Below are 57,671 nucleotides of genomic sequence, written 5' to 3' on the forward strand. Positions count from 1 at the left end.
GCCGGCCTCCACGCGCGATCGCGATCCGATCACCTGGTTGCGGGCATTGGTGATGGCGACCTCCGCCGAGGCAAGCTGGGCACGGGCCGCCTCTACGGCGGCGGCGGCGCCTTCGGTCTGGGCGGCGTCGTCATCGCGTTCCTGCACTGCGGTCGCGCCTTCGCGGGCCAGGGTTTCGGACCGGGCGAGGCGCTTGCGCGAGGCGTTGAGTTCGGCGATGCGCTGGCGCACCACGGCCTGGGCCGCGGCCTTCTCGCTCTCGCGTTGGGCGACCTGGGTCTGGGCGACGAGGACGGCATTCTGCGCCTCTGCCAGTTGCGCGACGGCCTCGGTCCGCTGTGCGTCCAGCACGTCGACATCCATATGGGCAACGATCTCGCCGGCCTTCACCAGCTGCCCCTCATCCGCGACGATATCCTTGATCCGTCCGGCAGACTTGGAGGCGACGTCGATTTCTGTCGCTTCCAGCCGGCCATTGCCGCCGACAATGCCTTCGGGCAGGCCGGCCGGCTTCAGCAATGTCCAGAGCAGGAAGGCGATGCCGGCCACCGCCGCCACGATCAGCCCCCTGACGATCCAGCGCTTGTTCATGCTCATGGTTCCCCCTGGTTCCCGGACGGGGCGGCCGCGATGCCGCGATTGACCACAAAGCCGCCGCCCAGGGCGGCATAGAGGCTGACGATGCTGGAGAGTTCCCCCCGGCGAAGCTGGACCAGCGCCTGTTCCGCATCGAACAGGTCGCGCTGGGCATCGAGCACTTCGAGATAGGTGGAGCGGCCATTGTCGAAGCGTAGTTGGGCGAGGCGCGCCCGTTCCCGCTGGGCATCGACCAGTTGGCGCGTGGTGCCGATCTGCAGGGCGATCTGGCGGCGCCGGACCAGCGCGTCGGATACATCGCGAAAGGCGGACTGGATCGTCTTTTCATAGGTAGCGACGGCCTCGTCCCGGCGCGCCTGCGCCACGTCCAGATTGCCCTTCAGCCGGCCGGCGTTGAACAGGGGCAGACGGATCGTCGGCGAAAAGCTCCACACCTCGCTATTGCCGCCGAACAGGCCGTCCAGATCCGGGCTGGTCGTGCCATAGGCGCCGGTCAGGCTGATATTGGGGAAGAAGGCGGCGCGGGCGGCACCGATATTGGCATTGGCCGCGCGCAGCTGATGCTCGGCGGCAACGATGTCCGGCCGGTTGGTGAGCAGTTCGGATGGCAGGCCGGCGGGCACCTGATAATCGCCGCCCGGCCCGGCCAGCCGCAGCGATCCGGGCGCAATCTCCATCGGCTGGCCGACCAGCAGCGCCAGCGCGTTGCGATTGACCGCGCGGTCGAGGTTCAGCACATGCATGGTGGTATCCGCCTGGGCCAGCAGCACCTGGGACTGGGCCAGGTCCAGCTTCGACCCCGACCCCACCTCATAGCGGCGGCGCATGATCCGCAGCGTTTCCTGCCGGGTGGTGATCGACTGCTGGGTAAGGGCGGCGCGCTCCTCATATTCGCGCTCCAGCAGATAGCCGAGCGCAACCTGCGCGATCAGGTCGGTCGCGACCGCGCGGCGCGATTCCTCGGACGCCAGAAACTGTTCGCGGGCGGCCTCCTTCAGATTGCGCAGCCGGCCCCAGAAATCGATTTCCCAGCTGGCGCTCAGTTGGGCGGTGATCGATTTCACATCGACGATCTGGTCGCCGATCACCGGCAGGCTGTAGAAGGTCTGACCGCGCGTGCCCGTCGCCACCGCATCGAGTTGGGGATAGAGCGAGGCGCCCTCGATCCGCCAGGCGCCGCGCGCCTGCGCCACGCGGGCGGCGGCGATGCGAATGTCCCGATTATTGGCCAGCGCCTGGGCGACCAGCCTGCGCAATTCGGGATCGGGAAAAACCTGCTCCCAGTCGCGCCCGGCCAGCGAGCCACCTTCGGGCGTCGCTACGGCATAGCTGTCGGGCACCGGCAGGGATGGCTGGACATAATCGGGCGCAAAGGAACAACCGGCCAAAGAAAGAGCCAGAAACATCGCCAAAGCTTCAGGTAAAACCCTCCCCAGCGAGCCATGATCTATCGCAAAATCGGAATTGCCAAGCGACACCAAGCACTCCTTTTCGAGCAACATGGACCCGTATTCAATCGATATAGCATCGACCGATTTCATCTATTCTCGATTTTGTGAGACATGATGTTTCAAAACACCACAAAGACTCACGAACAACTTATGCCTCTAATATATTTGTGTTTATCGACCACAACCAGTATCGTCAATCGCACCTGACCTGACCGCTCGCGCCGTTGCGAGGGGCGCAACGCGACAAGGGACGCAGGATGATCCACAACCGCCGCGCGCAACCACGACGCTTGCCTGCCCCCTGGTCGAGCCTGGCATGGCTGCTGGTTGGCCTGTCGCCTTCTTTTGCGACAAGCGCCTTGGCCGGGGAACCCGTAGAAACCCTGATAGGGCGGATCGCCCTGCCCGATGACCAGAATATGGCGAGCGTGGAACTGCGCTTCCTCAACATGGGCACGGCGCCCGCCGCCATGCCGCTGCCCGACCGGGTCGAGGCGCTGGTGGAACAGGATGGCGCGGCGCGCCGGCTGTGGCTGCGCCGGGCGCCGGGCGTGCCGGAGACGGTGGAGATTGCGCCGGGCGGCTTTGCCCAGGCGCGCTATCAACTGTCCGCGAGCGACATGGCCGAGGGCGCGTTGCTGTCGATCCCGGCCTGGAATTCGCCGCAGGTGGCGCTGCATGGCGCGGCGGCCGCGCGGATGGCGGCCGCCTCGCCGGTGCCTGTTCCACCGCCGCCGCCACCGCCCGGAACCCCGGTGCCGCCGCCGGTCGCGCCGCCGGCCGATCGCAGCGCGGGCAATGCCTTCATCGGCAATCTGGCGCCCTATGAGCCGATCTACGCAGTCTATGGCCCCGGCACCAATACCGATGCCCGGTTGCAGTTGAGCTTCGAATATCGGTTGTTCGGGTCGCGCGATGCCGCGCATTTGCCCAGTTCGTGGCGGGACGGCCTGCATTTCGCCTATACCCAGCGCATGTTCTGGGATCTGGGCGCCAATTCCATGCCCTTCCGCAACATCGATTATCAGCCCGAGCTCATCTATGTGACGCCGACCCGGATGCTGAAAAACGGCATGTCGCTGGCGCTGCAGGGCGGGCTTCGGCACGAATCCAACGGCCGGGACGGCGATGCGTCGCGCAGCATCAACAGCTTCTATGTCGCGCCGATGGCGGCCTTCTCGCTGGGCGAGGAACGGCGGCTGCTGGTAGCACCGCGCCTGACCTTCTATGTCGGCGACAAGTCGGACAATCCCGATATCGTCCGCTATCGCGGCCATGCCGGCCTGTTCCTGCAGGTCGGCGATGATGACGGGCTGCGCCTGTCGACCAACAGCCGATTCAATTTCGGATCGGGCAAGGGCGCGATCAACGCGGACCTGTCCTATCCGCTGCCGCGCCTGCTGGGCGGCGGCCCCGATCTCTATTTGTTCGCTCAGGGATTTGCCGGATATGGCGAGAACCTGTTGGACTATAATCGTTCCATAACAAGATTGCGGATCGGCTTCGCGCTGGTGCGCTGACCGCCGGGTGGCTTGCCCCCGGCCGCTCGACGCGACTGAAAGGGAAGCCGATGTCCTCTGCCCCGCCCGTTGCCTGGCATGCGCTGCCGCCCGAAGAGGCGCTGGCAACGCTGTCCGTCGAAGCGACCGGGCTGGACCAGCGCGACGCCGAAGCCCGGCTGCGGCGCTATGGCCCCAATGCCCTGCCCGAAGCGCCGCGCCAGCATCCGCTGCTACGATTCCTGGCGCATTTCAACAGCGTGCTGATCTATTTCCTGCTGGGTGCGGCGCTGATCGCGCTACTACTGAACCATGGCATCGATGCCGCCGTGATCCTGGCCGTGGTGCTGGTGAATGCGGTCGTCGGTTTCATCCAGGAGGGCAAGGCCGAAGAGGCGCTGGGCGCGATCCAGGACATGATCGCGCCGCATGCCATGGTGCTGCGCAGCGGCGAACGGCGCGTCGTGGCGGTGCTGGAACTGGTGCCGGGTGACATCGTGCTGCTGGAAGCGGGCGACCGGGTGCCGGCCGACATCCGGCTGCTGCGCGCTCGCGGCCTGCTGATCGACGAGGCGGCGCTGACCGGCGAATCGGTCGCGGCGGAAAAGCATCAGACGCTGATCGCCGCCGACGCCGGCATCGCCGACCAGAGCAACATGGCCTTTTCCGGCACGCTGGTGGCCGCCGGCCAGGCGACCGGGCTGGTGGTCGAAACCGGCAGCCACACCCAGATCGGCCGGATCAGCGGCATGCTGAAGGCAGTCGAGGTCGGCAAGACGCCGCTGGTGCGGCAGATCGACGATTTCGCCCGGCTGATGACCTGGTCGGTGCTGGCCGGCGCGGTCGTCCTGTTCCTGTTCGCGGTGCTGGCGCGCGGCTTCCACTGGATCGATGCGCTGATCGCCATCGTCGCCCTGTCGGTCGGCGTCGTGCCGGAGGGGCTGCCGGCCGTCATCACCATCACGCTGGCGATCGGCGTGCAGCGCATGGCCGCGCGGCAGGCGGTGATCCGGCGCCTGCCGGCGGTCGAGACGCTGGGGGCCACGTCGGTGATCTGCACCGACAAGACCGGCACGCTGACGCGCAACGAGATGACCGTGCGTCACCTGCTGCTGCCCGGCGGCGACCTGCATGTCAGCGGATCGGGCTATGCGCCGACGGGCGCCATCAGCCTGGCCGAGGGCGGCGACGATGCCGCGGCGCTGGCCGATGCCGCGCCAATCCTGCGCTGCGGCCTGTTGTGTAACGATGCCCTGCTGCGCCAAGCGGATGACGGCTGGACCGTGCAGGGCGACCCGATGGAGGGGGCATTGGTCGCGCTGGCGATGAAGGCGGGGCTGAGCGCCGACCATGTGCGCGACGAATGGCCGCGGATCGACGAAATCCCGTTCGACGCCGCCTATCGCTTCATGGCGACGCTGCATCGCGCGCCCGATGGCAGCAGCGCCATCTTCATCAAGGGTGCGCCCGAAGCGGTGCTGGCGATGACCGGCGCGGATGCCGTCGCCTGGGACGCGCGGCTGTCGGCCGCCGCCGACCGGGGCGAACGCCTGCTGGGCTTTGCCGTCAAGCGGATCACAGGGGCGCCCGACCGGATCGGCTTCGACGATCTGAAGAGCGGGGTCGAGTTGCTGGGGCTGATGGGCTTCATCGATCCGCCGCGCGACGAGGCGCGGCAGGCGATCGCCCAGTGCCGGTCGGCCGGCATCGCGGTCAAGATGATCACCGGCGACCATGTCGGCACGGCGATCGCCATCGCCCGGCAACTGGCGCTGGACGATGATCCCCAGGCGATGAGCGGCGCCGAGGTCGAGGCGCTGGACGATGAGGCGCTGGCGGCGCGGGTGCGCGATGTCGACGTGTTCGCCCGCTCATCCCCCGAGCACAAGCTGCGCATCGTTCGCGCGCTCCAGTCGCACGGGCTGGTCGTCGCCATGACCGGCGACGGCGTCAACGACGCGCCCTCGCTGAAACAGGCCGATGTCGGCACGGCGATGGGGATCAAGGGCACGGAGGCCGCCAAGGAAGCGGCCGAAATGGTGCTGCTGGACGACAATTTCGCGTCGATCGTGGCGGCCGTGCGCGAAGGGCGCACCGTCTATGACAATATCCGCAAGGTCATCAGCTGGACCTTGCCGACCAATGGCGGCGAGACGCTGGCGGTGGTGATCGCGATCATCGCCGGCTTTGCCCTGCCGATGACGGCGACGCAGATTTTGTGGATCAACCTGGTGCTGACGGTGACGCTGGGGCTGGTGCTGGCGTTCGAGCCGACCGAGCCGGGGACGATGGAGCGGCGGCCGCGTGCCGCCGGTGCGCCGCTGCTTTCCCCCTTCCTGCTGTGGCGCATCATGCTGGTATCGGTGCTGATGGGGGCGATGGCGCTGGGTATATTCTTCTATGCCCAGCATGTCGGCCACGACATCGACACCGCCCGGACCATGGTGGTCAACATGCTGATCGTGGGCGAGATATTCTATCTGTTCAATGTCCGCTTCCTGCACATGCGATCGCTGACGCTGCGCGGCGCGATGGGCACGCCGATCGTGCTGGCGGCGATCGTGGCGGTGGCGATCGCCCAGCTGCTCTTCACCTATGCGCCGTTCATGCACGATATTTTCGACAGCCGGCCGCTGTCGCTGACCGACGGGCTGATGATCATCGGCCTGGGCGCGGCGATGTTCGCCGTGCTGGAACTCGAAAAGCTGGCCGCCCATCGGCTCGCCTGGTTCGAGGATATCTGACCGCCATTATCCACAGTCCAACAGCCGCAGAAGAAGGAGGAAATCATGCCGACGACCATGCGAGCCGCGATTGCCCGGACGTTCAAGGCGCCGCTGACGATCGAGGAGATAGCGATACCCGAGCCGGGGCCCGGCGAGGTGCTGGTGAAGATCGCCGCCAGTGGCGTGTGCCATACCGATTTGCACGCGATCGATGGCGACTGGCCGGTGAAGCCGACCCTGCCGCTGATCCCCGGCCATGAGGGCGTGGGCCATGTCGTGGCGCTGGGCGCGGGTGTCACCGACCTGAAGGAGGGCGACGCCGTCGGCATCCCCTGGCTGCACGACGCCTGCCGCGCCTGCGAATATTGCGAGACCGGCTGGGAAACGCTGTGCGAACGGCAGCATAATACCGGCTACAGCGTCAACGGCACCTATGCCGAATATGCGATCGCCAGCGCGCCCTTTGCCGGCCGCCTGCCCGACAGCGTCGACTTCGTGACGATGGCACCGATCCTGTGCGCGGGCGTCACCGTCTACAAAGGGCTGAAGGAAACCGAGGCGAAGCCGGGCGAATGGGTGACCATTTCCGGCGTCGGCGGGCTGGGTCATGTCGCCGTGCAATATGCCAAGGCGATGGGCCTGCATGTCGTGGCGCTGGACATTGGCGAGAGCAAGCTGGAGCTGGCCCGGTCGCTGGGCGCGGACCTGGCGCTGGATGCGCGGGCCGACAATGTCGTGGCGGAAGTGCAGAATGCGACCGGCGGCGGCGCCCATGGCGTGCTGGTGACGGCGGTGTCGCCCCCCGCCTTTGCCCAGGCGATCGCCTGCACCCGCCGGCGCGCGACCGTCAGCCTGGTCGGGCTGCCGCCGGGCGATTTCCCGACGCCGATCTTCGACGTGGTGCTCAAGCGCGTGACCGTGCGCGGGTCGATCGTCGGCACCCGGCGCGACCTGGCCGAAGCGATCGCCTTCGCGGTCGAGGGCAAGGTGAAGGCGCATGTCACGCCCCGGCCGTTCGATGATGTGAACGCCGTGCTGGACGAACTGCGCGCCGGCAAGGTGGACGGGCGCATCTCGCTCACCCTGTAACGGGCGGCATGGCCGGGCGCGGGCGGTGCATGCCGCCCGCGCCGCCGGTCAGCGGCGCGCTTCGAAGATGGAGATGCGGCGCGGCTGGCGCGGCTGCACCGCCTGGCCCAGTTCGCGTTGCAGCATGGCCAGCATCCAGGCACGGTGCCGGGCCATGAATTCGGGAAAGCCCTCTGCCCTGGCCGGGTCGAACACCGGCACCTGCCAGTCGGCGGGCTGATCGAGATAGGGCGGGATCACGTCGCCCGCCGCCTCGGCCGGCAGGTCGACATGGCTGCCCCAGTAGCGATTGTCGCGGAAGCGGATAAATTGGGCCGGGGCGAAACCCGCCTTGATGAGGTAATCGGGGCCTGACCGGCCGCTCTCGCTGCCATAACGGGCGGTGCCGGCGACCTTGAAGTCATTTTCGACGATGCGGACATCCTGTGCCCAGCCATCCCAGTTGGTCGCCACCACCATCTGCACATCCATGCCCTTGCCGACATGGATCACATTCTTTTCCACCAGCACGTCGGAGACATTGCCGGCGAGCTGGAAGATGCGCAGCGCGTCGTTGCGGCTGACATTATAGCGCGCGACGGTACCGCGATTGCCCAGATTATCCTTGTCGTTGCGGCCGGGCGAACAGATCAGCAGGAAGCCGCCAGCATTGTCGTGGCTGTAATTGTAGAGCAATGTCGTGCGGCGCGAATTGAAGTCGCTGTCAAAGCCCTGCCCGTCATAGCGGGTGCGGGTATAGGCGGCCTCGTTGAGCTGGATCAGGCTGTTGTCGGTGCTCCACTGCCAGATGCCGGCATTATAGCCCGGCGCACGGGCGCCGGCATAGCGCACGATATTATGTTCGATCAGCGCGCCGTCAGTGCCGCGCGGGACGATGCCGTCGCCGCCAATATCCTCGACCAGATTGTCGCGGATCACGATCTTTTCGCTCGGGAACCAGTCCTTGGCGCTGATCCGGTCGGCGATGCCGGCGATGCCGGACCGGTCGACCTTCCAGACGATATTGCGTTCGATCACCAGATCCTGAAAGCGGGTCGGCAGCTTCTTGCCGGTCGCGCTGAAGACGATGCCGCCATTATCCTTGCGATCATTCACGCCGCGCACGTCGTGAATATACATGTCGCTGATGCGGATGCCGCGCGTCACGCCCCGGTCGATCGCCGAGACCAGCACGCCGAAACGCTGGGCCGGGGCGGAATTGTCGTTGGTGACTTCCAGCCCGCTGACGCTGACATATTCGGCATTGATGACGCCCACGCCATGGGGCGAGACGCCGCCGGCGTCGATGCGCGGCCGTGCGCCGGTGCCGAAGGCGGCGACGCTGATCGGCGCGCCGGAGCGGCCCGATCGGGTGATGGTGAGCGGCTCCTGCCAGCGCGATCCGGCCATCAGCAGCACCTGATCACCCGGCATCAGCGGATAGTCGCGCACCCGCGCCAGGCTGCGCCAGGGTTGGTCGGCGGTGGTGCCGGCGGCGCGATCATTGCCGGTGGCGCTGTTGACATAATAGGTCGTCGCCTGCGCCGCGGATGTCGCACCCGCGGTCAGGACCAGGAAAGGCAGGAAGAGTGTCAGCGCCCGGCCATGCCGGCTTTTACCCATCGTCATATTGCGCGCCATTCTATCGGTCGCGCGCTGAATGCAAGGTGAAGTCGCCTCAGCCGGGCGTGCGGCAGGCCTGGCGCAGGTCGATTTTGGATGCCGGCGCGCTATCGGCGGGGAGAGCGATGCCCTGCGCCTGCGCCACCCGTTCGATGATGCCGCCGCCGCCCGGCAGGGCTTCGGCCTGAGCATAGGCCGGGTCGGCCTCCGCCTGTGCCAGCGGAATATAGCGCGCGCCGGCGGCATCGAGCCGGGCCATGACATCGGGCAGGGTGTCGGCGGTCCAGGCGCCGACATGGAGCAGCAGCACATGCGGGATCGGGCGGCCATGGACGCGCTGGGCATTGGCCTTTGCCCGCGCGATCGCCTGATCGACCACGGCCAGATAGTGGCGCTTCATCGCCGCGATCATGCGATCGTCGCCCTGCGCGCGGCAGCGGGCATAGGCATCGCTATAATCCCAGTCCTCGAAAGCCAGGCTGACGCTGGCGATGCGATAGCCGCGCTGCTTGAGAAAGGCGGCGGCGCCGTCATGGCGGGTCGCGTCCTTGCCGCTCGACAGGTTGGGAAAGCGCAGCCAGTGCCAGTCCCCTTTCCCCATATGCCGTTCCAGCGCCGGCTCGCCCGCGATCACATCCGCCTGCCAGGCGTCGAGCGAAGGCGCGCCGTCGAGATTCAAATGGCTATAGCTGTGGTTGGCGAGCGGATAGCCGGCCTGGCGCCAGAGCGTCAGCACCGCGTCCGACGCCGGATCCTCCGCCAGCCCGCGTGCATTGACGAAGCCATAGGGCTCCGCGACATGATGCGCCTTCAGGGTCGCCAGGAAGCGGCGGGCGATATCGGCGCGGGTGGTGCCGGGCGGCAACTGGCCATGGGCAGGCAGATCATCGACCGTGATCGTGACATCGAACCGGGGCGGATCGCCCGCCTGCGCCGCCGCTGCGCTGCCCAGCAGCAGGCAAAGGGCCATGGCCCGCTTCATCATCTCCGCCTCTCCCGCTGAATGTCCGCAGCGGTCCTAGCCGGGCCGCGCGGATCATTCGAGCAGTTTCAGCACATCCTGTTGCCGGGCATTGGCCTGGGCCAGCATCGCGGTCGCCGCCTGCGACAGGATCTGGCTCTTGGCGAGGGCGGTGGATTCGGTGGAGAAATCCGCATCCTCGATCCGCGAGCGGGCGTCGGTGAGGTTGACGATATTGGTGTCGAGCTGGCTGGAGATGGATTCCAGCCGGCTCTGCGCGGCGCCCAGATTGACGCGGGCGGTCGATATCTGTGCCAGCGCCGCGTCGATCACCGCCAGCCCCTGCTGCGCGGTCACGCCGATCTGGGCGTAGGATTTATAGTCGGAATCGGTGAAGGCGACATAGCCTTCCGGGTCCATCCAGCCGGTGCTGCCCAGATCGTTGGTGCGATGGACGGCGGCCACGCCGACATCATAGTCGAGCGTCAGATCGATATTGCTGATGCCCACGAAGCGCATCGTGCCGTTCACCGCGAGGTCGGTGCCCAGCAGGGTGAAATCGTCGCTGTTGCTGCGCAGGGTCGGCAGGGTGATGGCGACATTGTCGGTCGCATTGGCGCCGGCCTGGACATTGATGACGGTGCTGCCGGCGCTGTGCATGAGTTCATCGCGATAATATCCATAGCCGTTGTAATCGAGCAAATCGCCATCCGCATTATAGTCGCGGGCCGCCGTCCCTTGCGTTGTGTTCGAAAACAGGTTCACGCCGTTGAACTCGCTGTTCTGCAGCAGCGCGTTGATCTGGGCGACGGTCTGATCCATTTCGGTCTGGAGCGCGGCGCGATCCTCCGGCCGGTTGACGCCATTGGCCGCCTGGAGCGTCAATTCGCGCATCCGCTGCAGGCTGTTCTGGACCTCGCCCAATATGCCTTCGGCCGTCTGGGTCAGCGATATGGCGTCGGCCGCGTTGCGCTTGGCCACTTCCATGCCGCGCAGCTGGCTGGTCATGGTCTGGGCGATGGCCATGCCGGCCGCATCATCCTTGGCCGAATTGATCCGCTTGCCGGTCGACAATTTCTCGCTTGCCTGGCCCTGGGCCTTGGTGGCCGCCTCGATCGCCCGCTGCGCGCGCAGCGCCGCGCTGTTGGTTCCGATCACGCTCATGGGATGTCCTCCATCCATGCCAGGCAGGAAGATGCCGGCGTCTGTGGGACCGGGCGACGCGGGTCGCAAAGCGCCGCCCGGCAACCGAAAGGCGTTGCCCCCAAACGGTCGTCCCCGTGATGGCCGCGTCACAGCGCCCGGCCTATCCGGTTAATTCCCGGATAAGATTGAAACGGCAGGGAATTTCCCGGCTTGGCAGGCGGGTGATCCGGGCTAGGACAGGGCCATGGCCACCCTGTCCCCCATGAGCGCCCGGCCGCGCCCTTTTCGCCTGGAGGCACGCGCCATCGACTGGCGGCTGGTGGCGCTGCTGCTGGCCTATCCCTTCGCGTTCAAGCTGGCGCATATGGCGGCCAGCCCGTGGGGTGGCGCCCATTTCTTCAGCCTCTGGTATCCCGCCGCCGGCGTGCGGCTGGCGCTGCTGTGGCGGATCGGCGCGCGCTTCACGCCGGTCCTGATCGTCGAGGAATGCGTGATCCAGTTGCTGACCGGCACGATCGTGTGGGGCGGGCCCGAATTTCTCAACCAGCTGGGCGGGGTGGCGCGCGCGCCCGCCGCCTATGGCCTGATGATCGCGCTGGTGCGCTTCATCGAGCGGCGCAGCCGGTCGGAACTGGCGATCGCGCCGATGCCCTTCGGCCTGGCCGCGGTGCTGGCGCCGACGCTGGTGTCCTTCACCGCGGGTTTCTGGGAATGGCTGTGGCCCGGCGTGTCCGGCACCCTGCCCAGCCAGCCGATCGCCACCACCATCGCCGCCTTCCTGGTCGGCGACCTGCTGGGCGTGCTGCTGGTCGCGCCGCCCCTGCTGTGGATCGGCACGCGCAATGAGGAGGCGCGGCGGCTGATGCAGATCGGGCGCGGCCGCGCGGTCGAGGCGGCCGCCGTCTTCGTCTTTGCCTGGCTGCTCGCCTGGGGGCTGGCGCGGGTCGAGCCGCAGATCGCGGTCACGCCGGTGCTGATCGGCGCGATCTGGGTGGGGCTGCGCTGCGGCCGGCTGGGTGCGTGGATCGCGATCATCCTGTCGGCCGCGATCATCCTGCCCTGGTCGGCACCATTGTCGGCCAGCGCCACCCGCTTCGCGCTGCACATGGGCCTCGCCGCGATGGCGATCGCCACCTATCTGGCCGGCAGCTTTGCCGAGGCGCAGATTCGCGCCCGCGAGGATATCGCCCGACGCGACCGCATCCTGTTCCAGGCCGAACGGCTGAAGACGCTGCGCGCCATGTCGGTGGCGATCATCCACGAGATCAGCCAGCCACTGTCGACGCTGGCGATCGAGACCCGGCATCTGTCCGCCCTGTCGCGCGATCCGCAGCCCGACCTGGCCGAGATGCGCGAGAGCATCGAGCTGGTCGATCGCAAGGCGGCTTTGCTGGCCGACATGGTGCGACGGCTGCGCAGCTTTGGCGGCCGCGCGGTCGACGAACCATCGCCGATCATCGTCGGCCAGATGCTGCGCGACTGTGCCGGCATGGTCGGCGGCGAGGCGCGCAGCCTGGGCTGCGCCATCAGCCTGCCGCCGATGGATGCACGGTTGCAGGTCACCGGGCATGAGATCGAACTGACCCAGATATTGCTCAACCTGCTGCGCAACGCGATGCTGGCAGCGCCCGGATCGACCATCGAGATCGCCGTGGAAAGCCGGGCCGATCAGGTGACGATCCATGTCGCCAACCCGGTCCCGTCCCCCACCTCCGACTATGGCGGCATGGGCATCGGCCTGCTGGTGGCGCGTGCCATCGCCGACGCCCATGGCGGCACGCTGACCCGCGACATCGCGCAGGGCCGCGCGCGCGCCAGCCTGTCCCTGCCCCGCACGGAGCCCAGCCATGACTGACCCGGCCGATCCCGCCATCATCCATGTGGTCGATGACGATCATGATCTGGGCCGGGCGGTGGCGCGTCTGCTGGGCCGGCACGGCTATCGCACCCAGGCGTTCGAAACGCCCCGCGCGATGCTGCGCGCCCAGGCCGACGAGCCGGCCCATTGCCTGGTCACCGACGTGATGATGGCGGACATGGACGGCTTTGCCTTTGCCGAGCGGATGCGGGCGCAGGATCCGGCGGTGGCGATCATCTTCATGACCGCCTGGCCGACCACCAGCAGCGCGGTGGATTCGGTGCGCCGCTATGGCGGGCTCGACTATCTGGAAAAGCCGATCGACGAGGGGCGGCTGCTGGCCGCCGTGGCGGAGGGCGCGCGCTGGAGCCGGCAGCGGCGCGGGGCGCTGGCCCGGCTGGCGCCGCTGACCCCGCGCGAGCGCGAGGTGCTGCACTGCCTGGCCCAGGGGATGAGCAACAAGATGGTCGCCGCCGCCCTGTCGCTGAGCCCCAAGACGATCGAGGATCATCGCGCCGCGATCGTCGCCAAGACCGGCGCCAGCAGTCCCGCTGCCCTGATCGCCCTGGTGCGGGAGGCGAGCGGCACCGACGGCTAGATTGTCTTGTTGTGCGCGGCGATGGTCGGGCTATCTAGGCCGATGATCGATCCCCGCGCGCTTCGCACCTTCCTCGCCGTCTGCCGTGCCAATTCGATCAGCGGCGGCGCCCGGCTGCTCAACATCTCCCAGCCATCGGTGTCCAATGCGATCGCGCAGCTGGAACAGTCGGTCGGCGCGGCCCTGTTCGCCCGGTCGCGCAGCGGCATCAGCCTGACGCCGGAGGGCGAAGTGCTGCTGCGCCGGGCGGAGGCGGTCGACAGCCTGATCAGCGGCGCGGAAGAGGAATTGCGACTGGCCCGCGCGGGCGTGACCGGACCGTTGCGCGTGGGCGGCACGCCGGGCGCCCTGGTCAGCCTGCTGCCCGAAGCGGTGCGCCGGCTGGAGGACAAGATGGGCCATTTCGCGCTGCATGCGGTGGAACGGCCCGACCATGACCTGGCCGACATGCTGCACCGGGGCGAGATCGAGCTGGCCTTCGTCACCACGGGGCTGGAGGAGCCGCCCGAGGGGATCGAGGAAATCACCTTCGCGCAGGATCCGTTCGCGCTGGTGGTCGGCCGCCGCAAAGACCATCTGCCGGCCGAGGTGTCGCTGCGCGACATGATGGCCAAGCGCTGGGTGCTGCCGGAGGCGCGCGGCGCCTTTCGCCGGCAGATCGACGCGTTGTTCATGGCGGCGGGCGTGCCGGTGCCGCAGGACGTGATCCGGTGCGACTCCCTGCTGACGACCAAGGCGATGGTGCGGAACAGCAGCCGGCTGACCATCCTGCCGATGAAGGTGGCGGCGGCCGAACTGTCAATCGGCGTGCTGCGCGCGATTGCCATTCGCGAAGCGACCTTCCAGCGCAGCATCGGCATCCGCAAGCTGAAGGACGCCCGCCTGTCGCGGCTGGGCGAGGCGCTGCTGGGCATCATGATCCATAGCTCCAAGCTATGACGTTGCCAAAAATCATTATTATTCTTGCGTATAAATTCGGCGCATAAGGGCATTCAACAAGAGACCAAGGGAGAGCCCTCGTGCGGCAGCTGATCCGCAATATTGCGATTTTCGACGGGACCGGCAGTGCGCCCTTCCCCGGCGCGGTCATGATCGAGGGCGATCGCATCACCGCCATTCTGCGCGACGAAGCCGCGATTGATGCGGCGCAGGCCGACATGGTGATCGACGGCCAGGGCGCGACGCTGATGCCCGGCATGGTCGACGCCCATACCCATCTGACCTGGGGCAGCTCGGTCGAGAAAATCTATCATCAGTTCATCCTGCCGCCCGAGGAACTGAAGGTCGCCGCCTGGCGCAATGCCCGCGTGCTGCTCGACCATGGCTATACCAGCCTCTATTCGGCCGGCGCGCTGGGCGACCAGATCGAGCCGGAACTCGCCCGCGCCATATCGGCGGGCGAAACGCCCGGTCCGCGCCTGGTGCCCTCCACGCTGGAGCGCAGCCCGGAAGGCGAGGGAGGGGTCGAGACCGGTGATGTGTTCAACGGGCGGGGGCCCGAAGCGATGCGTGCCTTCGTCGCCTATTGCGCGGCGGAGGGCGTCAAGTCGCTCAAGCTGGTGATTTCGGGCGAAGATGCGCTCAAGCCCGGATCGTCGCAGGATATCCTCTACACTGACGAGGAAATGATCGCGGCCGGCGAGGCGGCGAGAGAAGCCGGCCTGTGGATCGCGACCCATGCCTATAGCCCGCGCGCCATCAACCTGGCGCTCGAAGCGGGTGCCCGCATCCTCTATCATTGCTCCTTCGCGGATGACGCGGCGGTCGACGCCATGGCGGCGAAGAAGGACGCCATCTTCTACGCCCCCGGCCCCGGCGTATCGGTCGCCGCGCTGGAGGCCAATCCGCCGCCCCATATCAATATGGCGTCGATGAAAGCGAGCGCGGCCGAGCGGCTGGAACTGGAAAAGACATTGGTGCCCAAATTGAAGGCGCGCGGCGTGCGTGTCCTGCCCGGCGGCGACTATGGCTTCCCCTTCAACCCCCATGGCCGCAACGCCCGCGACCTGGAGCATTTCGTCACCTATTATGGCTTCACCCCGGCCGAGGCGCTGCACGCCGCCACCATGCTGGGCGGCGAGCTGATGGACCAGCCCGTCGGTCAGGTGAAGCCGGGCTATCTCGCCGACCTGCTGCTGGTCGAGGGCGATCCGACCAGGGACGTCCGCCTGCTGCAGGATGCGGCCAATATCAAGATGATCATGCTGGGCGGGCGGATGCACAAATCCCCCGTGCCCGAGCCCCTGACGGTCTGACCAGAAAGACGCTTTCATGTTCGACGTTGCGATCATCGGCTGCGGGCCGGTGGGGGCCTTTGCGGCCAATTTACTTGGGAAGGCGGGCGTCTCGGTCCTGGTGATCGAGCGCGAGGCCAACCCCTATCCCCTGCCCCGTGCGGTCCATCTGGACCATGAGATGATGCGCCTGTTCCAGTCGGCCGGCGTCATCGACCGGGTCGCGCCGGACATGCGCGATACCGAGGGGCATCTGCATGTCGGCGCCGATCATGGCGTGATCCGCTACATGGGCACGGTCGGCCGCCCCCGCCCCTTTAGCTGGTCCAACGACTATTTCTTCTACCAGCCCGAACTGGAAGACCATCTGCGCGACGCGCTGGACGTCTATCCCAATGTCGAGCTGTCGCTGGGCACCGCGTTCGAGGCGCTGGTGCAGGACAAGGACGGCGTCACCCTGACGCTGCGATCGGACGCCGGCGAGGAACAGGTCCGCGCCCGCTATGTCATCGCCTGCGACGGCGCGCGCAGCGCGGTGCGCAAGGCGCTCGACATCGGCCTCGACGATCTCGATTTCGAGGAACCCTGGCTGGTGGTCGATGCCGAAGTCGACGGCCCGGTCCGCTTCCCCGACCTGTGGGGCGTGCCGGACGCCGCCGACCTGCAGAAATTGTCGGTGATGATGTGCGATCCCAGGCGCCCGGCCACCATCGTGCCGGGGCGCGGCAATCACCGCCGCTGGGAATTCATGCTGCTGCCCGGCGAGGATGATCAGGCGATGATGCAGCCCGATGCCGTGGCTGCGCTCGTCGCCCCCTATCTTGACGGCGTGCCGCACAGGATCGTGCGTGCGGCCACCTATCGTTTCCATGGACTGATCGCCGAGCGGTGGCGGCAGGGCGGCGTCTTCCTGGCCGGCGATGCCGCGCACCAGACGCCGCCCTTTTTCGGCCAGGGCATGTGTCATGGCCTGCGCGATGCCGCGAACCTGGCGTGGAAGCTGGAACTGGTGCTGGCGGGCAAGGCGCCCGAGAGCCTGCTCGACAGCTATCAGCCCGAACGCGATCCCCATGTCCGCGCCGTCATCTCCGCCGCCGTGGGCGCGGGCCGCTATATCTGCGTGCTCGATCCCGACGCCGCCGCCGCGCGCGACCATCAGTTGCGCGAAGCCGCCAAGGGCGCCCAGAGCGGCACCGCCGCCGACCTGATCCCCGCCATCGCCACCGGCATCATCGCCACCGGAACGCCGGGTGCGGGCGAACGCTTCATCCAGCCGCGCGTCGGCGACCGGCTGCTGGACGATGTGACCGGCGATGGCTGGCGCCTGTTCACCCGCCAGCCGGTTGTCGGCGGTGACGTGACCGTCGTCGATGTCGCTGATCTGGGCGATGACGGCCATGTCGCCGACTGGCTCGACGCGCGCGGTGCCGAGGCGGTGCTGGTCCGCCCCGACCATTATGTCTTCGGCACCGGCAAGCCCGCAGAGCTGATCCCCCGGCGCGACGCGCTGATCGCCGGCACCGCCCGGCAGGAGATTGCGGCATGACCCTCTCGCTTGCGCAGGCCCGTGCCATCATCGACGCCGCGCTCGCCAAGGCGCGCGCCGATGGCGCCCAGCCGCTGGCCGTCATCATATTGGATGCCGGCGCCCATCCGGTCGCCTTTGCCCGCGAAGATGGCGCCAGCCTGTTCCGTTTCGACATCGCGAAGGCCAAAGCCTCGGGTGCGCTGGGGATGGGCGCGGATACGCGGGTGCTGGCCACCCGCGCCGCGTCCAACCCTGTCTTTTTCCAGAGCATCGCCGCCGCCACCGGCCAGATGGCCTTCTCGCCGGGCGGCGTGCTGATCCGCGATGCAGACGGCGGGCTGATCGGCGCGGTCGGCATCAGCGGCGACACCGGCGAATGCGACGAGGCCTGCGCCATCGCCGGCATTGACGCCGCCGGACTTTTCCACGGAGACAGAAAATGAAGCTGCGCAGCATCGAACTGGCGCTGCCCCATGCGGCAGAGGCCGCTGCCTTCCTCACCGACATCTGGGGCATGGCCCCGGCGGCAATCGAAGGCGAAACCCATTATCTGCGCGGGTCGGGCAGCTATCCCTATCTGGTCGCGCTGGCGGAATCGGCGGACACCTATGTGCGCTCCACCACCTTCGTCTGCACCGCCGACCGGCTGGAGCAGTTGAAGCGCAGCGTCACCGCCGCCGGCCTGCCCGCGACACCCACCGTGTCGGCAGATCCGGGCGGCGGCCATGGCATCATCGTCGAACTGGCCGAGGGCGAATTGCTCCGCTTCCTGGTCGATGCCGAGGAAGTCGCGCCGATCGCAGGCGCCGACCTGCCGGTGAAGCTGACCCATGTCGTCTTCAACAGCGCCGACGCAGAGGCAACCGGCCATCTGGTCGAGCAGGCGCTGGGCTTTCGCGTGTCGGACCGGACCAAGGGCATGGTGTTCGTGCGCTGCAATGACTCGCATCATTCGACCGCCTTCGCCCGCGCCGGCTTCCCCTCGCTCAACCATATCGCCTTCGAAATGGCGGACATGGACGCAGTGATGCGCGGCATCGGCCGGTTGCGCGACCATGACATGGTCCCCGCCTGGGGGCCGGGTCGCCATGGTCCGGGCGCCAATGTCTTTGCCTATTTCATCGCCCCCTTTGGCCCGGTGATCGAATTTTCGACCGCCGTGGAAAAGGTGGCCGAGGATTATCAGCCGGGCGCGCCGGAGGACTGGACCTGGCCCGAGGGCCGGATCGACCAGTGGGGCATGTCCGACAAGGACTTCGCCGGCCTGCGCGCCGCCGAAGAGAAATTCCGCCATCGCCGCGACTGGGATGCCCGGCCGCTGGACCTGATCAACGAGGAACAAGCCTGATGCGCTATGTCAGTTTCCGCCGTCCCGACGGCACCCCCAGCTTCGGCCGGATCGAGGGCGAGACGATCGTCGAACTGGCAACCGATGCGGCGCCGAGCCTCAAGGCCGCGCTGACCGACGGCAGCCTGTCGGGCCTGGCCGATGGCGCATCCTATGCCGCCGCCGATGTCGTGCTGCTGCCGGTGATCCCCGATCCCGCCAAGATCCTGTGCGTCGGCCTCAACTATGCCGAGCATGTCAAGGAAACCGGCCGCGAGCAGAAGGCGCATCCGGCGATCTTCGTGCGCTATGCCGACAGCCTGATCGCCGACGGCCAGCCGATGGTGAAGCCGGCCGTGACCGAACGCTTCGACTATGAAGGCGAACTGGCGCTGGTGATCGGCAAGCCCGCGCACAAGGTCGCGGCCGCGGATGCCTGGGACTATGTCGCCGGCTATGCCGCGTTCAACGATGGCAGTGCGCGCGACTGGCAGCGCCACAATATCCAGTTCACGCCGGGCAAGACCTTTCCCGGCACCGGTGGCTTCGGCCCGGCGTTGGTGACGCCCGAAGAGATTGACGATCTTGCCGCGCTGCGCGTCCAGACCCGCCTCAATGGCGAACTGGTGCAGGACCAGCCGGTCAGCGACATGATCTGGGATATTCCCACGGTCATCGAATATGTCACCGCCTTCACGCCCTTGAGCCCCGGCGACGTGATTGCCACCGGCACGCCCGGCGGCGTCGGCGATAAGCGCACCCCGCCGCTCTACATGAAGGCCGGCGACAAGGTCGAAGTGACCATCGGCACCATCGGCACGCTCAGCAACCGCATCATCGACGAACAATAACAATCATCAACCCGCATACCGGGGGAGGACAGACCATGCGTAACATTCACATCACCATTGCGGCCCTCGCCAGCGCGAGCGCCATCGCGATCGCCGCGCCGGCCTTCGCACAGGACGCGCCCGCACCGGAACAGGCCGCCCAGCCGGCGGACGATTCCGACATCATCGTCACCGCCCAGCGCAAGGCGGAGAAGGTGACCGAGGTGCCGATTTCCATCACCGTGGCCAATGCCGCCCAGCTGGAACGGCAGCAGGTCAACACGATGAACGACCTCAACCGCATCGCGCCGAGCCTGGAAATCCAGCAGGCGCCCGGCCAGAATACCGGCGGCGGCGGGTCGATCCGCGGCATCGGCACCCAGACCTTCTCGGCCGGCGCGGTCGCATCGGTCGGCGTGGTCGTCGACCAGGTGAGCCAGGGCAACGCCAATATCTCCGACCTGTTCGACGTCAGCCGGATCGAAGTGCTCAAGGGGCCGCAGGGCACGCTGTTCGGCCTCACCACATCGGCCGGCGTCATCAACATCACCACCAATGCGCCCGATCCGACCGGCTTTGCCGCCCGCGTCCGCACCGAATTGTCGGATGCCGGCACGCTGGGGTCCAAGTTCGGCAACCAGATCGTACAGGGCATGGTCAACATCCCGCTGGCCACCAACGCCGCGATCCGCCTGTCGGGCGTCGCCAATTTCCGCCAGGGGCCGAACCGCAACGCCAGCACCGGCGATTATAATGACACCGATCGCTACGGCATTCGCGGCCGCTTCCTGTGGGAGCCGACCGATCGCCTGACCGTCAATGTGATCGGCGACTATACCAAGAGCCGGATCGAAAATGGCGGCGACTTCTTCACCTTCGTCAAGACCAGCGGTCCGGGCACGGCGCTGGGTGGCCTGCTGGCCGACACCACCGGCATCACCGCCCGGCTTGCCAGCTGTGGCGTGACGCCGGGCGAAGGCAATCGCGACTATTGCAGCGATGACAGCTATGTCGGCCATACCGAAAATTATGGCGGATCGCTGCAGGTCGATTATGAGGCCGATCCCTTCACGCTGACCTCCATCACCGCCTATCGCAAGTCGAACGAGACCGGCTATGGCGCGGCGACCAACGTGTTCCGCGGCGATCCGCTGGAATTGCAGGTCGCCAATGGCCCGACCAACCGGCGCCTGAGCCTCTTCACCCAGGAATTGCGCGTCAGCTCGCCTGCCGACCAGTTCCTGGAATATACTGCCGGCGTCTTCTATTCGAACCAGAAGCAGACCCGCGATCCCGAAACGCTGGCGGTGTCGGTCGTGCCCTTCCCCGGCCTCGTCATCCCGATCGTGCGCAACCCCGGCGCCGACATCGACATTCAGGATGAATCGCTCGCCGTGTTCGGCCAGGGCACCTTCCACCTGTCGCCCGCGCTGCGGCTGATCGCGGGTGGCCGTTACACCACCGATCGCCTGTCGATGGACCGCTACGACTATTTCACCCCCACCGATCCGTTCAGCCGCACCGTGCTGGACGTCCAAAAATTCTCCTGGCGCCTCGGCGCGCAATATGACCTGGCCAACGACACCATGGTCTATGCGACCGCCTCGCGCGGGTTCAAGGGCGGCCAGATCGCCATCCCCTCGGCGCCGGCCAAGCCCTTCGTCGTGCAGCCGGAAATCCCGACCGCCTATGAACTGGGCCTCAAGAGCACGTTGTTCGGCGGCTGGGTCGCGGACCTCAACGTCTTCTACAGCAAGATCAAAAATTTCCAGGCGCAGCAGTGCACGGTGGACAGCACCGCGGTCATCTCCTGCGTCCAGACCAACATCAACGGCGTGAAGTCGCGCGGCGCGGAAATCAACTTCTTCGGCAAGGTCTTCGACGGCCTGTCGCTCAACACCGGCTTCATCTATGCCAAGGCGACCTATCCGGGCGGCTTCATCGGCACCGATGGCACCAATATCGGCGGCAGCCAGCTCGCCTATGCGCCCAAGTACAAGTTCACCCTGTCAGGCGAATATGAAGCGCCGGTCACGAGCCGCCTGAAGGGCTTCCTGGCGGCGGATACGGTGTGGAAGTCGAAGGTGCGCTACGAAGCCAATTCGAACGACGAAACCACCTTCCGTTCGCACTGGCTGGTCGGCGGCCGCATCGGCCTGCGCACCGATGACGATCGCTACAGCGTCGCGATCTTCGGTCGCAACCTGTTCAACGTGCATGAGCCTTCGCTGATGCAGAGCGACTTCCCCTACACCACCGACCAGGGCGAGCAGAATATCGGCGCCATCTATGGCCCGCAGTCCTTCCGCCAGATCGGCATCAGCCTGGACGCGAAATTCTGATCCTCCCGAGGCGGGGCGCCGCTGGTGGCGTCCCGTCTTTTTTCCTAATCCTTCTGGCCAGAGGGGACATATGAAGCCGATCAGGGACGCCATCGCCGCACTGGGCACCGATCTGGGACCGGACATACTCGGCCAGTGCCGGGCGCTGTTCGATGCCGAGCAGGCAGCGCTGGCGGCGGCGGTTCCGGTGACGCAGGCCGACATCGCCTATGGCCCGGACGCCCGCCACCGGCTCGACCTCTATGCCCCCAAGGGCGATGCCCCTGCCCCCATTCTGGTCTTCGTCCATGGCGGCGGTTTTCTGAAAGGTGACAAGGGCAGTGCCGACGCCTGGCCCAATGCCAATGTCGGCCGGATGGCGGCGCAGGCCGGGTTTCTGGGCGTCGTCATCAATTATCGCCTTGCCCCCGACCATGGCTGGCCGGCCGGGGCGGAAGATGTCGCGGCGGTCGTCGGCTGGCTCAAGGATCATGCCGCCGCGCATGGCGGCGATGCCGATCGCATCGTCCTGATGGGCACGTCGGCCGGCGCCGTCCATGTCGCAGGCTATCTGAAACTTGCCGGATCGGACGCCGTTCGCGCTGCCGTGCTGCTGTCGGGTCTCTACGGCTATACCCCGCTCGATCAACGCGACATGCTCTATTATGGCGATGCTTCGATCTACCCGGATCGCATGCCGCTGGAAGCCATTGCTTCGACCGACCTGCCGCTGCTGATCGCCTGCGCCGAGTTCGACCCGCCCCGCTTCCAGGCCGAGTTCCTGAGCCTGTTGCAGGACCGGCTGGCGCGCCATGGCGCCATGCCCCGCGCCTTCATCCAGTCAGGCCATAATCATTATAGCATGGCCATGCATCTGGGCACCGCCGACCGGCGGCTGTTGCAAGAAATCTGCGCCTTCGTGCGCGAAACCACTGCCTGACAATCAACAATAGGAGAGACGGATATGCTGGATCGCCGCACCCTTCTGGCTACCGGCGCTGCGCTGATGGCCGCCCCTGCCATCGCCGCGCGCAAGAGCGCCAACCCCAATTTCCCCGAGACCTTCTACTGGGGCGCGGCCACCGCGCCGCATCAGGTCGAGGGCAATAATATCGCCAGCGACCTGTGGTTCGTGGAAAATCAGCAGCCGACCGTCTTTGCCCAGCCCTCGGGCGACGCCTGCAACAGCTTCGCGCTGTGGGAAACCGACCTCGACCTGGTCAAGGCCATGGGCCTCAATGCCTATCGCTTCGGCATCGAATGGGCGCGGATCGAGCCGGAAAAGGGTCTCTTCTCCCAGGCGATGCTCGATCATTACAAGGCGGTGATCGACGGCTGCCATGCGCGTGGTCTGGCGCCGATCGTCACCTTCAGCCATTTCACCGCGCCGCGCTGGTTCAGCGCCCAGGGCGGCTGGACCAACCCGGAAAGCGCGCAGCTTTTCGCCCGCTATTGCGACAAGGCGATGCGCGCGCTGGGCCAGGGCATCGCCAGCGCCATCACCTTCAACGAACCCAATATCCTGCTGCTCCTGAAGCCGATGCTGCCCCAGCAGGTGTGGGACATCCAGAAACTGACGCTGGAAACCGCCGCCAAGCGGCTGGGCGTGCCCAAATATGTCTGTGCCAATGTCGCCGGCTTCGACGATCTGCCCGCGCTCCAGACCGGCCTCGAAGCCGCGCACAAGGCCGGCAAGGCCGCGATCAAGGCGGTGCGCGGCGACCTGCCGGTCGGCTTCTCGCTGGCGCTGATGGATGATCAGGCGGTCGGCGCCCATTCGGTGCGCGATACCATGCGCAAGCAGCTTTACGGCAACTGGCTGGAGATTGCGAAGGGCGACGATTTCATCGGTGTCCAGAATTATGAGCGCGCCCTGTGGGGCGACAAGGGCCGCCTGCCCGCGCCCAAGGGATCGGCCGTCAACTGGTCCGGCACCGAAGTCTGGGCGCCCTCGCTCGGCGGCGCGGTGCGCTTTGCCCATGAGGCGACCGGCGTGCCGATCCTGGTGTCCGAACATGGCGTGGGCAGCGACGATGATGCGGTCCGCGCGAAGTTCATTCCCGAAGCGCTGGCGGGGCTCAAGGCCGCGATCGACGATGGCGTGCCGGTGCTGGGCTATTGCCACTGGTCGCTGCTCGACAATTTCGAGTGGATCTTCGGCTACAAGCCCAAATTCGGGCTGCACAGCGTCGATCCGGTGACCTTCGCCCGCACGGCCAAGCCCAGCGCCGCCGTCTATGGCGCGATCGCCCGCCGCAACGCGCTCTGACGGGAAAGATCGCCATGAAGCGCCTCGCCCTGCTCCCCCTGTTGCTGGCCTCGCCCGCCATCGCCCAGATGCCGACACCCGTGCCAGCGCAGGCTCCGGCCGAACCCGATGCCATCCCGCTCTATCCTGATCTGAAGGCGCCCAAGGGATCGGCCGAGAATTGGGTGCGTTTCGGCGATGACCTCGCCGTGCGCAACGTCACCGTGCCGACCATCACGCCGATCCTGCCCGATCCGGCCAAGGCGACCGGCGCGGCGGTCGTGGTTGCGCCCGGCGGCGCCTTCATGCTGCTGGCGATGGATCATGAGGGCTGGAATGTCGCGCGCTGGCTGGCCGATCATGGCGTCGCCGCCTTCGTCCTCAAATATCGGCTGAACCAGACCCCGGCCGACACGGCCGAGGCATCCGCCTATATGGGCAAGCGCATGGCGGATTCGCTGCGCGATCCCAACGTCCCGCCAACGATCAGCGAACCGCGCGCCACGCTGGACGCGCTCGCCGCGCTCAAACTGGTCCGCGCAAACTCAAGCAAATGGGGCGTAGATCCGAGCAGGGTCGGCATGATCGGCTTTTCCGCCGGCGCCATGACCGTCATGAACGCCACGCTGGACGGCAAGGGCGCGGATCGCCCGTCCTTTATCGGCTATGTCTATGGCCCGATGCTGGCGCGCAATGTCCCCGCCGACGCGCCGCCGATGTTCGCGGCGATCGCCAATGACGACAGCCTGTTCCCCAATCCCTCTTATGCGCTGGTCGAAAGCTGGCGCCGGGCGCATGTGCCGGTCGAACTCCATGCCTATGAGCGCGGCGACCATGGCTTCGGCATGGGCAAGCCGGGCACCACGACCATGGGCCTGCTGCCGCAATTTCTGAGCTGGATGGACATGCGCGGCCTGCTGACCCCAAAGGCGGGACAATGACCGGCGCCGTCTCGATCCGGCGGGAAGCGGCGATCAGCGTCGGCATCAATGGCGCGCTGAGCCTGGCCTTCTTCCTTGCCCTATTCGGCACCCAGCCGCGCCCGCTGGCCTGGGCGGTGCCGGATCGGCTGGCGCTGGATTTCGTGCCGCAGAGCATTGCCGTTGCGCTGATGAGCGCGCTCGTCCCGGCGCTGATCGCGCGCAAACGGGTCGGTGGCGCCCTGCGGCCGATCCTGCTGCGCGCCGCCGGCTTTGCGCTCGCCGGTGCCGCGGTGGGCGGGCTGTTTGCGCTCGCGGCCGGTGGCCTGCCGCCGATCGGCTGGGGCGCCGCGCTGGCCATCAAGATTGCCTATGGCGGCGCGCTCGGTGCGCTGGTCGCCAGTCTGGCGCTGCGGCGGATGCTGTCATCCGCCCAAATCATTTGAAATAGAGGATCGCCCCGATGACCTTCCGTTCCCTGCGTCTCGCCATGCTGCTGGCCGGCACCGTACTCGCCATGCCCGCCCAGGCCGACGATCTGGCCGACGGTTTCAACAATCCGCCCCAGTCGGCCCGGCCCCGCGTCTGGTGGCATTGGCTGAACGGCAATGTGACCAAGGACGGGATCGACAAGGATCTCGACTGGCTGGCGCGCATCGGCATTGGCGGGGTGCAGAATTTCGACGCCAATCTGCAGACGCCGCAGATCGTCAAGGAACGGCTGGTCTATATGACCGATGGCTGGAAGGATGCGTTCCGCCATGCGGTGCAGACCGCCGATGCCAAGGGGCTGGAATTCGCGATCGCGGCGTCGCCGGGCTGGAGCGAGACCGGCGGTCCCTGGGTCAAGCCGCAGGACGCGATGAAGAAGCTGGTCTGGACCGAAACCGAGGTCGAGGGCGGCCAGCGGGTCAAGGGCGCCCTGCCCGCCCCGTCCAATGTGACCGGCGCCTTCCAGAGCGCGAAGTTCAGCGATCCGCTGGCGGGCGACGCGGAGATACCGGACCAGCCGCGCGCCTATGGCGAGGCCCGGGTGCTGGCCTATCCGATTGCAGCGGTGCCCTTGCCGACGCCCCGCATCCTCGACGCCAATGGCCAGCCGATCGCGGGCGCCGCGGCGCTGGGCGACAGCGATCTGGAAACCGTGGCGCAGATGGCCAAGGGCGATGAAGCGCATCCCGGCACGCTGATCCTCGATTATGGCGAGCCCGTCACGGTGCGATCGGCCAGCCTGTTCGTGCCCCATGCCCGCCCGCCCTTCGGCGACCCCGCCTATCGTCCGACGATCGAGGCGGAAACGGCGCAGGGCTGGCAGCCGCTCGGTCGCTTCTCGCTGACCGAAGTCGCCTCCACCACCAGCTTCGCGCCCATCACGGCGCAGCGCTTCCGGCTGGTCCTGTCGCCCAACGACGCCGCCAAGTCGCCGGGCCTGGGCGATGGCGCGCCCGGCGCGGTGATGATCGACGTGTTCGGCCGCCCTGCCAGCCCGACGCTGGGCATCGGCGACCTGCGCCTGTCGGCCGAGGCGCGGATCGACCAGTTTGAAGCGAAGGCCGGCTATGCCATCGCATCCGATTATAACCGTCTGAGCATGGGTCCGGCCGATGCACCGGCGATCGATCCGGCCAGGGTCATCGACCTGACCGACCGGCTGCGCCCCGACGGCACGCTCGACTGGACCGCGCCCAGGGGCACGCGCTGGCGCATCGTCCGCATGGGCTGGTCGCTGACCGGCAAGACCAACCATCCCGCCACGCCCGAAGCCACCGGGCTGGAGGTCGACAAATATGATGCGGCCGCCGTGCGCCGCTATCTCGAAACCTATCTTGCCATGTATCGCGATACGGTCGGCGCCGACTGGATCGGCAAGAAGGGCATCAGCGCGCTGCTGACCGACAGTATCGAGGTGGGCGCATCCAACTGGACACCGCGCATGGTGGAGGAGTTCAAGGCGCGGCGCGGCTATGATCCCGTCCCCTTCCTGCCGACGCTGACCGGCGCAGTGGTGGGATCGGCGGCGCGCAGCGACGCCTTCCTGCATGATTATCGCCAGACCCTGGCCGACCTGCTGGCCGACGCCCATTATGGCACGGTGGCGCAGGTCGCGCATGAGCATGGCCTGACCGTCTATGGCGAGGCGCTGGAAAATGGCCGGCCGGTGCTGGGCGACGACCTTGCCATGCGCGCGCATACCGATGTGCCGATGGCGGCAATGTGGACCTTCAATCGCGGCAGCGCGCCGCGCCCGACCCTGATCGGCGACATGAAGGGCGCGGCATCGGTTGCCCATATCTATGGCCAGAATATCGTGTCGGCCGAAAGCATGACGTCGGCCTTCGCCCCCTGGGCCTTTGCTCCGGCCGACCTCAAGCGCGTGATCGACCTGGAATTCGTGTCCGGCGTCAACCGGCCGATCGTCCACACCTCCGTCCACCAGCCGGTGGATGACAAGGTGCCGGGCCTCAGCCTCATGATCTTCGGCCAATATTTCAACCGCCACGAAAGCTGGGCCAATATGGCCAAGCCCTGGGTCGATTATATGGCACGCACCGGCTTCCTGTTGCAGCAGGGCCGCGACCATGCCGACATCGCCTATTTCTATGGCGAGGATGCGCCGATCACCGCGCTGTTCGAACATGGCGTGCCGGCGGACCTGCCCAAGGATTATGCCTATGACTTCGTCAATGCCGAGATTCTGGCAACCAAGGCGTCGGTGCAGGATGGCGACCTGATCGCCGGCAAGGCGCGCTACAAGGCGCTGTATCTGGGCGGATCGAGCAAGGTGATGACGCTTGCCACGCTGCAGCGCATCGCCGCGCTGGTCGAGGCTGGCGCTACCCTGATCGGCACCGCGCCCGACCGCGCGCCCGGCCTGCAGGATGATCCCGCCGCCTTCCGCGCGCTGGTGGCGAAGCTGTGGAGCGGCCAACCTGTCGGCAAGGGCAAGGTGATCGCCAGCGCCGATGTCGACACCGCGCTTGCCGGCACGGGCACCGGCGCCGATTTCCGCGTGACCGGCAGCGGCGATGCCGGTGCCTATCGCTTCCTCCACCGCGCCCTGCCCGATGGCGACCTTTATTTCGTGACCAATGGCAAGGCGCAGGCGGAGCATGTCGAGGCGCGCTTCCGCGTCACCGGTCGCCAGCCGGAAATCTGGCGCGCGATCGACGGCAGCGCCGCGCCGCTATCCTACCGGACCGAGGGCAGCGACACGGTGGTCCCGCTCGATGTCGGGCCGGAGGATGCCTTCTTCATCCTGTTCCGCAAGCCGGCGCAGTCGCCCGGCCGGACGATCGCGCCGGCGGCGGTGAAGCCGGTCGCCACCCTGTCGCAGCCCTGGACCATACGCTTCCAGCCGGGTCGCGGCGCGCCGGCCGAGATTGCGATGCCGACGCTCACGGCGCTCGACAAGAGCAGCGATCCGGGCGTGCGCTATTTCTCCGGCGAGGCGACCTATGCCAGCAGCTTTACCCTGCCCAAGGGCGCCAAAGCCGGTGCGCCGCTGTGGCTTGATCTGGGCAGCGTCGGTGACGTCGCGGAGGTGCGGGTCAATGGCCAGGTCGCGGGCACAAGCTGGTTCGCCCCCTATCGGCTGGACGTCGGCAGGCTGGTGAAGCCCGGCCGCAACGCGATCGAGGTGAAGGTCGCGAACCTGTGGGTCAACCGCCTGATCGGCGACCAGCAGCCCGGCGCACAGAAGGTAACCTTCACCGCCGCCCCCACCTATCGCCCCGATGCGCCGCTGTGTCCGTCGGGACTGATCGGGCCGGTCACGCTGTCAACCGAACAATAAGCGGAACGCGCGCGGATGCTCACTTGAACGCGGGAAAGTCGCCGCCTATCAGGCGGTCATCATGACCGACGATCAGCAGAGCATCCGCGCCATCCTCGACCGGCTGCGCGCCCCGGCGGGCAATCCCGTGGCCCGCGCCCGCTGGCTGGTGGAACGGCAGGTGCCCGAAGCGCGGCGCGGCCCCGGCTGGGATCGGCACTGGCGCGAGCTGGAAGCCTATCTGGACAGCCCGGTCAGCTGGTCGGGCAATCGCGATGCGGACGGGATCGAGGGGTGGGACGATGACGTCTGACCGGCTGATCGACATGATGATCGCGCGACTGGTGATCGCCCATGGCAAGAGCAAGCATCATTGGCGCAAGGCGATCGGTCCGGTCCGAATCTACAGCCGCGCCACCCATCCCCATTGCAACTGGGCCTTCACGCCGAGCGGCACGGCAGGCGAGATATCGGTGATCGAGACGCTGCTGGACGATCTGCACCTGCGCCATCCGCTGATCGATCGGTAACACCAAGCCCGCGCGGCGCTTGAGCGTCGCAAGGTGCTGATGCGCCAGCATCACTGCACCTTGTCAAAAACAAAGGGCGTGGACGGCCTGTCGCCATCCACGCCCCCTTGCGCCCCCGAAGGGATCGGAATCAGCCGGCGAGCTGCGTTTCCAGTTCGCCCAGCACGCGATAGCAGTCGAACACCTTGGCGACCGAGCTGTTGGGTTCCCGCCCCTCGCGGATCGCGCTGATGAACTCGCGGTCCTGCAACTCGATGCCATTGTTCGAGATGGCGACGCCGGCCAGGTCGATCGGCTCTTCCTTGCCGTTCACCAGATCGTCGTAGCGCGCGATATAGGTGTCGGTATCGCCGATATAGCGGAAGAAGGTGCCAAGCGGCCCGTCATTGTTGAAGCTCAGCGACAGGGTGCAGATGGCGCCGGTCTCGCTCTTGAGCTGGATCGACATGTCCATGGCGATGCCCAGTTCCGGATGGATCGGCCCCTGCATCGCATGGGCGGCGACGATCTTGCCCGCCTGATAGGCGAACAGATCGACCGTATGCGCGGCATGGTGCCACAGGAGATGGTCGGTCCACGACCGCGGCTCGCCCTTGGCATTGATGTTCTTGCGGCGGAAGAAATAGGTCTGCACGTCCATCTGCTGGACGTTGAATTCGCCCGCCTGGATGCGGTTGTGGACGAACTGGTGCGACGGGTTGAAGCGGCGGGTATGGCCGACCATGCAGACAAGGCCGGTTTCCTTCTGCTTGGCCAGCACCGCCTGCGCATCGGCCCAGCTGTCGGCGAGCGGGATTTCCACCTCGACATGCTTGCCCGCATTCATGCAGGCGATCGCCTGTTCCGCATGCATCTGGGTCGGCGTACACAGGATCACCGCGTCGACATCGTCGCGCGCCAGCGTTTCGTTGAGGTCGGTCGTCACATGGCCGATGCCATATTTCTCGGCGACCTTCTTCGTCGCCTCCAGTTCGCGGCCGATGATCGAGGTGACGGTGACGCCGTCGATATTCTTGAGGCCATCAAGATGCTTTTCGCCAAAGGCGCCGGCACCGGCGAGGGCAATACGCATGATATTCTCCTAGGACAGGTTAGCGGGCGGGTTCGAGCACCAGGTGCCCGACCGCGGTGTTGGAAGCGGGAACATGATAATGGCGGTGCAGCGGCCGGACCTTGTCGCCCAGCGCGCCGCGCATGATCAGCCACATGACCATCTCGATCCCTTCGGACCCGGTCTCGCGCAGATATTCGATATGCTCGATCGCGCGCAGCGCCTCGCCATCGTCGCTCTGGCTCATCAGGTCGAGGAAACGATTGTCCCACTCGGCATTGATGAGGCCGGCGCGCGGCCCCTGAAGCTGGTGGCTCATGCCGCCCGTGCCCCAGATCTGCACGTTGAGATCCTCGGGGAAGCTGTCGACTGCGCGGGCGATCGCCTCGCCCAGCCGCCAGCAGCGATTGCCCGACGGCGGCGGATAGGTGACGACATTGACCGCGACCGGGATCACCCGGCACGGCCAGGCGTCGGGCTGGCCGAACATCAGGCTCAACGGCACGGTCAGGCCATGGTCGACATCCATCTCGTTGATGATGGTCATGTCGAATTCATCGAGGATCAGGCTCTGGGCGATATGCCAGGCCAGGTCCGGCTCGCCGATCACGTCGGGCACCGGGCGCGGCCCCCAGCCCTCGTCGGCCGGCTTGTAGCGTTCGCCACAGCCGATCGCGAAGGTTGGGATGATCTTCATGTCGAAGGCGGAGGCATGGTCATTATAGACCAGGATCACGACATCGGGCTTTTCCTGCGCGATCCATTGCCGCGACCAGTCATAGCCGGCGAACAAAGGCTGCCAATAGGGTTCGGCGGTTTTGCCCAGATCCATGGCAGCGCCGATGGCGGGCACATGGCTGGTGGCGACGCCGGCAGTGATGCGGGCCATCAGCGTTTCTCCTTGATGGAGCGGACGCCCTGAGGCGAGCGGCCGCCGGCGATCATCATCGCCTGATAGTCTTCCGGGCTCATCCCGGTCATGGTGCCGACCGCCTGCAGGAAGCTGAGGCCGTCGGTCGAGAACACCTTGGCGAGGAAATAGATGTTCCCGCCCAGGTCCAGGCAACGATTATAGTCGCGGTCCAGGATCGCCTGTTTCTGCGCCTCGGTCATCGGCCATTCGTCGATATAAGCGCGCTCGCCGGCCAGCCAGCGGACGCGGTTTTCCGCCTTCATCAGGCTCATCGCGAACTGGTTCATCCAATAGCCCTGACGCGCCCGCGCCGCCGTATAGACGCGGGTGCCGGGGATATCGTCGAACTCGGCGAGATATTCGTGGATATCGATGCTCATCTCATCCTCTCTTGGCATCCATCCCCCGGCCCTTCCTTCCAACAAAGGACCGAGGGATGGATGCGCCCCTCCGCGGGGATAGGTTTACAGGCCGCGCGCCTTCAATTGCGCGTCGAGCCGGGGGAAGACCCGGCGGGCATTGCCCTCGAAGATCGCGGCACGCTCGCCCTCGCTGATGTCCAGCGCGTCGACATAGCGCTTGGTATCGTCGAAATAATGGCCCGTGGTGGGATCGATGCCGCGCACCGCGCCGACCATTTCCGACCCGAACAGGATATTCTTGTTGTCGATCACGTCGGCCAGCAGGTCGACGCCCGGCTGATGATAGACGCATGTGTCGAAGAAGATGTTGTTCATCAGATGGGTCGACAGGTCGGGCTTCTTCAGCATGTCGGCCAGACCGCGATAGCGGCCCCAATGATAGGGCACCGCGCCGCCGCCATGTGGGATGATGAACTTGAGGGTCGGGAAATCCCTGAACAGGTCGCCCTCCAGCAACTGCATGAAGGCGATGGTGTCGGCCGCGATATAATAGCCGCCGGTCGCGTGCATCGCCGGATTGCAGCTGCCCGACACATGGATCATCGCCGGCACGTCCAGCTCGACCATCTTCTCGTAGAAGGGATACCAATATTTGTCGGTCAGCGGCGGATGCTGGAAATGGCCGCCGCCCGGATCGGGATTGAGGTTGCAGCCGATAAAGCCCATGTCGACGCAGCGTTCCAGCTCGGCAATGCTGTTCGCCATGTCCGCCTTGGGCGACTGGGGCAGCATGCACACGCCGACGAAACTTTCGGGGAACAGGCCGACAACGCGCGCGATCAGGTCGTTGCAGCGCATCGCCCATTCCTTCGCCACCGCCGCGTCGCCGACATGGGGGGCCATGGCCGAAGCGCGCGGCGAGAAGATGGTGAGGTCGGCGCCACGTTCCTTGATCAGGCGCAACTGGTTCGCCTCGATCGTCTCGCGGATTTCGGCATCGCTGATGTCGGGATAGGCGGGGGCCGGCACGCCCGCCTTGAATGCCGCCTTCTGCTCCTCGCGCCAGGCGTCATGCCCCTTGGGCAGCACGGTATAATGGCCGTGGCAGTCGATAATCATGGTCATGCCGCGTCGGCCTTTCCTGTCTGTTCTGCTTTTGCTTGGATGATGCTGTCGATCTTGGCGCCCAGCCCTTCGGGCGGCGTCTTGAGGCCCAGCGTGCCGATCGCCTGCTGGCGCTCGACCGTACCGCGCGTCATCGCGGAACCGGTGCCAAGGCCGTCGAGCGTCTTGACCACCTCCTCCATCTCGGCCGCGCGGCGCAGCCCGTGAACCATCATGCGGTCGAGATTATAGTCGGCCCGGATATCCCAGGGGCGCGGCTTCTCGCTGGCGTCGAGCGATCCGATCACCTCGTCCAGCACGCCCGCCGCATCGGCCGCCAGCATGCACTCGGCGGTCAGCGCCTCCAGCCCCTTGACCATCACCGACCGGATCATCTTGATCGAAGACGCCCGGCCGACGGCCTCCCCGACGACGCGGATATGGGTGAAGCCCAGCCGGGCCAGCCCTGCCCGCGCGGCATCGGCATGGGCCCCGCTGACCAGCAGCGGCACGTTCAGCCGGGCCGGATCGACCGGCGCCATGACGGCGACGTCGACATAATGGCCACCGGCCGCCTCGATCGCGCGGGCCGCCGCCTGCTTGGTCTGCGGCGCGACGCTGTTGAGATCGCAATAGAGGGCGCCGGGCGCGATATGGGCGGCGGCAGCCTGCGCCACGACGAGCGCCTGATCGGCGGTGACGAGCGACAGGATGAAGGGGACGGGCGCGACGGCATCGGCCAGCGTCGGCACGGCCCGGACGCCGGCCCTGGCACAGCGCGCCAGCATCGCGTCACGCGTGGCGCCGGCATCCGTCTGGATATCATAGACGCGCGCCGCGTCGATCCAGTCCCCCGCCATCGCAAAGGTGGACCCTGCCTCGCCAAATCCGATCAGACCGATTTCCTGCTCCATGTCGGGTTGGATGACGGATCAAGCCTGATGCCGCCAATCGAATCCGCTGGACCAGTATAAGATTTTACGAATTCATATGTGCCGCAGCCTGATCGATCGCGGCCATGAATTGCTGCTGCAACCGGGTCGGGCGCCAGTCGGCCCGCGTCGTGAGGCCGATGGTCCGGCTGATCGCGCCGGGTGCCGGGCCGATATCGATCAGCAGCCCCGCCTCCAGTTCCAGCGCCAACTGATCGTGCGACAGCAAGGTCAGATACTCGCCGCCGACCAGCAATTGCCGGATCGTCATCACCGATCCGCATTCGATCGGCACCGCCGGCAGATCGCCGCCGAGCGCCGCGAACATCGCCTGCCACAATTGCCGCAGCGGCGTGCCTTCCGGCGGCAATATCCAGGGATAGCGGCGCAGCGCATCAGCGTCCCAGCCCGCCGCCAGCGCATGGCCGCGCCGCGCCAGGATGGTCGGCCGATCCTCGAACAAGGGCCGTTGCGTCAGGTCCAGCGCCATCGCCGGATCGCGCAGCGCGCCGACCATCATGTCGATTTCGCCATCGCGCAGCGGGCCGACCAGTTCGGCATGCGATCCTTCATGGACGCTGATGTCGACCAGCGGAAAATCGGTGCGGAACCGGGCGATCGCATCGGGGATCAGGCGCGCGCGCGACAGCGGCATCGCGCCGACCAGGATGCGCCCCCCCTCCTGCCCGCGCAGGTCGGCCAGATCCTCCAGCCCCTGCCGCAATTCCGCCAGCGCCAACCGCAGCCGATGCGCCAGCACCGTTCCGGCCCTGGTCAGCATCACGCCGCGCCCGCGCCGGTCGACCAGCCTTTGCCCCAGGGCCAGCCCCAGATCGCCGACCGCCCGATGCAGCGAGGGTTCGGCCACCCCGGTCGCCACCGCCGCCGCCGCATAGCTCCCGCCGCGCGCCAGGGCGACGAAGGCGCGCACCTGCGCCGCCGTCACCCGGTTGCTGCCAATCAGGCGCAGGGCCGCATCGATCCGGGGCTTCAGCCGCTCCGCCGGCTCCAGCGCGACCATGCCGCCGGGCTGGCGCGCGAACAGCGGCAGGCCCAGTTGCGCCTCCAGCTTGGCAATCCCCTGGGTCACCGCAGGCTGGGTCAGGTTCACCGCGCGCGCCGCCAGGCTGACGCTGCCAAGCTCCACCACGGCCGCCATCGCGGCCAGATGTCGGATATTGAACTGGTCGGGGCTCATGTCCAACACTTAGCAAAAATTTATGCACTGGTTCCAGTTCGGATTTGAGCATCGCGCTGCACCTGTCCACATCGCTGTCAACTTATGCGCTAGGAGAAGGCTTGATGTCCGGCATTGTCGTCCAGAATATCGAACGGGCGGACCTCGCCGTCATCGATGGCCTCGCCAAGGCGGGCGTCGCCACCGTCCATGAAGCGCAAGGTCGCAAGGGCCTGCTCGCCCCCTATATGCGCCCCATCTATCCGGGCGCCCGCATCGCCGGCAGCGCAGTAACGATCTCTGCCCCGCCGGGCGACAACTGGATGGTCCATGTCGCGATCGAACAGCTGAAGGAAGGCGACATTTTGCTGCTCGCCCCGACCAGCCCCTGCACCGACGGCTATTTCGGCGACCTGCTCGCCACCTCCGCCCAGGCACGCGGCTGCCGTGGCCTCATCATCGACGCGGGCGTGCGCGACGTCCGCGACCTCAAGCAGATGAACTTCCCGGTCTGGTCCAAGGCGGTCCACGCCCAGGGCACGATCAAGGGCACGCTGGGATCGGTCAATATCCCGGTTGTCTGCGCCAATGCGCTGGTCAATCCGGGCGACGTGATCATCGCTGACGATGACGGCGTGTGCATCGTGCCGCGCGCCGACGCCGCCGCCGTGCTGGAAAAGGCGCAGGCCCGCGAAGCCGCCGAGGAAGCCAAGCGCGTCCGCCTGGCCGCCGGGGAACTGGGCCTCGACATATACAATATGCGCCCGCGCCTGCAGGAAATGGGCCTCAAATATGTCTGACGTCCCGACCAGCGCCCGCGTCATGTGGATGCGCGGCGGCACGTCCAAGGGCGGCTATTTCCTTTCGGAAGACCTGCCCGCCGACAGCGCCGCGCGCGACGCCTTCCTGCTGCGGGCCATGGGATCGCCCGACCCGCGCCAGATCGATGGCATGGGCGGCGCCGATCCGCTGACCAGCAAGGTCGCGGTCGTCAGGAAATCCGATCGGGAGGGCGTCGATGTCGACTATCTCTTCCTTCAGGTCTTCGTCGATCAGGCGATCGTCAGCGATGCGCAGAATTGCGGCAATATCCTCGCTGGCATCGGCCCCTTCGCGATCGAGCGTGGCCTCGTCGCCGCGCAGGACGGCGAGACCCGCGTCGCCATATTCATGGAGAATACCGGACAGATCGCGATCGCCACGGTGCAGATGCCCGGCGGCACAGTCCGCTATGATGGCGAGGCGAAGATCGACGGTGTGCCCGGCAGCGCCGCGCCGATCCCGCTGGAGTTTCGCGACACCGCCGGCTCCTCCTGCGGCGCGCTGCTGCCGACCGGCAACGCCTTTGACGAGGTGGAGGGCGTGCGCGTCACCCTGATCGACAATGGCATGCCCTGCGTCGTCATGAAGGCGCAGGATGTCGGCATCACCGGCTATGAGGACCGCGACACGCTGGACAAGGATGTTGCGCTCAAGGCCCGGATCGAGGCGATCCGCCTTGCCGTCGGCGAACGGATGAACCTGGGCGACGTGCGCGAAAAGTCGGTGCCCAAGATGATGCTGGTCGCCCCGCCGCGCGATGGCGGCGCGATCACAGTGCGCAGCTTCATCCCGCATCGCGCCCATGCCTCGATCGGCGTGCTCGGCGCGGTCAGCGTCGCCACCGCCTGCCTGATCGCGGGATCGCCCGCAGCCGAAGTCGCCTCGATACCATCGGGCAACCGCAAGACACTCTCGGTCGAGCATCCCTCCGGCGAGACGACCTGTGTCATGGAACTGGACGAGAGTGGCGCGGTGATCAGCGCCGCCATGCTGCGCACCGCGCGCAAGCTGATGGATGGAGAGATTTTCGCATGACCGCCCCTGAACTTGGCCGCATCATCAGCTGGCACGGCAATCCGTCCAAACCGCGCTACACCCCGCCGGCCGGCGCGATCGACGCCCATTGCCATGTGTTCGGCCCGATGGCGCAATTCCCTTTCAGCGCGAAGGCGAAATATCTGCCCGAGGATGCCGGTCCGGACATGCTGTTCGCGCTGCGCGATCATCTGGGCTTCGCCCGCAACGTCATCGTCCAGGCCAGCTGCCATGGCACCGACAATGCCGCGACGCTGGATGCCATCGCCAAATCGAACGGCAAGGCGCGCGGCGTCGCCGTGGTCGATCCGGCCATTTCGGAAGCCGACCTCGCCGCCCTGCATGTGGGCGGAATGCGCGGCATCCGCTTCAATTTCCTCAAGCGCCTGGTCGATGACGCGCCCAAGGACAAGTTCCTCGAAGTGGCCAAGCGCCTGCCCAAGGGCTGGCATGTGGTGATCTATTTCGAGGCCGACATCCTCGAGGAACTGCGCCCATTCATGGACGCGATCCCGGTGCCGCTGGTGATCGACCATATGGGCCGTCCGGACGTGACCCAGGGGCCGGATGGCGCCGACATGAAGGCGTTCCGCGCCTTCCTCGACAGCCGTGACGACATCTGGTTCAAGGCGACCTGCCCCGACCGTCTGGACCCGACAGGTGACCCGTGGAACGCCTTTGCCGATGCCGTCGCGCCGCTGGTCACCGACTATCAGGATCGCGTGCTGTGGGGCACCGACTGGCCGCACCCGAACATGCAGGATGCGATCCCCGACGACGGCCATCTGGTCGACATGATCCCGCGCATCGCCCCGACGGTGGAATTGCAGCGCAAGCTGCTGATCGACAACCCGATGCGGCTTTACTGGCCCGAGGAATTATAAGGCAACAGCCGGTTTCCAACCAGCGCACGGCCGCTCCGTCTGGGGCGGCCGGTTGCATTTGCGCAACATGCCTTCCGCAAATGCAAGTCAACAGAATTGCGAACGAATATCAATATCGCTATGGGCGCCCCATAAACGAGTCACGGGGGATCCCATATGAAGAAGTTCATCGCATTGAGCGGCGCGGCCCTGATCGCGCTGTGCCATGGCACCGCCTGGTCGGCAGAGGCGGCCGCTGCGGACGCCCCCCGCACCGACGAAGACAGCATCGTCGTCACCGCCGCGACCACCGGGTCCAAGACCGACACCGCGCTGGTCGAACTGCCCCAGCCGATCAAGGTCATCACGTCCGAACAATATCTGTCGCAGGGTGCGATCAGCATCAGCGATACGGTGAAATATGCCGCCGGCGTGCTGGCCAACCCCTATGGCCGCGATACCCGCGTCGACGGTTTCAACGTGCGTGGCCTGGACGCGCTGCAGTTCCGCGACGGCATGCGCGACATCTTCAGCTATTATGCGTCGATCACGTCGGACCCCTATAATTTCTCGCGCGTGGAAATCCTGCGCGGCCCGGCATCGGTGCTGTTTGGCCAGGGATCGATCGGCGGCCTGGTCAACCTGGTCAGCAAAACGCCCGATTTCACCACCCGCGGCGAACTCAACCTCGTCTATGGCAGCTATGACCGCAAGGAAGCGATGGGCGACGTCAATGTCGCGCTGGCCGACAATCTGGCGGTGCGCTTCGTCGGCCGCGTCCGCGACGCCGACACCTATGTCGACCATGTCCCCGACGACCGCGTGATGTTCGCGCCCTCGATCCGCTGGCAGCCGACGCCCGATACCGACATCGTGCTGACCGGCCTCTATCAGGAGGATGATACCGGTTCGACGTCGCAGTTCCTGCCGATCGTCGGCACCTTCATGCCCAACAATGTCGCGGGCGAGCAGCTGGATCGCTACACCTTCGTCGGCAAGGCCGGCTGGGATCGTTATGATGGCCGGTCGCTGCAGGGTGGAGGCTCGATCACCCACCGCTTCTCCGACAATGTGAAGCTCAGCCTCAAGGCGCGCTATATCGACAGCGACCTGGAATATAACACCCATTATGCCGACAGCTATACCAACCCGCAGGATCCCTTCTCGGTCTATGGCACCGACGGGCGCACCATCGCGCTGACGGCCGACGCCAGCGACGCGCGGATGAACGTCTTTTCGACCGACAACAACGTCCAGTTCAATTTCAACACCGGCGCCAATATCGAGCACAAGCTGCTGGTCGGCATCGACTATAGCTGGAACAAGGTGTCCAAGCGTTATGCCGGCGGCTATGAACTGGTCGACCTTTACGACATCGATTATGATGCGCTGGCGACCTATGATCCGACCGGTCCGTTCACCAGCGACAGCCAGAAGCAGCTGGGCGTCTATGTCCAGGATCAGATCCGCTTCTATGACCGGGTATCGGTCGTGCTGGGCGCCCGCCGCGATCGCGTGACTGGCTCTTCGGGCCAGAAGGACAATGCCACCACCTTCCGCGCCGGCATCATCGGCGAAATCGGCGCCGGCATCTCACCTTCTTCAGCTACACCGAAAGCTTCCTGCCGGTCGCCGGCCGGATCGACAATGGCGATGGCAGCTATGGCGATGCCTACAAGCCGCAGACCGGCACCCAATATGAAGCCGGCGTGAAGTGGCAGCCCGCCCCCAGCACCCTGGTCACCGCCACCGTGTTCAAGATCAAGGAGCGCAACCGCGTCCTCTATCTCGCAGCGGGCGGCACCGAACAGTCGGGCGTGCTCAACACCAAGGGCTTCGAGATCGAGGCGAGCCACACCCTGCCCGGCAATTTCGAACTGCTGGCCAATTATGGCTATTCGAAGCTGAAGTCGGAAACCAATACCAGCCTCGACTATATGCCGCGCCACACCGCGTCGCTCTGGTCCACCAAGACCTTCGGCCTGGCCGACGAGGCGCAGCTGCGCCTGGGCGGCGGCGTCGTCTATAGCGGCAAGAGCGTGTCGACCAGCGCGATCTGGTCGATCGTCACGCCGTCGCGCACCACCGTCGACGCGCTGGCGGAAATCACCTGGCAGGACTGGCGCTTCGCGCTCAATGCGACCAACCTGCTCAACAAGAAATTCTACGCGTCCTGCCTGGCGCGTGGCGACTGCTTCATGGGCGCGCCGCGCAACGTCATGGGCACGGTCGGCTTCCGTTTCTGAGGAGAGAGACTATGCTGAAATGGACTAGTGCGCTGCTGGCGATCGCCTGCCTGCCCGCAATGGCGCAGGCGCATGAAGTGTGGGTCGAGCGTGACGGCGCCGGCCCGGCGCGCATCTATCTGGGCGAACCGGGCGACCCGCTGCCCGAGGGTGGCGATCCCGAGTTCGAGAAGCTGAAGGCGCCCAAGCTGGTGCCCGCATCCTCCGCCGCGCAGGTGCGCAAGGCCGGCTATATCGAGGTCGCCGTGCCCGCCGGCGACGTGCGCGTGATCGACGACAGCGTGTTCGATCCCTGGGGCGAGGAAGGCAAGAAGGAAGGCGTGATCTATTATGCGCGCGCCGGCCGCAGCGAGGCCAAGGCCGGGATGCCGCTGGAAATCGTGCCGACCGCTGCGGGCGCCAACAGCTTCACACTGGTCCGCGACGGCAAGCCGCTCGCCGGGGTCAAGGTGACCGCGATCTCGCCCGACAAATGGTCGAAGGGCTTCGTCACCGACGCCCAGGGCCGCGTGACCCTGCCGATCAGGGAAAAGGGCCGCTATATCCTGACCGCGACGCAGGAGGAAAAGGGCGACCTCAGCCTGCGCGGCGCCAAGGTGGCGACACTCTACAACATCGCGACGCTGACCTTCGTCAATAACTGACACTGGAGCGGCGCGGGCCATCGCCCCGCGCCGTTCCGACCTTCAAGGTCAGGCCGCCGCCCCCTTGAGGAAGCGGATCATGGAAGAGAAATCCTTGGCACCAGCCCCCGTGTTGACCAGCGTCTGGTAGAGCGACTCTGCCGCCGCGCCCATCGGCACGCTGGCGTCGACGCCATGGGCAGCCTCCACCGCGAGCTTGAGATCCTTGAGCATCAGCGCATTGGCGAAGCCACCTTCATAATCGCGGTCGGCCGGCGTTTCCGGGCCGACGCCGGGCACCGGGCAATAGCTGGTCATCGACCAGCTCTGCCCCGACGCCTTCGATGAAATGTCGAAGAAGGTCTGGAGATCGAGCCCCAGTTTTTCAGCGAGGGCGAAGGCTTCGCAGGTGGCGACCATGGTGGCGCCCAGCAGCATGTTGTTGACGATCTTCGCCGCCTGCCCCGCACCCGCCGCGCCGGCATGGATCACCGCCTTGCCCATCGCCTGCAAGATCGGTTCGGCGCGGGCAAAGGCCGCATCCTCGCCACCGACCATGAAGGTCAAGGTACCGCCATTGGCAGCGGCAATGCCGCCCGACACCGGCGCATCGACCATGGCGAGGCCATGTTCGGCCGCCTGTTCGATGACGGCACGGGCGGAGGCGACGTCGATGGTCGAACAGTCGATCAGCAGCGTGTCCGGCCCGACCGCGCCCAGCAATTGTTCGCCATAGACGGCGCGGACATGCTTGCCGGCGGGCAGCATGGTGACAACGGCATTGACACCTTTAACCGCTTCCGCGGCAGACGCGGCGCGGGTGCAACCGGCCGCCTCGGCACGAGCCAGTGCGGCTTCGGACAGGTCGAAGGCGGTGACGTCATGCCCCGCCTTCACCAGATTGGCGGCCATGCCGCCGCCCATATTGCCCAGGCCGATGAAGCCGATGCTGCTCATGTCCGTCCTCTCTTTCTATCTATTCTGTCAGGCGTCGACCGCCGCCTGGGGCAACGGGGTCCAGCGCTCGCCTTCGGGCAGCGGCGCGAAGATCGCGTCGACCAGCTGGTCGGTCACCGCCTCCACCGTCGGCGGATTCCAGCGCGGCTGATTATCCTTGTCGACGATCAGCGCGCGCACCCCTTCGACAATATCGGGCCGGGCGATGATGCGACAGGCGAGGTCATATTCCATCGCCATATTGTCGACGAAGCGGGTCAGGCAGCTGGCCTGCGCCAGTTGCCGCAGCGCGACCTTCATCGTCTGGGGCGATTTGGTGTCGAGCGCGGCAAGCTGCGCCTGCGCCCAGTCCGATCCGTCGGCGCGCAAGGCGGCATAGATGTCCTCCAGCCGGTCGCTGGCGAACAGCCGGTCGATGTCTGGCAGGCGGGCGGCGAAATCACTGTCGGGCGGGATGGCGGCGAAGCGCGCCAGCACGGCGCCGATATCGGAGGGGTCGGCGATGATCGCGGCCTTCGCCTCCTCCAGCCGATCGCTCGGCAGATAGTCGGTGGCGAGGCCGAGCGCGATCGCATCCGCCCCGTCGATCCGCGCGCCGGTGACGGCGAGATAGCGGCCCGACCGGCCCGGCAGGCGCGAAAGATACCAGCCGCCGCCGACGTCGGGGAACAGGCCGATGCCGGTTTCGGGCATGGCATAGACGGTGCGTTCGGTCGCGACACGATGGCGCGCCGGCTGGGCGATGCCGACGCCGCCGCCCATGGTGATGCCGTCCATGAAGGCGATCACCGGCTTGCCATAGGTGAAGAGCAGATGGTTCAGGCGATATTCGGTCGCGAAGAAATCACGCGCGGCGAGATTATCGCCAGCAGCGCTTTCCGCGATCAGGCGGATGTCGCCGCCGGCGCAGAAGCCGCGCCCTTCGGCATGGTCGATCATCACCACGCGGATCGCCGGATCATCCTGCCAGGCCAGCAGCGCGTCGGTCATGGTCGCGCACATGGCGCGGGTCAGCGCATGGATCGCCTTGGGCCGGTTCAACCGCAGGCGGCCGACGCCGCCTTCCACCGCAATCAGCACATCGTCGGTCATGGTCATCCCCTTCAGGCCTTCAGCAATTCGCGGGCGGTGATCATGCGCATGATCTCGTTCGTGCCCTCCAGGATGCGGTGGACCCGCAGGTCGCGCCAGATACGCTCGACCGGATAGTCCATCAGATAGCCATAGCCGCCATGGAGTTGCAGCGCGCGGTCGGCCACGGCCGAACCGGTGTCGGTCGCAAAGCGCTTGGCCATGGCGGCGAATTTGGTCTTGTCGGGCGCGCCTTCGCTCACCTTGGCAGCGGCGAGATAGAGCAAGGCACGGGCGGCCTGAAGCTCGGTCTCCATATCGGCCAGGGTGAACTGGGTATTCTGGAAATCGGCGATCGCGCGGTCGAACTGGCGCCGCTCGCGGGTGTAGCCGACCGCCTCATCCAGCGCGCGCTGGGCACCGCCGAGCGAGCAGGCGCCGATATTGAGCCGCCCTCCATCGAGCCCGGCCATGGCGATGGCGAAGCCCTGCCCTTCCGCGCCGACGCGGTTGGCGACGGGTACGCGGACGCCATCGAAATTGACCTGAGCGGTGGGCTGCGAATGCCAGCCGAGCTTGCGCTCCTGCGCGCCGAAGCTGACGCCTTCCATGTCCTTTTCGATCACCAGACAGCTGATGCCCTTGGGGCCATCCTCGCCGGTGCGGACCATCACGACATAGATGTCATTTTCGCCGCCGCCCGAAATGAACGCCTTGGAACCGGTGACGACATAATGGTCGCCATCCCGCACCGCGCGGGTGCGCAGTGACGCCGCATCGGAGCCGGCAGACGGTTCGGTGAGGCAATAGGAAGCGATCGTCTCGCAGGTGACGAGCGACGGGAGATAGCGCTGTTTCACCGCATCGTCGCCGAAGCGGTCGATCATCCAGGCGGCCATATTGTGGATCGAGATGAAGGCCGAGGTAGAGGGACAGCCATAGGCCATCGCCTCCATGATGAGCGCCGATTCAAGCCGGCCAAGACCGATGCCGCCGCTCTCTTCCGACACATAGATGGCACCGAAACCCAGTTCAGCCGCCTGGCGGATGGTGCCGCGGGGGAAGTGATGCTCCTCGTCCCACTTGGCCGCATGGGGCGTGATCGCATCGGCGGTGAAGCGCTGCGCCAGTTCCTGCACGGCGCGCTGCTCGTCGGTGAGGTCGAACTGGGTCATGGGGCTTGTCTTTTCCTTATTGGCGTCATGCCGGACTTTATCCGGCACCCATTAGCGCGACGGGGATATGCAGCGTCAACCTGAAGCACCATGACCGGGGAGGCATCATCGCCTCCCCGCTCCTCTCACCCCATGGTCGGGATGACGAAGGCGCTGTCGTCGGTGGCGCCGCCGTCGGGCCAGCGCTGGGTTACGGTCTTCACCTTGGTGAAGAACTTCACCCCTTCCATGCCATGCTGGTTGGTGTCGCCAAAGGCGCTGCGCTTCCAGCCGCCAAACGTATGATAGGCGACCGGCACCGGGATCGGGACGTTGATGCCGACCATGCCGACATTGACCCGCGCGGCAAATTCGCGCGCGGCATGGCCGTTGCGGGTGAAGATGGCGACGCCATTGCCATATGGGTGGTCGCTCGGCAGGCGCAGCGCGTCCTCGAAGCTGTCGGCGCGCACCATCTGGAGCACGGGGCCGAAAATCTCCTCCTGATAGCTGCGCATCTGCGGCGTCACCCGGTCGAACAAAGTCGGGCCGACGAAGAAGCCCTGTTCATGGCCCTGCAGCGTGAAGCCGCGGCCGTCGACCACCAGTTCGGCGCCTTCATCGACGCCCATCTGGATATAGGACTCGATCTTTGCCTTGTGCGCGGCGGTGACGACCGGGCCATAATGGGCGTCGGCATCGGTCGAGACGCCGACCCGCAGCGCGTCGATCGCCGGGATCAGCTTCTCGCGCAACGCGATCGCCGTCGCTTCGCCCACCGGCACCACCACCGGCAGCGCCATGCAGCGCTCGCCCGCCGAACCGAAGGCCGCGCCGGCCAGGTCATTCACCACCTGGTCGAGATCGGCGTCCGGCATGACGATGCCGTGATTCTTGGCGCCGCCCATCGCCTGGACGCGCTTGCCCGCCTCGACACCGCGACGATAGACATAATGGGCGATGTCGGAGGAACCGACGAAGCTGACCGCCCGGATCTCCGGATGATCCAAGATCGCATCGACCATTTCCTTGTCGCCATGAACGACCTGCAACACGCCGTCGGGCAGCCCGGCCTCCCGCATCAGTTCGGCGAGGCGCACGGGGACGCTGGGGTCGCGCTCGCTGGGCTTGAGAATGAAGGCATTGCCGCAGGCGATGGCGACGCCGAACATCCACATCGGGATCATCGCCGGGAAGTTGAACGGGGTGATGCCGGCGACCACGCCCAGCGGCTGGCGCATCGAATAGACGTCGATGCCGGGGCCGGCGCCCTGGGTATATTCGCCCTTGAGCACATGGGGGATGCCGCAGGCGAATTCGATCACCTCCAGCCCGCGCTGGATATCGCCCTTGGAGTCGGCGATCACCTTGCCATGTTCGGAACTGAGCAGATGGGCAAGCTCGTCCATATTCTGTTCGACCAGCGTCTTGAACGCGAACATGACGCGGGCGCGGCGTTGCGGGTTGGTCGCGGCCCAAGCCGGCTGGGCGGCAAGTGCGGCAGCCATGGCAGCGTCCAGGTCGGCCTGGGTGCCGAGGCGCAACTGCGCCTGCACACCGCCATTATTGGGGTCGAAGACGTCGCTGGTGCGGCCGCCGTCACCCGCCGAATGACCGCTGATGACATGATCGATGATACGCATGGCCCATCCTCTCCAATATGCTTTGGAGCGCGCTGCGATCACTCTGAAGCAAGTCGCGCGCTCCAACTTCTTTTGTCGCATCGTTTGAAGCGGAAAACCGGTTCCCACTTTTCCGCACGATGCTTTCACCCCGCCTTGCAGGATATCAGAAATGCAGGCAAGCTGACGGATATGCATATCCATCCTGCAAAAACGCCGTGCCGATGAACTGGGATGACTTGCGCCTGTTCCTGGCGGTGGCGCGCACCGAGCGGCTGAGCGCGGCGGCGGCGATGACCAAGATGGACGCCACGACCATCTCGCGGCGGATCAAGCGGCTGGAGCAGGCGCTGGAGCAACGATTGTTCGAGCATACGCCGGCCGGCCATGTGCTGACCGACCATGGCACCCGCCTGCTGGAACAGGCGGAGCGGATGGAGGCGGCGGCGCTCGGCGTGCAGCGGAGCGGCAGCGCGGCCGGCGCGCAGATGGCGGGGACGATCCGCCTGAGCGCGTCGGAGGGCTTCGGCAGCCGGGTGATCGCGCCGCATCTGCGCAGCTTCACCGCCGATCACCCCCGGATCGAGATCGACCTGGTGGCGTCGAGCGGCTTCCTCAACCCCTCCCGGCGCGAGGCGGACATTGCGGTGATGCTGGCCCGGCCCAAGACCGGCCCACTGATCACCCGCAAGCTGACCGACTATCATCTGGGCCTCTATGCGACGCCCGCCTATCTGGAGGGTGCGCCGCCGTTGAAGGCCAAAGGCGACCTGCTCCGCCATGTGCTGGTCGGCTATGTCCCCGATCAGATCTATGCGCCCGAACTGCGCTATCTGGCGGAGGTCGATGCCCGGCTGGAACCGGCGATCCGGTCGAGCAGCATCAATGCCCAGGCGGAGATCATCGCCAGCGGCGCGGGATGCGGCATATTGCCCTGCTTCATCGGCGACGCCATGCCGGGACTGGTCCGCGTCCTGCCCGAGGCGGTCGATATCCAGCGCAGCTTCTGGCTGGTGGTGCCCCGCGACCTGCGCGGCATTGCCCGGATCGACCAGTTTGTCGGCTGGTTGGTGGCGACCAGCGAGAGGCTGCGACCGGTGATGCTGGGCGTTGGTTAGGACTGCGGGATCGCCGTGCGGCCGATCCGGGACCGCTCGAACCACCAGAGCAGGGCACTGGCGATCAGCCAGCCGATGAGCCAGGGCCAGGACGGGCCGGGAACGGATCGTGCGGTGGTGGTGGTGCCGCTCTTCTGCTCGGTGCCCCGCAGCAGGGCCATGGCCTGACGCATCTGCGCGGCCCGCAGGGTCGGCAGGGCATTGGCGGGGTAGATGTAGAAGGCAGCGGACGAACCATCCGCCCGGCGTAGCTGGTGCCAGCCCACCCGATCGGGCCACCAGGCGGCGCAATCGCCGGTCGCCGGATCGACTGCCAAGGGAGCGCCGTCGATATGGGCGCCGGGCTTCAGGCCGCACAGGCTGATCCGTTCGCCCACCCAGGCCGGGCCGGTGAAGGCGGCAACAGACCCCGGTGCCGGGCGCACCACAGCGGTCATCATCCGCCCCCACCAGTCGCCATAAAGATCGCCCCGGCCGCTCAGCACCAGGCCGAAACTGTCGAGGCCGGTCCAGACCGCGACCCGCCCTGCCCCAAGTGCGCGCCAGGCGGCGAGCGGCGTGCCGGCGGCGTCCTGCACCAGTGGCACCGCGTCGCGGCCGGTCGGGACGCCATCCATGCGGGTCGCTTCGGGCAAAATATCGTCGCCGATATTGAGGTCCGCGGGGATATCGGCGCTGCCGATGCCGGCACGGGTGCGGGCGCGATCGGCGGCCAGCGGCGCCGGCAGGGCGATCGGCGCGACGCCATTGCCGCCGGACAGATCGAAACCCAGCGCACGCCACTGGCCGCGCAGCGCGCCGTCGGCCGGGCCGCTGCCGCGTAGCAGCAGGCCCATGCCGCCGCGCACCGCTTCCAGCACCGCGCCGCGTCCGCCGCCCAGACCGGCCCAGGCGCGGTCATCGGCGACCAGCAGGTCATAGCGGCGCAGGCTGGCGGCGTTGATCGCCACCGGTGCGTCGCCCAGCGCGATGCCGCCGCCCGCGCTCATATTGACGGTGACGGCATAGCCGGCGTCGGCCGCCCAGCGGCGCAGATATTTGACCTCTGGCCCCGGCGCCCCGGCGAGGATCAGCAGGCGCGGCGCGGCATCGCCCTCGATCCGCAGCGGCACCACCGTCTGTTCGACCAGCCCGCCATCGGCACGGCGCAGGCGCAGGGTGAATTCGGCGGTGCCGGCGGCGCGCGCGGTCCCGATCAGGCTGAAGCGGCCATCGGCATCCACAGCGGCGGCATCAGTGACGCGCCCGGCGGGATCGAGCAGTTCGACCTGCGCCTTGGATAGACCAGCCACCTGTCCGCCGACGGCGAAGGTTGCGCCCGGCGCAACCCTGTCGGGCTTGGCCAGGGCGATCAGGCCAGGACGGGACGGTGGCGGCGTGTAATCGATCGCAAGCCCCCTCGCCGCATCGCGGTCGCGGGCAACGAGGCCCTGCCCCAGGATGACGAGGCGGCGCGTGTCGGGATAGCGGCGCAGCGCGGTCGCCAGATCGGGCACCGCCTGCGCGCCCGCCATGTCCGGCGCTTCGGGCAGCGCGACCAGATGCGCGCCCTTGCCGGCCGGGGCGAAGCGCCAACTACCCTGGGTCGCGACGGTCAGGGTGCCGCCTGCCACCGGCAAAGCAGGTGGAAAGAGGCCGAAATAGAGGAGCAGCGCGACAACCGGCTGGAGCAGCAACAGGGCTGCGAGGCGCCAAGGCCGTGCGCCCAGATTACCGGCCGAACGCTGCCACAACAGCAGCCTTCCCCAGCCGACCAGCACAGCCGCGCCGAGGAGCAGCGCGGTGATGAACTGCGCGTTCATGGTCGTCCCCCGATCGCGCCGAGATAGCGCGCGCCAGCAGCGTCGGAAGGCCGCCGCCGCGCCACGCCGCCCTGTGGCCGCTCCATCGCCATCCACAATTGCGCGCGCAGCTTGTCGCGACAGGCGGCGCAGGCCGGATCGCGCCGCACGGCGTCGATCGCGCCGCTCAATGCCAGCGGATCGGGCAGGCGCGCCGCATTACTGCGGGCCCAGCCCTCCAGCGCATCGAGCGGCACCGATCCCTGCGCCAGCCCGCGCCAGGCGGCGGCGGCCGGGCCGTCATCACCCTCGACCGCGACCAGCGGCTCGAAATGGCCGGCTATCCCCTCGCGCTTTCCGGTCATGCGCCGGGCGGGGTCGATCGGCGGCAATTCCGGCCCAACGCGCGACAGGAAGATGCGGGTCGCCTGCTGCACTTCCTTGATGAAGCGCAGCGCCTTGTAGGCGAACGGCAGGGCCAGGTCCGGCCGCCCCTGTTTCAGCTGCATTTCCGACTGCCACATTTCATCGACCGCCTGTTTCAGGATCGCGCGGGTTTCCGGGTCCAGGCTGGAGGCGGGCGATTCATCATGCGGATGACCGAACTCGGCGAGCACATCCTCCTTCTCGCCAAAGACATTGGGCGCCGCGACCGGCGGACCATGATCATGGCCGTCACCCTCGCTATGGCCATCCGCATCGGCGGTCGGCAGGCTGGGTTCGCCTTCGCTCTCGCCGCCCAGGAACTGGCTGTAGCGGCCGCGCAGGATTTTCTGGTCATTACCGATGCCGTTGGATTGCGACAGATATTTGTCGGCCGACAGGCTGCGCTTGCGCTTCAGCAGCGCCTCGGCATCGATGATGATCTGGCGCTGGCTGCGGAAATAGGCCGGCAAGGTGGTGTTGACCATGCCCTGCAGGCCGCCGCTCTCGGGGGCCTTGGCCGCGGGCCAGCGCAAGATGACGCTGGGGCCGCGCACCTCCTGCGGCGACGGCGCGCGATTGTCGCGCACGATGATCTGCACCACCATGTCGCCGCCGGCCGAAAAGCCGAGCGCGCCGAAATCGAGGCGCGGGGCAAAGCGCCGGTCGCGCGCCGGGCCGGAGCCGGACACGGCGATCTCGCGCTCGGTGAAGCGGATATTCTCGCCCTCGCCGATCGCCAATGTGACGCGCAGCCGAGCGGTGGCGGCAACGCCATAATCGTCGGTCGCGGCGAAGACGGGCGTCCAGCTACGCTGGCCCGGCGTCACCATATTGAGGCTGGCGGCGGGCGCGATCAGCTTCACCTGCGGCAGCGCATCGGCCACGCCGTCGATCCGGTGCAGCGGCGGCAAGGGGCCGCGCCCGGATGCCGGGTCGACGCGATAGAGGAAGGAGGCATCCAGCGTGCGGCTGGCGATCCAGTGCTCACCATCACGGCGCAGCGCAATGCCCGCCCCGCCCAGCGGCAGCAGCGCCGGCGCGCTTGCCTGCGGGTCGAAGCGGAAGGTCCATTCGAGCCGTGACCCGAGCGGCGCGCGCGCATCGAGCTTCGCCTCGTCGCGCAGCGGCAGGCCGGTATAAGCGGGCGGGATGATGCGCAGATTCTGGGCGACAAGGCGCGGAATGCCGGGCCTTGCGGCTATGCCCTCGGCGGCGGGCGCCAGCACGACGGGTTTGTCGCTGCCACGGGGCCAGAGCAGGAGAGCGGCGATGCCGAGCAAAGCCACGGCCCAGAGTGCGATAATCATGCGGCGCGACCAGTCCGGCGCCAGTTCGTCCGGCATGCCCTGCCCCAGCCGCTGGTCGAGCCGGCTGCGTTGCAGCCGTTGCAGCGGCCCCAAGCCCTGCGGATCGGCGAACAGCAGAGCGCTGCTATCCTCCAGATCGGCGCGGCTGGCGTCGAGACGCCGGACCAGCCAGACCTGATCGAAGCGCTGGGCGCGGCGGACGATGAGGGCGCCAAGCAGGCCGGCCCCGAGCAGCAACAGGATTGCGGCCGGCACCAGTCCGGCCAAGCGCCAGACCAGCGCGCTCACCAGCAGCAGGACCGGCAGGCCAAGCAGCAGCGTGTCGAGCCGCACGCGCCGACGACTGGGCGTCAGCCAGATGGAGAGCAAGGCGTCGGCGCTCATGGCGCGATCGCCCGTTTGCGGCGGGTGGCAAACCAGCGTTCGACCAGCAGCAGCGCGGCGATCAACAGCGCCAGCCAGGGGCGCAGATCGGCTGGCGGCTGCGGGTAGGCACGTCCACCGGTCAGCGGCGCATAGGCGGCGGCATCCGCGCGCTGCGGCGCCATGCTGGGCGGCTGGATCAGCGCGCGCAGGCGAACGGGGAAATCCGCCTCCAGCAATTGCGGCATCTGCGCCGGCTGCAATGGGCGAATGAAGCGGAGCAGCCGGCCTTTGCCGATCGGCATCGCCTCCACCAGCGGCCGGGCAAGATCATCCTGCCATAGGGGCGCGGGAGCCGCGCCCTGTGGCAACAAGGCGTCCGACGCGACGATCGCCTGCCCGCCTTGCGCGATCCAGCGTTGCAGCGCTTCGGGCAGACTGCCCGCGCTCATCCAGAACAAGATCTTGTCCGAGGGCGGCAGTGGGGCGTTGAGCGCGCCGCTGTCGACATCGGCCGACTTGCCTGCGGGTTGCCATGCGAGTGCTGCGGCATTGAGGTAGCGCAGCCCGGCGGCATGGCCTGCGTCGGCGCGTATGGCGATCGACGGCAGCTGTACCGCCACCGACTTGCCCGCCGGCATCGCGCCGGGGACGATGCGCCAGTCGACCTTGCGCGACAAACGCGGCCGCTCGGCGTCGGCGCCTTGGAGGATCTGCGGCACGATGATGGTGAGCGGCGCGCCCTGCGGCAGCTCGGCGTCCAGCTGGCGCACCAGACTGGCGAGCGGGATGGCGTCGGTCGCGAGCGGCTTGCCCGCTTCGACGCGGGGATAGCCGGGCGCCAGCCAATGCACCCTGCCCTCGGCCAGCGTCTTGTCATCCACCGCCGCCGGATCAACGCCGGGCGTCAGCGCGACATAGGGCTGCTTGCTCGCCGCGCCGAACAGCACCGGATGGGCGAGCCACAGCACGACCAGCGCCAGCAGCGCGAGGCGCAGGGCGAGCAACAGCCATTCGTCGAACCGTAGCCGGGACCGGGGCTTGGGCTTCTGCCGCAGCCAGCGCAGCGCGGCGAAATCGGTCGGCAATTGCTCGCTGCGCCGGGCGATATGGATCGCGAGCGGGATCAGCAGCGCCAGCAGGCCGGCCAGCGCGGCGGGGAGCAACAAGGCGGGCGTCATGAATATTCGGCCGCGTCATGGGCGCCGAACAGGCGGCGCAGCGGCATATCGATCGGCTCGTCCAGCACATGGGTCGCACGGCGGATGCCGACCGCATCGAGCCGCGCATGCAACTCCGCCCGCGCCTCGCCGAAGCGGCGCAGAAATTCGGCGCGCAGCGCGGCGCCATCCCCCAGCAGTTCCTCACCCGTCTCCGGATCGCGGAAGCGATAGCCGCCGTCGAACGGGAAATCGCGTTCACCGACCGTCAGCATCTCGATCACCAGAACCTCGCGCCCGGCCGCTGACAGTTTCTCGACCAGATCGATCGCGCCGGGCTCGAAACAATCGCTGAGCAAAATCACCAGATCATGCGCGCCGATCCGCTCCCAGAGCGGCCCCAATTGCGCTTCGGCGGCAAAGCCCCCTTCGGCGCGCAGCGGCAGCATGTCGAGCAGCAGCCGGTCGCGCTGGCGCAGGCCGGTCGCGGGCGGCAACAGCCGCAGGCCCGTGTCGGAGAGCGCCATCCAGCCGAAGCGATCCCCCTGCTGCATCGCCAGTTCGGCGATGCTGGCGGCAATCCCCTTGGCCGCATCGAGCCGGCTATAGTCCGGGCAGCTGGCATCGCTCTGCCCCATCGAGGCGCTGGCATCCATCAATATCCAGACCGCGACCGGGCTTTCCCGCTCGGCTTCCCGGACGAAGAATTTGTCCGACCGGGCATAGAGTTTCCAGTCGATCTGGCGCAGTTCGTCGCCCGGCTCATAGGCACGATATTGCGCAAATTCGAGGCCCGCGCCCCGGCTATGGCTGTGGTGGAGGCCGAGGCCATGCGATCCCACCGCCCGGCGCGTGAGCAGGCGCAGGCTTTTGAGCCGGCTGCGCACATCTGGGGGGATGAAATCGGCCATGGCGTCTTGTCCGGATCAGCCGAGCGGCACGGCGCGAACGAGCGCGGCGACGACATCGTCGGCACTCTTCCCTTCCGCCTCGGCCGCGAAGGACAGCAGCAGGCGGTGGCGCATCACCGGCCCGGCCAGCGCGACGATATCCTCACGCGTCGCGGCCAGACGGCCCTGGAGCAAGGCGCGCGCCTTGGCCGCCAGGATCAGCGACTGGCCGGCACGCGGGCCGGCGCCCCATTTCACATATTTGCGGATTTCCTCCGGTGCGCCCTCGCCCGGACGGCTGGCGCGCACGATGCGCGTCACCCAGCGCAGCAGATCCTCACCGAAATGCACGTCGCGCACCAGTTTCTGCAGCGCCAGCACCTCCTCACCCTGCATCACCGCCGGCACCGCGCCCGGCTTGGCGCCGGTGGTCTGGGCGAGAATGTCATACTCCTCCTGCTCGGTCGGATAATCGACGCGGATATGGAGGAGGAAGCGGTCAAGCTGCGCCTCGGGCAGCGGATAGGTGCCGGCCTGTTCCAGCGGATTCTGTGTCGCCAGCACGAAGAAGGGCGAAGGCAGCTGATAGGTGGTGCCGCCATAGCTGACGGTCCTCTCCTGCATCGCCTCCAGCAGCGCGGCCTGCGTCTTGGGCGGGGTGCGGTTGAGTTCGTCGGCGAGCAGCAGGTTGGTGAAGATCGGCCCCTTCTGGAATCGGAAGCTGCGATGGCCGGTCCCATGATCCTCCTCCAGCAATTCGGTGCCGAGAATGTCGCTGGGCATCAGGTCGGGGGTGAACTGCACCCGACGGAAGTCGAGCTTGAGCGCTTCGCCGAGCGAGCGGACCAGCAATGTCTTGCCGAGGCCCGGCACCCCTTCGAGCAGGCAATGGCCGCCGGCGAGCAGGCCGATCAGCAACTGTTCGACCACCGCCCCCTGCCCCACGATCGCCTGGCCGATCGCCGCGCGCAATTCGCCCAGGCGCGCCAGTTTCTGCTGGATTTCCGCTTCGCTGATATCGGTCATTCCTGTTTCCTTATTGTCGGCTTTCGGCCACCAAATTCCTCCCCTGCAAGGGGAGGTGGCAGGCCGCAGGCCTGACGGAGGGGTGTCCCCCTCACGATAGCTTCACACCCCTCCACCGGCTTCGCCGGTCCCCCTCCCCTTAGAGGGGAGGAATGATGACGCCACCGTCACGACGACAGCGCGTACATCACGATATTGACAGCGAACTTGGTATTATCCTCGGCCAGGAAGCGCTTGTTGCGCCAGTCATAGTCCCACTCGCAGCCATAATCCTTGTTGCTGTAGAGAACGCCCAGGCGGCCATTGACCTCTATGCCCTTGAGATAGTCGTGGACCAGATCGTCGCCCCAGCCGTTCAGCTCCAGCGCGGTATTGGGCGGCCCGTCGAACTTGAAGAAGCTGCGATAGACCGGATGGGCCTTGGGCAGCGTCTTCAACGCCTTGGGACCGAAAATCTTGGCCATCTGCGCCTCGAACGAACGAGCGAAGAGGCCGTCTATGTCATGGTTGCAATCGTCCACCAGGACGAAGCCGCCATTGCGGACATAGCGCTCGAAATTGCGCCGCTCGGCCTCCGAAAATTCGACCAGCTTGTGCCCCGCCATGTAGCAGAAGGGCGCGGTCAGCATCTTCGGGTCCGAAAGGGCGATGACATGCTCCTTCGGATCGACCCGCAGCGTCGTATAATCGATCAGCGAGGTGATGAGGTTGGACGGCATGCGCTGGTCGACATCCCAGTCGCCTGAATCATAGCGCAGCCGCGTGAACCAGAAATCATAGCCTCCCGCGGCGGCAAGGGGGCGGGCCAGCATTGCGCCAGCCAGACCGCCCGCCATCAACCGAAGAAACTCGCCGCGTGTCATCACATCCAATCACATAGGGATTTGCATGATCCTCCCCTGGAAGGGGAGGTGGCTGGCGAAGCCAGACGGAGGGGTGTCCCGCTATCGATAGGGTGACACCCCTCCACCATTGCTTCGCAATGGTCCCCCTCCCCTTCACAGGGGAGGATCATGCACAGCTCAAACCGTCACACCGCGTCCGACAGCGAGGTGAAGGTGAAGTCGCGCAGCTTCATCGGCGGCACGACGATGTTCATCGACACTTCGTCCGGCGGCACGCGGACCGGGCGACCCAGCTCTTCGACATTGTTGAGCATGATCACCGGGCTCTCGTTGAACCGGAAATTCTTGATCGGATATTTGATCTGGCCGTTCTCGACATAGAAGGTGCCGTCGCGGGTCAGGCCGGTCAGCAGCACGGTCTGCGGATCGACCATGCGGATATACCAGGTACGGGTGACGAGGACGCCGCGCTCGGTCGAGCGGACCAGATCGGCGGTGGTCTTGGTGCCGCCGGTCATCAGGATATTGCCCATCTGGCCGATCGCAGGCTTGCCCTGCTTGCTCGCCCAGTAGCGGCTGTAATTGAGGTTGGTGACCTTGCCGTCCTTGACCATGTCGACACGCTGGCGGGCGAGGCCATCCTCGTCCCAGGGCAGGCAGGGTGCGACCGGATCCCACGGGTCGGTGTAGAAATTGACCTGCGGCCCGAACACCTGTTCGCCCAGCTTGTTGCCGCCGCCCTTCTTCGACAGGAAGCTGCGGCCCTCGTCCGCCTCGCGCGCGCCGAAGAAGTAGAACATGAAGCCGATCAGGCCCGCGGCCGCCATTGGTTCCAGGATCACGGTATATTTGCCCGGCTCCAGCGCCTTGGCCTCGGACGAGGCCGATGCCTTGCGCATCGCGATCTGGATATCGCTGTCCGCCTTGAAGCGGATGGCGTCCTGCGTGTCGGTGCCGACCCAGCCGGAACCCCGGCCATCCTCGGTGCGGACGGTGCAGGTATAATCCAGCATGGTCGAGCGCTGATAGCCGAAATTGCCCTTGCTGTTGGCGATCGCGACGAAGCTCTGATTATCCTCCAGATAGCCGGCCGCGATCAGCTTCTGCGACTTGCAGGCGGTGATCGAGGTCGACGCCACCTGGGCGCGATATTCGGGCGTAATGTCGGCGGTCGACTGAGCGAAGGTCGGGCTGGCCTTATAGGCCTGGCTGTCCACCGCCGGCATGAATTCCGGATTGTCCGGGGCCAGATTGGCCAGCGTTTCCGCCCGGCGCACCACCCGTTCAAGCGAGGCGTCGTCAAACTGGTTGATGGTGGCGGTGCCGACCTTCTTGCCATAGGCGACCTGGACCGCCAGTTCGATATCGTCGGTCAGGCCCGCGGTCGATACGTCGTTGCGGGCGAAACGGATATTGCCCTGGATCTTGCCGGTCAGCTGCGCGGTGCATTCGTCGGCCTTCGACAGGGCGACGACCTTGGTCAGGATGGCCTTGGCCTGCGCTTCGGTAAGGATGCTCATGTTCTTGTCTCCCCTAAAGCGTCAGCCGAGCGAACGCGCGGTGTTGATGACGTTGATACCGTTGAAGCGCGCGGTCGAAGACCCGTGCGACACGGCGGAGACCTGGGCCGGCTGGCCCTTGCCGTCGAAGAAGGAGCCACCCAGGCGATAATCGCTCTGGTCGCAGACGCCGACGCAGGCATTCCAGAATTCCGGGGTGCGGATCTGGTAGGCAACGTCCTCGATCTGCTGGGTGATCTTGCCGTTCTTGATCTCGTAGAAGAGCTGGCCGCCAAACTGGGCGTTGTAGCGCTGCTGGTCGATCGAGAAGCTGCCGTCGCCAATGATGTAGATGCCGTCCTCGACTTGGCCGATCATGTCCGCGACGCTCTGCTTGGTCTTGCCCGGCTCCAGGCTGACATTGGCCATGCGCTGGAACTGCACATTGGACCAGCTGTCGGCATAGGCGCAGCCGTCCGATTCCTTCTTGCCTTCGATATGGGCCTGGTCACGGATTGCCTGATAGCCGACCAGCTTGCCGTCGCGGATCAGATCCCACTTCTTGGTCTTCACGCCTTCGTCATCATAGGCGACGGCGCCCAGGCTGCCGGGCTGGACCTTGTCGGCGACGATGTTCACCTTGTCGCTGCCATATTGGAAATGGGCCTGCAGCTTGTCCATCGTGGCAAAGCTGGTGCCGGCATAATTGGCCTCATAGCCCAGCACGCGGTCCAGTTCGAGCGGATGGCCGACGGACTCGTGGATGGTCAGCCAGGTGTGCGACGGGTCAAGCACCAGATCATATTTGCCCGGCTTGACCGACGGCGCCTTGAGCTTCGCGCGCGCCTGCTTGGCGGCGGCCACGGCGTCTTCCTTCATGTCATAGCTGTTGCCATAGACGGTGACGCCATTGGGCAGCACGGTCTTGCCGCTGGCCGCGCCGTCGAGATATTCGAAGCCCAGGCCCATCGGCGAGGACAGGCCCTCGCGCGTGCGGAACTTGCCGCTGGTCTTGTCGACCGCGGTGACCGTCATCGGCGCCCAGATGCGGTGGACATCCTGGTCGATATAGCTGCCATCGGTGCTGGCAAAATATTTCTGCTCATTGACCGGGAACAGGATCGAATTGACGAAGTCGGCGCCCGCCTCCATCGCGGCGGCGTTCACGCCCATCAGCAGCTCGACCTTGTCCTTAATCGGCACGGCCATGCTGTTCTTGACGATCGGCGTCTTCCAGCTGACCTCGCCCGCGCCCTTGACCGGGGCGAGCTGGACCGGGGCGCTCTGCTGCGGCGCATTGGCCTTGGCGATGGCGACCGCCTGCTGCGCGGCCTTGGCAACCGCTTCCTTGGAAAGCTCATTGGTGGCGGCAAAGCCCCAGGCGCCATTCGCCAGAACGCGGATGCCGACACCGGTGGATTCGGTGTTGACGATATTCTCGACATTCTTTTCGCGGGTGATGACGAACTGGCGCAGATAGCGGCCGACGCGCACGTCGCAATAGCTGGCGCCGGCGCTCTTGGCCGCGTTCATCGCGGCGTCGGCCAGCCCCTTCTTGAAGCCGACGTCGAGCGCGCTGTTCAGATCCTCTGCTGCAATGACCTTGCCGAAAAAGGACGGCAGGACGAGCCCGCCGACACCCATGGTGCCAAAGGCCAGGAAGTCGCGTCTATGCAAGATAGCCTCCACTGGAATGCCCGCAGATCGCGGGTCTGTCTTGTCGCGAAGGCCACCCCCTTGGCACCCTCCGCGTGGATGGCGCGGATCATTGCGAGCCGGACAGATGAGGTCAAACGGCTTTTCCGAGCGACAAGGCGTGGCATGCAGGCTTTCGACCAAAGGGCAACCAGCGCCGACGAACGACATGTGCGGCGAGCCAGCGTCCGCACACGCTGCACAACAGTTATAGATTCGCTATAATTGCCAGTCAGTTAGCTATAGTCAAAACGGGCAGCAGGCTCAGGCGTCGGCCCAGCGGCGCAGCAGATTATGATAGACGCCGGTCAGGCGGATCACCTGGGCATCGTCATGGCCGCGATCGAGCGCCAGTTGCTGGATCGAACTGTCGAGATCGAACAGCATCTGGC

48 protein-coding genes and 1 pseudogene (2 of these 49 only partly in view) are annotated in these 57,671 nt (G+C 66.6%); 25 read left to right on the top strand and 24 right to left on the bottom strand.

Going from position 1 to position 57,671, the window contains the following annotated elements; genetic code table 11:
* Positions 1-597: the 5' portion of an HlyD family efflux transporter periplasmic adaptor subunit gene (locus E5554_RS21860; protein WP_004208404.1), read on the bottom strand. Its footprint begins 495 nt before the window's first position; only the first 597 of its 1,092 coding nucleotides appear in the window; the start codon lies at positions 595-597; the stop codon falls past the left edge of the window.
* The gene (locus tag E5554_RS21865) at positions 594-1,985 is read right to left on the bottom strand and encodes an efflux transporter outer membrane subunit (protein ID WP_247594330.1); all 1,392 of its coding nucleotides are present in this window, start codon (positions 1,983-1,985) and stop codon (positions 594-596) included. The genes E5554_RS21860 and E5554_RS21865 overlap by 4 nt, the downstream gene beginning before the upstream one ends.
* A 422-nt stretch (positions 1,986-2,407) precedes the next feature.
* Here E5554_RS21865 and E5554_RS21870 point away from each other — a divergent pair, with 422 nt between their 5' ends.
* From E5554_RS21870 to E5554_RS21880, 3 genes are read left to right on the top strand one after another with little or no spacing between them, the layout of a single operon-like run.
* Positions 2,408-3,568, top strand: a complete 1,161-nt coding sequence (locus E5554_RS21870; protein WP_247594331.1) for a phospholipase A — start codon at positions 2,408-2,410, stop codon at positions 3,566-3,568.
* Positions 3,569-3,618: 50 nt separating this feature from the next.
* On the top strand, positions 3,619-6,291 hold the full coding sequence (locus tag E5554_RS21875) for an HAD-IC family P-type ATPase (protein WP_136188072.1): 2,673 nt from the start codon (positions 3,619-3,621) through the stop codon (positions 6,289-6,291).
* Between the two features lie 45 nt (positions 6,292-6,336).
* Positions 6,337-7,362 (top strand): zinc-dependent alcohol dehydrogenase, encoded by a 1,026-nt coding sequence (locus E5554_RS21880; RefSeq protein ID WP_069335445.1) that lies wholly within the window; start codon positions 6,337-6,339, stop codon positions 7,360-7,362.
* Positions 7,363-7,410: 48 nt separating this feature from the next.
* On the opposite strand, the gene E5554_RS21885 is transcribed toward E5554_RS21880, so the two are convergent.
* From E5554_RS21885 to E5554_RS21895, 3 genes are read right to left on the bottom strand one after another with little or no spacing between them, the layout of a single operon-like run.
* The gene (locus E5554_RS21885; protein ID WP_247594332.1) at positions 7,411-8,970 is read right to left on the bottom strand and encodes a right-handed parallel beta-helix repeat-containing protein; all 1,560 of its coding nucleotides are present in this window, start codon (positions 8,968-8,970) and stop codon (positions 7,411-7,413) included.
* A gap of 49 nt (positions 8,971-9,019) precedes the next feature.
* Positions 9,020-9,949: a polysaccharide deacetylase family protein gene (locus E5554_RS21890; RefSeq protein WP_136188074.1), complete on the bottom strand. Its 930-nt coding sequence runs from the start codon at positions 9,947-9,949 to the stop codon at positions 9,020-9,022.
* A 51-nt stretch (positions 9,950-10,000) separates the two neighbouring features.
* Positions 10,001-11,089: a flagellin gene (locus E5554_RS21895; RefSeq protein ID WP_017500692.1), complete on the bottom strand. Its 1,089-nt coding sequence runs from the start codon at positions 11,087-11,089 to the stop codon at positions 10,001-10,003.
* Positions 11,090-11,315: 226 nt separating this feature from the next.
* Between E5554_RS21895 and E5554_RS21900 the strand changes: the two genes are divergently transcribed.
* The 16 genes from E5554_RS21900 (at position 11,316) to E5554_RS21975 (ending at position 29,237) form a co-directional block, all read left to right on the top strand.
* Complete coding sequence (locus tag E5554_RS21900) at positions 11,316-12,926, top strand: HAMP domain-containing sensor histidine kinase (protein ID WP_136188075.1); 1,611 nt, start codon at positions 11,316-11,318, stop codon at positions 12,924-12,926.
* Positions 12,919-13,527, top strand: coding sequence for a response regulator (locus E5554_RS21905; RefSeq protein ID WP_136188076.1), 609 nt, complete (start codon positions 12,919-12,921; stop codon positions 13,525-13,527). Before E5554_RS21900 ends, E5554_RS21905 begins: the two co-directional genes overlap by 8 nt.
* Positions 13,528-13,569: 42 nt before the next feature.
* The gene (locus E5554_RS21910) at positions 13,570-14,466 is read left to right on the top strand and encodes a LysR family transcriptional regulator (RefSeq protein WP_136188077.1); all 897 of its coding nucleotides are present in this window, start codon (positions 13,570-13,572) and stop codon (positions 14,464-14,466) included.
* Between the two features lie 80 nt (positions 14,467-14,546).
* Positions 14,547-15,782: an amidohydrolase family protein gene (locus E5554_RS21915; protein WP_136188078.1), complete on the top strand. Its 1,236-nt coding sequence runs from the start codon at positions 14,547-14,549 to the stop codon at positions 15,780-15,782.
* 16 nt (positions 15,783-15,798) lie between these two features.
* Positions 15,799-17,307: a bifunctional 3-(3-hydroxy-phenyl)propionate/3-hydroxycinnamic acid hydroxylase gene (locus tag E5554_RS21920; RefSeq protein WP_136188079.1), complete on the top strand. Its 1,509-nt coding sequence runs from the start codon at positions 15,799-15,801 to the stop codon at positions 17,305-17,307.
* Positions 17,304-17,732 (top strand): heme-binding protein, encoded by a 429-nt coding sequence (locus E5554_RS21925; protein ID WP_136188080.1) that lies wholly within the window; start codon positions 17,304-17,306, stop codon positions 17,730-17,732. Before E5554_RS21920 ends, E5554_RS21925 begins: the two co-directional genes overlap by 4 nt.
* Positions 17,729-18,637, top strand: coding sequence for a VOC family protein (locus E5554_RS21930; protein WP_136188081.1), 909 nt, complete (start codon positions 17,729-17,731; stop codon positions 18,635-18,637). The genes E5554_RS21925 and E5554_RS21930 overlap by 4 nt, the downstream gene beginning before the upstream one ends.
* Positions 18,637-19,467: a fumarylacetoacetate hydrolase family protein gene (locus tag E5554_RS21935; protein ID WP_136188082.1), complete on the top strand. Its 831-nt coding sequence runs from the start codon at positions 18,637-18,639 to the stop codon at positions 19,465-19,467. Before E5554_RS21930 ends, E5554_RS21935 begins: the two co-directional genes overlap by 1 nt.
* A gap of 35 nt (positions 19,468-19,502) precedes the next feature.
* A complete protein-coding gene (locus E5554_RS21940; RefSeq protein WP_136188083.1) occupies positions 19,503-21,788 on the top strand; it encodes a TonB-dependent receptor in 2,286 nt (761 codons plus the stop codon).
* 70 nt (positions 21,789-21,858) lie between these two features.
* The gene (locus E5554_RS21945; RefSeq protein WP_136188084.1) at positions 21,859-22,707 is read left to right on the top strand and encodes an alpha/beta hydrolase; all 849 of its coding nucleotides are present in this window, start codon (positions 21,859-21,861) and stop codon (positions 22,705-22,707) included.
* Between the two features lie 24 nt (positions 22,708-22,731).
* Positions 22,732-24,036: a family 1 glycosylhydrolase gene (locus E5554_RS21950; RefSeq protein ID WP_136188085.1), complete on the top strand. Its 1,305-nt coding sequence runs from the start codon at positions 22,732-22,734 to the stop codon at positions 24,034-24,036.
* 14 nt (positions 24,037-24,050) lie between these two features.
* The gene (locus tag E5554_RS21955) at positions 24,051-24,956 is read left to right on the top strand and encodes an alpha/beta hydrolase (RefSeq protein WP_136188086.1); all 906 of its coding nucleotides are present in this window, start codon (positions 24,051-24,053) and stop codon (positions 24,954-24,956) included.
* Positions 24,953-25,381 carry a hypothetical protein gene (locus E5554_RS21960; protein WP_136188087.1) on the top strand — a complete coding sequence of 143 codons (429 nt, stop codon included), beginning with the start codon at positions 24,953-24,955 and terminating at the stop codon, positions 25,379-25,381. The genes E5554_RS21955 and E5554_RS21960 overlap by 4 nt, the downstream gene beginning before the upstream one ends.
* A 17-nt stretch (positions 25,382-25,398) precedes the next feature.
* Positions 25,399-28,728 (top strand): glycosyl hydrolase, encoded by a 3,330-nt coding sequence (locus E5554_RS21965; protein ID WP_136188088.1) that lies wholly within the window; start codon positions 25,399-25,401, stop codon positions 28,726-28,728.
* Positions 28,729-28,789: 61 nt separating this feature from the next.
* Positions 28,790-29,020 carry a hypothetical protein gene (locus E5554_RS21970; RefSeq protein ID WP_004208426.1) on the top strand — a complete coding sequence of 77 codons (231 nt, stop codon included), beginning with the start codon at positions 28,790-28,792 and terminating at the stop codon, positions 29,018-29,020.
* On the top strand, positions 29,010-29,237 hold the full coding sequence (locus E5554_RS21975; protein ID WP_010338905.1) for a hypothetical protein: 228 nt from the start codon (positions 29,010-29,012) through the stop codon (positions 29,235-29,237). The genes E5554_RS21970 and E5554_RS21975 overlap by 11 nt, the downstream gene beginning before the upstream one ends.
* 130 nt (positions 29,238-29,367) lie before the next feature.
* Here E5554_RS21975 and E5554_RS21980 read toward each other — a convergent pair whose 3' ends face one another.
* The 6 genes from E5554_RS21980 to E5554_RS22005 form a co-directional block, all read right to left on the bottom strand.
* Positions 29,368-30,309, bottom strand: coding sequence for a Gfo/Idh/MocA family oxidoreductase (locus tag E5554_RS21980; RefSeq protein ID WP_004208428.1), 942 nt, complete (start codon positions 30,307-30,309; stop codon positions 29,368-29,370).
* 19 nt (positions 30,310-30,328) lie between these two features.
* Positions 30,329-31,177, bottom strand: a complete 849-nt coding sequence (locus E5554_RS21985) for a class III extradiol dioxygenase subunit beta (RefSeq protein ID WP_048937639.1) — start codon at positions 31,175-31,177, stop codon at positions 30,329-30,331.
* Entirely contained in the window at positions 31,177-31,581 is a 405-nt protein-coding gene (ligA, locus tag E5554_RS21990) for a protocatechuate 4,5-dioxygenase subunit alpha (protein WP_004208430.1), read from the bottom strand. The genes E5554_RS21985 and ligA overlap by 1 nt, the downstream gene beginning before the upstream one ends.
* Before the next feature lie 84 nt (positions 31,582-31,665).
* The gene (locus E5554_RS21995) at positions 31,666-32,688 is read right to left on the bottom strand and encodes an amidohydrolase family protein (protein WP_136188089.1); all 1,023 of its coding nucleotides are present in this window, start codon (positions 32,686-32,688) and stop codon (positions 31,666-31,668) included.
* Positions 32,685-33,581, bottom strand: coding sequence for an NAD(P)-dependent oxidoreductase (locus E5554_RS22000; protein ID WP_136188090.1), 897 nt, complete (start codon positions 33,579-33,581; stop codon positions 32,685-32,687). Before E5554_RS22000 ends, E5554_RS21995 begins: the two co-directional genes overlap by 4 nt.
* A gap of 64 nt (positions 33,582-33,645) precedes the next feature.
* Positions 33,646-34,797: a LysR substrate-binding domain-containing protein gene (locus E5554_RS22005; RefSeq protein WP_136188449.1), complete on the bottom strand. Its 1,152-nt coding sequence runs from the start codon at positions 34,795-34,797 to the stop codon at positions 33,646-33,648.
* Positions 34,798-34,901: 104 nt separating this feature from the next.
* Between E5554_RS22005 and ligK the strand changes: the two genes are divergently transcribed.
* The 5 genes and pseudogenes from ligK to E5554_RS22030 all read left to right on the top strand — a co-directional run bounded on the left by ligK (position 34,902) and on the right by E5554_RS22030 (position 40,386).
* Positions 34,902-35,576 carry a 4-carboxy-4-hydroxy-2-oxoadipate aldolase/oxaloacetate decarboxylase gene (ligK, locus tag E5554_RS22010; RefSeq protein WP_037520103.1) on the top strand — a complete coding sequence of 225 codons (675 nt, stop codon included), beginning with the start codon at positions 34,902-34,904 and terminating at the stop codon, positions 35,574-35,576.
* A complete protein-coding gene (locus E5554_RS22015; RefSeq protein ID WP_136188091.1) occupies positions 35,569-36,633 on the top strand; it encodes a 4-oxalomesaconate tautomerase in 1,065 nt (354 codons plus the stop codon). Before ligK ends, E5554_RS22015 begins: the two co-directional genes overlap by 8 nt.
* Complete coding sequence (locus E5554_RS22020) at positions 36,630-37,517, top strand: amidohydrolase family protein (RefSeq protein ID WP_136188092.1); 888 nt, start codon at positions 36,630-36,632, stop codon at positions 37,515-37,517. Before E5554_RS22015 ends, E5554_RS22020 begins: the two co-directional genes overlap by 4 nt.
* A 156-nt stretch (positions 37,518-37,673) precedes the next feature.
* Positions 37,674-39,742: pseudogene (locus tag E5554_RS22025) on the top strand (TonB-dependent siderophore receptor).
* Between the two features lie 11 nt (positions 39,743-39,753).
* A complete protein-coding gene (locus E5554_RS22030) occupies positions 39,754-40,386 on the top strand; it encodes a DUF4198 domain-containing protein (RefSeq protein WP_072893776.1) in 633 nt (210 codons plus the stop codon).
* A gap of 48 nt (positions 40,387-40,434) precedes the next feature.
* On the opposite strand, the gene mmsB is transcribed toward E5554_RS22030, so the two are convergent.
* The 4 genes from mmsB to E5554_RS22050 all read right to left on the bottom strand — a co-directional run bounded on the left by mmsB (position 40,435) and on the right by E5554_RS22050 (position 45,190).
* Positions 40,435-41,322, bottom strand: a complete 888-nt coding sequence (gene mmsB, locus E5554_RS22035) for a 3-hydroxyisobutyrate dehydrogenase (protein ID WP_136188093.1) — start codon at positions 41,320-41,322, stop codon at positions 40,435-40,437.
* A gap of 27 nt (positions 41,323-41,349) precedes the next feature.
* Positions 41,350-42,414, bottom strand: coding sequence for an enoyl-CoA hydratase/isomerase family protein (locus E5554_RS22040; RefSeq protein WP_210729783.1), 1,065 nt, complete (start codon positions 42,412-42,414; stop codon positions 41,350-41,352).
* Between the two features lie 11 nt (positions 42,415-42,425).
* Complete coding sequence (locus E5554_RS22045; RefSeq protein ID WP_136188095.1) at positions 42,426-43,568, bottom strand: acyl-CoA dehydrogenase family protein; 1,143 nt, start codon at positions 43,566-43,568, stop codon at positions 42,426-42,428.
* A 125-nt stretch (positions 43,569-43,693) separates the two neighbouring features.
* Positions 43,694-45,190 (bottom strand): CoA-acylating methylmalonate-semialdehyde dehydrogenase, encoded by a 1,497-nt coding sequence (locus E5554_RS22050; RefSeq protein WP_136188096.1) that lies wholly within the window; start codon positions 45,188-45,190, stop codon positions 43,694-43,696.
* 203 nt (positions 45,191-45,393) lie between these two features.
* Here E5554_RS22050 and E5554_RS22055 point away from each other — a divergent pair, with 203 nt between their 5' ends.
* A complete protein-coding gene (locus tag E5554_RS22055) occupies positions 45,394-46,287 on the top strand; it encodes a LysR family transcriptional regulator (RefSeq protein WP_136188097.1) in 894 nt (297 codons plus the stop codon).
* On the opposite strand, the gene E5554_RS22060 is transcribed toward E5554_RS22055, so the two are convergent.
* The 9 genes from E5554_RS22060 to E5554_RS22100 form a co-directional block, all read right to left on the bottom strand.
* A complete protein-coding gene (locus tag E5554_RS22060) occupies positions 46,284-48,089 on the bottom strand; it encodes a carboxypeptidase regulatory-like domain-containing protein (protein WP_136188098.1) in 1,806 nt (601 codons plus the stop codon). The two genes, E5554_RS22055 and E5554_RS22060, sit on opposite strands and share 4 nt — an antisense overlap.
* Positions 48,086-50,185, bottom strand: a complete 2,100-nt coding sequence (locus E5554_RS22065; protein WP_136188099.1) for a DUF4175 family protein — start codon at positions 50,183-50,185, stop codon at positions 48,086-48,088. Before E5554_RS22065 ends, E5554_RS22060 begins: the two co-directional genes overlap by 4 nt.
* Positions 50,182-51,345 (bottom strand): BatA domain-containing protein, encoded by a 1,164-nt coding sequence (locus tag E5554_RS22070; RefSeq protein ID WP_136188100.1) that lies wholly within the window; start codon positions 51,343-51,345, stop codon positions 50,182-50,184. The genes E5554_RS22065 and E5554_RS22070 overlap by 4 nt, the downstream gene beginning before the upstream one ends.
* Positions 51,342-52,235, bottom strand: coding sequence for a DUF58 domain-containing protein (locus E5554_RS22075; protein WP_136188101.1), 894 nt, complete (start codon positions 52,233-52,235; stop codon positions 51,342-51,344). Before E5554_RS22075 ends, E5554_RS22070 begins: the two co-directional genes overlap by 4 nt.
* A gap of 15 nt (positions 52,236-52,250) precedes the next feature.
* Positions 52,251-53,240 (bottom strand): MoxR family ATPase, encoded by a 990-nt coding sequence (locus E5554_RS22080; protein WP_136188102.1) that lies wholly within the window; start codon positions 53,238-53,240, stop codon positions 52,251-52,253.
* Positions 53,241-53,407: 167 nt separating this feature from the next.
* Positions 53,408-54,103, bottom strand: coding sequence for a DUF4159 domain-containing protein (locus E5554_RS22085; RefSeq protein ID WP_136188103.1), 696 nt, complete (start codon positions 54,101-54,103; stop codon positions 53,408-53,410).
* A 167-nt stretch (positions 54,104-54,270) separates the two neighbouring features.
* Complete coding sequence (locus E5554_RS22090; RefSeq protein ID WP_136188104.1) at positions 54,271-55,605, bottom strand: TldD/PmbA family protein; 1,335 nt, start codon at positions 55,603-55,605, stop codon at positions 54,271-54,273.
* 21 nt (positions 55,606-55,626) lie between these two features.
* On the bottom strand, positions 55,627-57,261 hold the full coding sequence (locus E5554_RS22095) for a TldD/PmbA family protein (protein ID WP_136188105.1): 1,635 nt from the start codon (positions 57,259-57,261) through the stop codon (positions 55,627-55,629).
* Between the two features lie 282 nt (positions 57,262-57,543).
* On the bottom strand, positions 57,544-57,671 hold the end of the coding sequence (locus E5554_RS22100; RefSeq protein ID WP_010335919.1) for a Fe2+-dependent dioxygenase. The gene runs 556 nt beyond the window's last position; the window shows 128 of its 684 coding nt (coding positions 557-684); its start codon lies off the right edge, out of view — the gene reads right to left on this strand; its stop codon occupies positions 57,544-57,546.

It is taken from the genome of Sphingobium sp. PAMC28499 (assembly GCF_004795815.1).
In the GTDB taxonomy this organism is placed as follows: Bacteria; Pseudomonadota; Alphaproteobacteria; order Sphingomonadales; family Sphingomonadaceae; genus Sphingobium; species Sphingobium yanoikuyae.

Coding starts and splice junctions, on each gene's coding strand:
- E5554_RS21875 (WP_136188072.1), top strand. CDS start 3,619: ATGTCCTCTGCCCCGCCCGTTGCCTGGCATGCGCTGCCGCCCGAAGAG.
- E5554_RS21995 (WP_136188089.1), bottom strand. CDS start 32,688: ATGACCATGATTATCGACTGCCACGGCCATTATACCGTGCTGCCCAAG.
- E5554_RS21895 (WP_017500692.1), bottom strand. CDS start 11,089: ATGAGCGTGATCGGAACCAACAGCGCGGCGCTGCGCGCGCAGCGGGCG.
- E5554_RS21880 (WP_069335445.1), top strand. CDS start 6,337: ATGCCGACGACCATGCGAGCCGCGATTGCCCGGACGTTCAAGGCGCCG.
- E5554_RS22080 (WP_136188102.1), bottom strand. CDS start 53,240: ATGACCGATATCAGCGAAGCGGAAATCCAGCAGAAACTGGCGCGCCTG.
- E5554_RS21950 (WP_136188085.1), top strand. CDS start 22,732: ATGCTGGATCGCCGCACCCTTCTGGCTACCGGCGCTGCGCTGATGGCC.
- E5554_RS22045 (WP_136188095.1), bottom strand. CDS start 43,568: ATGACCCAGTTCGACCTCACCGACGAGCAGCGCGCCGTGCAGGAACTG.
- E5554_RS21885 (WP_247594332.1), bottom strand. CDS start 8,970: ATGACGATGGGTAAAAGCCGGCATGGCCGGGCGCTGACACTCTTCCTG.
- E5554_RS21905 (WP_136188076.1), top strand. CDS start 12,919: ATGACTGACCCGGCCGATCCCGCCATCATCCATGTGGTCGATGACGAT.
- E5554_RS22005 (WP_136188449.1), bottom strand. CDS start 34,797: ATGAGCCCCGACCAGTTCAATATCCGACATCTGGCCGCGATGGCGGCC.
- E5554_RS21980 (WP_004208428.1), bottom strand. CDS start 30,309: ATGCGTATTGCCCTCGCCGGTGCCGGCGCCTTTGGCGAAAAGCATCTT.
- E5554_RS22030 (WP_072893776.1), top strand. CDS start 39,754: ATGCTGAAATGGACTAGTGCGCTGCTGGCGATCGCCTGCCTGCCCGCA.
- E5554_RS21940 (WP_136188083.1), top strand. CDS start 19,503: ATGCGTAACATTCACATCACCATTGCGGCCCTCGCCAGCGCGAGCGCC.
- E5554_RS21920 (WP_136188079.1), top strand. CDS start 15,799: ATGTTCGACGTTGCGATCATCGGCTGCGGGCCGGTGGGGGCCTTTGCG.
- E5554_RS21985 (WP_048937639.1), bottom strand. CDS start 31,177: ATGGCCCGCATCACTGCCGGCGTCGCCACCAGCCATGTGCCCGCCATC.
- E5554_RS21925 (WP_136188080.1), top strand. CDS start 17,304: ATGACCCTCTCGCTTGCGCAGGCCCGTGCCATCATCGACGCCGCGCTC.
- ligA (WP_004208430.1), bottom strand. CDS start 31,581: ATGAGCATCGATATCCACGAATATCTCGCCGAGTTCGACGATATCCCC.
- E5554_RS22060 (WP_136188098.1), bottom strand. CDS start 48,089: ATGAACGCGCAGTTCATCACCGCGCTGCTCCTCGGCGCGGCTGTGCTG.
- E5554_RS22015 (WP_136188091.1), top strand. CDS start 35,569: ATGTCTGACGTCCCGACCAGCGCCCGCGTCATGTGGATGCGCGGCGGC.
- E5554_RS22070 (WP_136188100.1), bottom strand. CDS start 51,345: ATGACGCCCGCCTTGTTGCTCCCCGCCGCGCTGGCCGGCCTGCTGGCG.
- E5554_RS21975 (WP_010338905.1), top strand. CDS start 29,010: ATGACGTCTGACCGGCTGATCGACATGATGATCGCGCGACTGGTGATC.
- E5554_RS22065 (WP_136188099.1), bottom strand. CDS start 50,185: ATGAGCGCCGACGCCTTGCTCTCCATCTGGCTGACGCCCAGTCGTCGG.
- E5554_RS21970 (WP_004208426.1), top strand. CDS start 28,790: ATGACCGACGATCAGCAGAGCATCCGCGCCATCCTCGACCGGCTGCGC.
- E5554_RS21960 (WP_136188087.1), top strand. CDS start 24,953: ATGACCGGCGCCGTCTCGATCCGGCGGGAAGCGGCGATCAGCGTCGGC.
- E5554_RS22050 (WP_136188096.1), bottom strand. CDS start 45,190: ATGCGTATCATCGATCATGTCATCAGCGGTCATTCGGCGGGTGACGGC.
- E5554_RS21930 (WP_136188081.1), top strand. CDS start 17,729: ATGAAGCTGCGCAGCATCGAACTGGCGCTGCCCCATGCGGCAGAGGCC.
- E5554_RS21900 (WP_136188075.1), top strand. CDS start 11,316: ATGGCCACCCTGTCCCCCATGAGCGCCCGGCCGCGCCCTTTTCGCCTG.
- E5554_RS22040 (WP_210729783.1), bottom strand. CDS start 42,414: ATGACCGACGATGTGCTGATTGCGGTGGAAGGCGGCGTCGGCCGCCTG.
- E5554_RS22000 (WP_136188090.1), bottom strand. CDS start 33,581: ATGGAGCAGGAAATCGGTCTGATCGGATTTGGCGAGGCAGGGTCCACC.
- E5554_RS22055 (WP_136188097.1), top strand. CDS start 45,394: ATGAACTGGGATGACTTGCGCCTGTTCCTGGCGGTGGCGCGCACCGAG.
- E5554_RS21890 (WP_136188074.1), bottom strand. CDS start 9,949: ATGATGAAGCGGGCCATGGCCCTTTGCCTGCTGCTGGGCAGCGCAGCG.
- E5554_RS21910 (WP_136188077.1), top strand. CDS start 13,570: ATGATCGATCCCCGCGCGCTTCGCACCTTCCTCGCCGTCTGCCGTGCC.
- mmsB (WP_136188093.1), bottom strand. CDS start 41,322: ATGAGCAGCATCGGCTTCATCGGCCTGGGCAATATGGGCGGCGGCATG.
- E5554_RS21955 (WP_136188086.1), top strand. CDS start 24,051: ATGAAGCGCCTCGCCCTGCTCCCCCTGTTGCTGGCCTCGCCCGCCATC.
- E5554_RS22090 (WP_136188104.1), bottom strand. CDS start 55,605: ATGAGCATCCTTACCGAAGCGCAGGCCAAGGCCATCCTGACCAAGGTC.
- E5554_RS22085 (WP_136188103.1), bottom strand. CDS start 54,103: ATGACACGCGGCGAGTTTCTTCGGTTGATGGCGGGCGGTCTGGCTGGC.
- E5554_RS21935 (WP_136188082.1), top strand. CDS start 18,637: ATGCGCTATGTCAGTTTCCGCCGTCCCGACGGCACCCCCAGCTTCGGC.
- ligK (WP_037520103.1), top strand. CDS start 34,902: ATGTCCGGCATTGTCGTCCAGAATATCGAACGGGCGGACCTCGCCGTC.
- E5554_RS21965 (WP_136188088.1), top strand. CDS start 25,399: ATGACCTTCCGTTCCCTGCGTCTCGCCATGCTGCTGGCCGGCACCGTA.
- E5554_RS22075 (WP_136188101.1), bottom strand. CDS start 52,235: ATGGCCGATTTCATCCCCCCAGATGTGCGCAGCCGGCTCAAAAGCCTG.
- E5554_RS21945 (WP_136188084.1), top strand. CDS start 21,859: ATGAAGCCGATCAGGGACGCCATCGCCGCACTGGGCACCGATCTGGGA.
- E5554_RS22020 (WP_136188092.1), top strand. CDS start 36,630: ATGACCGCCCCTGAACTTGGCCGCATCATCAGCTGGCACGGCAATCCG.